This is a genomic window from Rhizobacter sp. P2_D12, from assembly GCF_056404395.1.
In genome coordinates this window covers 1-55880 of record NZ_JBFUEB010000009.1, presented here as the reverse complement: position 1 = coordinate 55880, position 55880 = coordinate 1, and the positions used below count along the sequence as shown (strand labels likewise).

52 protein-coding genes, 1 tRNA gene and 1 pseudogene are annotated in these 55880 nt (G+C 69.7%); 23 read left to right on the top strand and 31 right to left on the bottom strand.

Features of this window, described 5'->3' with window-relative positions; genetic code table 11:
- Positions 1 to 263: 263 nt before the first annotated feature.
- From AC1DYN_RS04630 to AC1DYN_RS04610, 5 genes are all read left to right on the top strand, one after another.
- Positions 264 to 1514, top strand: coding sequence for an ABC transporter substrate-binding protein (locus AC1DYN_RS04630; RefSeq protein ID WP_477957936.1), 1251 nt, complete (start codon positions 264 to 266; stop codon positions 1512 to 1514).
- A gap of 10 nt (positions 1515 to 1524) precedes the next feature.
- Entirely contained in the window at positions 1525 to 2439 is a 915-nt protein-coding gene (locus AC1DYN_RS04625) for a carbohydrate ABC transporter permease (RefSeq protein ID WP_477957935.1), read from the top strand.
- Positions 2436 to 3263 (top strand): carbohydrate ABC transporter permease, encoded by an 828-nt coding sequence (locus AC1DYN_RS04620; protein WP_477957934.1) that lies wholly within the window; start codon positions 2436 to 2438, stop codon positions 3261 to 3263. The genes AC1DYN_RS04625 and AC1DYN_RS04620 overlap by 4 nt, the downstream gene beginning before the upstream one ends.
- A gap of 13 nt (positions 3264 to 3276) precedes the next feature.
- Positions 3277 to 4395: an ABC transporter ATP-binding protein gene (locus tag AC1DYN_RS04615; RefSeq protein WP_477957933.1), complete on the top strand. Its 1119-nt coding sequence runs from the start codon at positions 3277 to 3279 to the stop codon at positions 4393 to 4395.
- A 95-nt stretch (positions 4396 to 4490) separates the two neighbouring features.
- A complete protein-coding gene (locus tag AC1DYN_RS04610) occupies positions 4491 to 5630 on the top strand; it encodes an acyltransferase family protein (RefSeq protein WP_477957932.1) in 1140 nt (379 codons plus the stop codon).
- Positions 5631 to 5703: 73 nt separating this feature from the next.
- Here the strand turns inward: AC1DYN_RS04610 and AC1DYN_RS04605 are convergent, their stop codons facing one another.
- The 3 genes from AC1DYN_RS04605 to AC1DYN_RS04595 all read right to left on the bottom strand — a co-directional run bounded on the left by AC1DYN_RS04605 (position 5704) and on the right by AC1DYN_RS04595 (position 9345).
- On the bottom strand, positions 5704 to 6780 hold the full coding sequence (locus AC1DYN_RS04605; RefSeq protein ID WP_477957965.1) for a PepSY-associated TM helix domain-containing protein: 1077 nt from the start codon (positions 6778 to 6780) through the stop codon (positions 5704 to 5706).
- 59 nt (positions 6781 to 6839) lie between these two features.
- Positions 6840 to 8939 carry a TonB-dependent receptor family protein gene (locus tag AC1DYN_RS04600; RefSeq protein WP_477957931.1) on the bottom strand — a complete coding sequence of 700 codons (2100 nt, stop codon included), beginning with the start codon at positions 8937 to 8939 and terminating at the stop codon, positions 6840 to 6842.
- A 217-nt stretch (positions 8940 to 9156) separates the two neighbouring features.
- Positions 9157 to 9345 (bottom strand): hypothetical protein, encoded by a 189-nt coding sequence (locus tag AC1DYN_RS04595; protein WP_477957930.1) that lies wholly within the window; start codon positions 9343 to 9345, stop codon positions 9157 to 9159.
- Positions 9346 to 9444: 99 nt separating this feature from the next.
- Between AC1DYN_RS04595 and AC1DYN_RS04590 the strand changes: the two genes are divergently transcribed.
- Both AC1DYN_RS04590 and AC1DYN_RS04585 read left to right on the top strand, forming a co-directional pair.
- Complete coding sequence (locus AC1DYN_RS04590; protein ID WP_477957929.1) at positions 9445 to 10308, top strand: LysR family transcriptional regulator; 864 nt, start codon at positions 9445 to 9447, stop codon at positions 10306 to 10308.
- Positions 10301 to 11044 (top strand): sulfite exporter TauE/SafE family protein, encoded by a 744-nt coding sequence (locus AC1DYN_RS04585; protein WP_477957928.1) that lies wholly within the window; start codon positions 10301 to 10303, stop codon positions 11042 to 11044. The genes AC1DYN_RS04590 and AC1DYN_RS04585 overlap by 8 nt, the downstream gene beginning before the upstream one ends.
- Here the strand turns inward: AC1DYN_RS04585 and AC1DYN_RS04580 are convergent.
- Positions 11028 to 12830, bottom strand: a complete 1803-nt coding sequence (locus AC1DYN_RS04580; RefSeq protein ID WP_477957927.1) for a bifunctional metallophosphatase/5'-nucleotidase — start codon at positions 12828 to 12830, stop codon at positions 11028 to 11030. The genes AC1DYN_RS04585 and AC1DYN_RS04580 overlap by 17 nt on opposite strands.
- Positions 12831 to 12938: 108 nt before the next feature.
- Between AC1DYN_RS04580 and AC1DYN_RS04575 the strand changes: the two genes are divergently transcribed.
- Complete coding sequence (locus tag AC1DYN_RS04575; RefSeq protein ID WP_477957926.1) at positions 12939 to 13379, top strand: hypothetical protein; 441 nt, start codon at positions 12939 to 12941, stop codon at positions 13377 to 13379.
- A gap of 44 nt (positions 13380 to 13423) precedes the next feature.
- Entirely contained in the window at positions 13424 to 13906 is a 483-nt protein-coding gene (locus AC1DYN_RS04570; RefSeq protein WP_477957925.1) for a DNA-binding protein, read from the top strand.
- Here the strand turns inward: AC1DYN_RS04570 and AC1DYN_RS04565 are convergent.
- Entirely contained in the window at positions 13863 to 14960 is a 1098-nt protein-coding gene (locus AC1DYN_RS04565) for a DUF748 domain-containing protein (RefSeq protein ID WP_477957924.1), read from the bottom strand. The two genes, AC1DYN_RS04570 and AC1DYN_RS04565, sit on opposite strands and share 44 nt — an antisense overlap.
- 37 nt (positions 14961 to 14997) lie before the next feature.
- Positions 14998 to 15540 carry a YgjV family protein gene (locus AC1DYN_RS04560; RefSeq protein WP_477957923.1) on the bottom strand — a complete coding sequence of 181 codons (543 nt, stop codon included), beginning with the start codon at positions 15538 to 15540 and terminating at the stop codon, positions 14998 to 15000.
- 390 nt (positions 15541 to 15930) lie between these two features.
- Between AC1DYN_RS04560 and AC1DYN_RS04555 the strand changes: the two genes are divergently transcribed.
- Together AC1DYN_RS04555 and pcp are read left to right on the top strand one after the other, a co-directional pair.
- The gene (locus tag AC1DYN_RS04555; RefSeq protein ID WP_477957922.1) at positions 15931 to 16344 is read left to right on the top strand and encodes a hypothetical protein; all 414 of its coding nucleotides are present in this window, start codon (positions 15931 to 15933) and stop codon (positions 16342 to 16344) included.
- A gap of 50 nt (positions 16345 to 16394) precedes the next feature.
- The gene (gene pcp, locus AC1DYN_RS04550) at positions 16395 to 17042 is read left to right on the top strand and encodes a pyroglutamyl-peptidase I (protein ID WP_477957921.1); all 648 of its coding nucleotides are present in this window, start codon (positions 16395 to 16397) and stop codon (positions 17040 to 17042) included.
- 9 nt (positions 17043 to 17051) lie between these two features.
- On the opposite strand, the gene AC1DYN_RS04545 is transcribed toward pcp, so the two are convergent.
- Both AC1DYN_RS04545 and AC1DYN_RS04540 read right to left on the bottom strand, forming a co-directional pair.
- Complete coding sequence (locus AC1DYN_RS04545) at positions 17052 to 17801, bottom strand: molybdate ABC transporter substrate-binding protein (protein WP_477957920.1); 750 nt, start codon at positions 17799 to 17801, stop codon at positions 17052 to 17054.
- A gap of 44 nt (positions 17802 to 17845) precedes the next feature.
- On the bottom strand, positions 17846 to 18754 hold the full coding sequence (locus tag AC1DYN_RS04540; RefSeq protein ID WP_477957919.1) for a LysR family transcriptional regulator: 909 nt from the start codon (positions 18752 to 18754) through the stop codon (positions 17846 to 17848).
- A 122-nt stretch (positions 18755 to 18876) separates the two neighbouring features.
- Between AC1DYN_RS04540 and gcl the strand changes: the two genes are divergently transcribed.
- Genes gcl through glxR form a run of 3 tightly spaced genes read left to right on the top strand, consistent with a single transcriptional unit; the run spans position 18877 to position 22398 of the window.
- Complete coding sequence (gcl, locus tag AC1DYN_RS04535; protein ID WP_477957918.1) at positions 18877 to 20673, top strand: glyoxylate carboligase; 1797 nt, start codon at positions 18877 to 18879, stop codon at positions 20671 to 20673.
- Positions 20674 to 20688: 15 nt separating this feature from the next.
- On the top strand, positions 20689 to 21468 hold the full coding sequence (gene hyi, locus AC1DYN_RS04530; protein ID WP_477957917.1) for a hydroxypyruvate isomerase: 780 nt from the start codon (positions 20689 to 20691) through the stop codon (positions 21466 to 21468).
- Positions 21469 to 21492: 24 nt separating this feature from the next.
- Complete coding sequence (glxR, locus tag AC1DYN_RS04525; protein WP_477957916.1) at positions 21493 to 22398, top strand: 2-hydroxy-3-oxopropionate reductase; 906 nt, start codon at positions 21493 to 21495, stop codon at positions 22396 to 22398.
- A gap of 244 nt (positions 22399 to 22642) precedes the next feature.
- Here glxR and AC1DYN_RS04520 read toward each other — a convergent pair.
- From AC1DYN_RS04520 to oxc, 11 genes and pseudogenes are all read right to left on the bottom strand, one after another.
- Positions 22643 to 23581 (bottom strand): annotated as a pseudogene (locus AC1DYN_RS04520) (LysR family transcriptional regulator); the annotation flags it as partial.
- Entirely contained in the window at positions 23578 to 25005 is a 1428-nt protein-coding gene (pyk, locus tag AC1DYN_RS04515; protein ID WP_477957915.1) for a pyruvate kinase, read from the bottom strand. The pseudogene AC1DYN_RS04520 and the gene pyk, both read right to left, overlap by 4 nt.
- Before the next feature lie 3 nt (positions 25006 to 25008).
- Positions 25009 to 26025: a 2-dehydropantoate 2-reductase gene (locus AC1DYN_RS04510; RefSeq protein ID WP_477957914.1), complete on the bottom strand. Its 1017-nt coding sequence runs from the start codon at positions 26023 to 26025 to the stop codon at positions 25009 to 25011.
- A gap of 20 nt (positions 26026 to 26045) precedes the next feature.
- Positions 26046 to 26813, bottom strand: a complete 768-nt coding sequence (locus tag AC1DYN_RS04505) for a fumarylacetoacetate hydrolase family protein (protein ID WP_477957913.1) — start codon at positions 26811 to 26813, stop codon at positions 26046 to 26048.
- A 5-nt stretch (positions 26814 to 26818) separates the two neighbouring features.
- Positions 26819 to 27685, bottom strand: a complete 867-nt coding sequence (sucD, locus tag AC1DYN_RS04500) for a succinate--CoA ligase subunit alpha (protein WP_477957912.1) — start codon at positions 27683 to 27685, stop codon at positions 26819 to 26821.
- A 1-nt stretch (position 27686) separates the two neighbouring features.
- Positions 27687 to 28847: an ADP-forming succinate--CoA ligase subunit beta gene (sucC, locus tag AC1DYN_RS04495; protein WP_477957911.1), complete on the bottom strand. Its 1161-nt coding sequence runs from the start codon at positions 28845 to 28847 to the stop codon at positions 27687 to 27689.
- Positions 28848 to 28871: 24 nt separating this feature from the next.
- On the bottom strand, positions 28872 to 29201 hold the full coding sequence (locus AC1DYN_RS04490; RefSeq protein WP_477957910.1) for an HAD family hydrolase: 330 nt from the start codon (positions 29199 to 29201) through the stop codon (positions 28872 to 28874).
- 122 nt (positions 29202 to 29323) lie between these two features.
- Positions 29324 to 30571: a formyl-CoA transferase gene (gene frc, locus AC1DYN_RS04485; RefSeq protein ID WP_477957909.1), complete on the bottom strand. Its 1248-nt coding sequence runs from the start codon at positions 30569 to 30571 to the stop codon at positions 29324 to 29326.
- Positions 30572 to 30609: 38 nt separating this feature from the next.
- Positions 30610 to 31053, bottom strand: coding sequence for a PAS domain-containing protein (locus AC1DYN_RS04480; RefSeq protein ID WP_477957908.1), 444 nt, complete (start codon positions 31051 to 31053; stop codon positions 30610 to 30612).
- Positions 31054 to 31058: 5 nt separating this feature from the next.
- The gene (gene frc / locus AC1DYN_RS04475) at positions 31059 to 32318 is read right to left on the bottom strand and encodes a formyl-CoA transferase (protein ID WP_477957907.1); all 1260 of its coding nucleotides are present in this window, start codon (positions 32316 to 32318) and stop codon (positions 31059 to 31061) included.
- 29 nt (positions 32319 to 32347) lie between these two features.
- The gene (gene oxc / locus AC1DYN_RS04470) at positions 32348 to 34120 is read right to left on the bottom strand and encodes an oxalyl-CoA decarboxylase (protein WP_477957906.1); all 1773 of its coding nucleotides are present in this window, start codon (positions 34118 to 34120) and stop codon (positions 32348 to 32350) included.
- A 123-nt stretch (positions 34121 to 34243) separates the two neighbouring features.
- Here oxc and AC1DYN_RS04465 point away from each other — a divergent pair, with 123 nt between their 5' ends.
- Positions 34244 to 34852 carry a Crp/Fnr family transcriptional regulator gene (locus AC1DYN_RS04465; RefSeq protein ID WP_477957905.1) on the top strand — a complete coding sequence of 203 codons (609 nt, stop codon included), beginning with the start codon at positions 34244 to 34246 and terminating at the stop codon, positions 34850 to 34852.
- Between the two features lie 90 nt (positions 34853 to 34942).
- Here AC1DYN_RS04465 and oxlT read toward each other — a convergent pair whose 3' ends face one another.
- Positions 34943 to 36259, bottom strand: coding sequence for an oxalate/formate MFS antiporter (gene oxlT / locus AC1DYN_RS04460; RefSeq protein ID WP_477957904.1), 1317 nt, complete (start codon positions 36257 to 36259; stop codon positions 34943 to 34945).
- 215 nt (positions 36260 to 36474) lie between these two features.
- Here oxlT and AC1DYN_RS04455 point away from each other — a divergent pair, with 215 nt between their 5' ends.
- Positions 36475 to 36909 (top strand): OsmC family protein, encoded by a 435-nt coding sequence (locus AC1DYN_RS04455; RefSeq protein WP_477957903.1) that lies wholly within the window; start codon positions 36475 to 36477, stop codon positions 36907 to 36909.
- On the opposite strand, the gene AC1DYN_RS04450 is transcribed toward AC1DYN_RS04455, so the two are convergent.
- Positions 36854 to 38080 carry an MFS transporter gene (locus tag AC1DYN_RS04450; RefSeq protein WP_477957902.1) on the bottom strand — a complete coding sequence of 409 codons (1227 nt, stop codon included), beginning with the start codon at positions 38078 to 38080 and terminating at the stop codon, positions 36854 to 36856. The two genes, AC1DYN_RS04455 and AC1DYN_RS04450, sit on opposite strands and share 56 nt — an antisense overlap.
- A 72-nt stretch (positions 38081 to 38152) precedes the next feature.
- Here AC1DYN_RS04450 and AC1DYN_RS04445 point away from each other — a divergent pair, with 72 nt between their 5' ends.
- Entirely contained in the window at positions 38153 to 39124 is a 972-nt protein-coding gene (locus tag AC1DYN_RS04445; protein WP_477957901.1) for a LysR family transcriptional regulator, read from the top strand.
- Positions 39125 to 39134: 10 nt separating this feature from the next.
- Complete coding sequence (locus AC1DYN_RS04440) at positions 39135 to 39539, top strand: VOC family protein (RefSeq protein ID WP_477957900.1); 405 nt, start codon at positions 39135 to 39137, stop codon at positions 39537 to 39539.
- Between the two features lie 12 nt (positions 39540 to 39551).
- On the opposite strand, the gene AC1DYN_RS04435 is transcribed toward AC1DYN_RS04440, so the two are convergent.
- Both AC1DYN_RS04435 and AC1DYN_RS04430 read right to left on the bottom strand, forming a co-directional pair.
- The gene (locus AC1DYN_RS04435) at positions 39552 to 40799 is read right to left on the bottom strand and encodes a lysine N(6)-hydroxylase/L-ornithine N(5)-oxygenase family protein (RefSeq protein WP_477957899.1); all 1248 of its coding nucleotides are present in this window, start codon (positions 40797 to 40799) and stop codon (positions 39552 to 39554) included.
- Between the two features lie 2 nt (positions 40800 to 40801).
- Complete coding sequence (locus AC1DYN_RS04430; RefSeq protein ID WP_477957898.1) at positions 40802 to 41830, bottom strand: GNAT family N-acetyltransferase; 1029 nt, start codon at positions 41828 to 41830, stop codon at positions 40802 to 40804.
- Between the two features lie 126 nt (positions 41831 to 41956).
- On the opposite strand from AC1DYN_RS04430, the gene AC1DYN_RS04425 reads away from it, so the two are divergent.
- Entirely contained in the window at positions 41957 to 42778 is an 822-nt protein-coding gene (locus AC1DYN_RS04425) for a N(5)-hydroxyornithine transformylase PvdF (protein WP_477957897.1), read from the top strand.
- A gap of 10 nt (positions 42779 to 42788) precedes the next feature.
- Positions 42789 to 45119: a penicillin acylase family protein gene (locus tag AC1DYN_RS04420; protein WP_477957896.1), complete on the top strand. Its 2331-nt coding sequence runs from the start codon at positions 42789 to 42791 to the stop codon at positions 45117 to 45119.
- Positions 45120 to 45142: 23 nt separating this feature from the next.
- Here the strand turns inward: AC1DYN_RS04420 and fhuF are convergent, their stop codons facing one another.
- Entirely contained in the window at positions 45143 to 45892 is a 750-nt protein-coding gene (gene fhuF / locus AC1DYN_RS04415) for a siderophore-iron reductase FhuF (protein WP_477957895.1), read from the bottom strand.
- A 70-nt stretch (positions 45893 to 45962) separates the two neighbouring features.
- Between fhuF and AC1DYN_RS04410 the strand changes: the two genes are divergently transcribed.
- Positions 45963 to 47606: a cyclic peptide export ABC transporter gene (locus AC1DYN_RS04410; RefSeq protein ID WP_477957894.1), complete on the top strand. Its 1644-nt coding sequence runs from the start codon at positions 45963 to 45965 to the stop codon at positions 47604 to 47606.
- Here the strand turns inward: AC1DYN_RS04410 and AC1DYN_RS04405 are convergent.
- The 4 genes from AC1DYN_RS04405 to AC1DYN_RS04390 are packed head-to-tail and all read right to left on the bottom strand — an operon-like array spanning position 47578 to position 51269.
- Positions 47578 to 48777 (bottom strand): hypothetical protein, encoded by a 1200-nt coding sequence (locus AC1DYN_RS04405; RefSeq protein ID WP_477957893.1) that lies wholly within the window; start codon positions 48775 to 48777, stop codon positions 47578 to 47580. The two genes, AC1DYN_RS04410 and AC1DYN_RS04405, sit on opposite strands and share 29 nt — an antisense overlap.
- An 18-nt stretch (positions 48778 to 48795) precedes the next feature.
- A complete protein-coding gene (locus tag AC1DYN_RS04400) occupies positions 48796 to 50031 on the bottom strand; it encodes a hypothetical protein (RefSeq protein ID WP_477957892.1) in 1236 nt (411 codons plus the stop codon).
- Positions 50028 to 50663 carry a hypothetical protein gene (locus tag AC1DYN_RS04395; RefSeq protein ID WP_477957891.1) on the bottom strand — a complete coding sequence of 212 codons (636 nt, stop codon included), beginning with the start codon at positions 50661 to 50663 and terminating at the stop codon, positions 50028 to 50030. Before AC1DYN_RS04395 ends, AC1DYN_RS04400 begins: the two co-directional genes overlap by 4 nt.
- Positions 50664 to 50669: 6 nt before the next feature.
- A complete protein-coding gene (locus AC1DYN_RS04390; RefSeq protein WP_477957890.1) occupies positions 50670 to 51269 on the bottom strand; it encodes a hypothetical protein in 600 nt (199 codons plus the stop codon).
- 276 nt (positions 51270 to 51545) lie between these two features.
- On the opposite strand from AC1DYN_RS04390, the gene AC1DYN_RS04385 reads away from it, so the two are divergent.
- The gene (locus tag AC1DYN_RS04385; protein WP_477957889.1) at positions 51546 to 52301 is read left to right on the top strand and encodes a carbonic anhydrase; all 756 of its coding nucleotides are present in this window, start codon (positions 51546 to 51548) and stop codon (positions 52299 to 52301) included.
- Positions 52302 to 52445: 144 nt separating this feature from the next.
- The gene (locus AC1DYN_RS04380) at positions 52446 to 54254 is read left to right on the top strand and encodes a carbohydrate-binding protein (RefSeq protein WP_477957888.1); all 1809 of its coding nucleotides are present in this window, start codon (positions 52446 to 52448) and stop codon (positions 54252 to 54254) included.
- A gap of 22 nt (positions 54255 to 54276) precedes the next feature.
- Here AC1DYN_RS04380 and AC1DYN_RS04375 read toward each other — a convergent pair whose 3' ends face one another.
- From AC1DYN_RS04375 to AC1DYN_RS04365, 3 genes are all read right to left on the bottom strand, one after another.
- Positions 54277 to 54807 (bottom strand): HD domain-containing protein, encoded by a 531-nt coding sequence (locus AC1DYN_RS04375; RefSeq protein ID WP_477957887.1) that lies wholly within the window; start codon positions 54805 to 54807, stop codon positions 54277 to 54279.
- Between the two features lie 82 nt (positions 54808 to 54889).
- Positions 54890 to 54980, bottom strand: a tRNA-Ser gene (locus tag AC1DYN_RS04370).
- Positions 54981 to 55041: 61 nt separating this feature from the next.
- A partial coding sequence (locus AC1DYN_RS04365) for an SPFH domain-containing protein (protein WP_477957886.1) occupies positions 55042 to 55880 on the bottom strand: 839 nt, incomplete at its 5' end.

Here is a 55880-nt window from a genome sequence, read left to right as displayed (position 1 = left end):
GCCAACAGCGGCGCGGCGCCTGTCGAAATCCGACGAATTGCAATGTTGTGTAAGGCGCGCGAGGCAGCACGGCCCTTCGCGCCACCTGCGGCAGGGCGCGGCGCAGCGTAAGGAACGGTGAGCTCGGAGCATCGCCTCATTGGCGGAAATCCCTGGAATGACAAGCACTTGCGCGCACATGACCGGGCCTGGCGCAGCCTCTCGTGTCACACGGCGCCCGATGGTACCTTGCGCCCCGCCTGGACACCCAAAGGAGACTGAACATGACACGACCCCTTCGCACCGCGCTCGCCTGCGCCGCCCTGGCCTGTGCCGCCTCGGCCCAGGCCGGCACCCTGGTCATCGAAAGCTGGCGCACCGACGACAAGGCGCTGTGGGACGAGGTGCTGCTGCCGGCCTTCACGAAGGCCCACCCCGGCATCACCGTCAAGTACTCGCCGACCTCGCCGCCCGAGTACAACTCGGTGCTCAGCGCGCGCCTGGCCGCCGGCAGCGCCGGCGACCTGATCACCTGCCGCCCGTTCGACGTCGCGCTCGACCTGTACAAGAAGGGGCGCCTGGCCAAGCTCGACGGCGAACCCGGCCTCGCGAACTTCCCCGACTCGGCCAAGGTGGCCTGGCAGACCGACGACGGCAAGGACACCTACTGCATGCCGATGGCCTCGGTGATCCACGGCTTCTTCTACAACAAGAAGATCTTCGCCGACGCCGGCGTCACGCCGCCGGCCACCGAGGCCGAGTTCTTCGCGGTGCTCGACAAGATCAAGGCGCAGGGCAAGGTCGCGCCGATCGCGCTCGGCACCGCCGACCAGTGGGAGACCAGCCAGATCGTCTTCACCGGCATCGGCCCCAACTACTGGAAGGGCGAGGAAGGCCGCCGCGCGCTGATCGCCGGCAAGAAGAAGTTCACCGACCCGGAGTTCGTCGACGTCTGGACGACGATGGCCAAGTGGTCGGCCTACCTGCCCAAGGGCTACCAGGCCGAGACCTACGGCGACTCGCAGAACCTGTTCGCCTCGGGCAAGGCCGCGATCTACCCGACCGGCTCGTGGGACATCGCGTACTTCGAGAAGGAACCCGGCTTCGACTTCGGCGCCTTCGCACCGCCGGTGCGCAAGGCCGGCGACGCCTGCTACATCTCCGACCACACCGACATCGGCATGGGCATCAACAAGGCCGGCAAGAACCAGGCCGATGCCAAGGTGTTCCTGGCCTGGCTCGCGTCCAAGGAGTTTGCCGAGCTGTACACCAACAAGGCGACCGGCTTCTTCTCGCTGGCCAAGCACGCGGTGGACGTGAAGGACCCGGTGGCGCGGCAGATGATCGGCTGGCGCGCGCAGTGCAAGTCGACCATCCGGCTGAATGCGCAGGTGATGAGCCGCGGCGAGCCGAGCATGGAGAACGAGCTGTGGACCGTCAACTCGCAGGTGCTGAACGGCAAGCTGGCACCGAAGGACGCGGCACAGCGCATCCAGAGCGGCTTCGCCAAGTGGTACGCGCCCCAGCAACGTTGATCCGGCACCGATGAAGAAGAGCCTCGGATGGCACGTGCCGGTGTTCCTGGCACCGGCCGTGCTGGTCTACACGCTGTTCAGCGCCTTGCCGCTGCTGGACACGCTGCGCCTGTCGGCCTACGGCACCGGGCCCGACGGCGCGGTGTCGTTCGTCGGGCTGCAGAACTTCCGCACGCTGCTGTTCGACGCGCAGTGGTTCGAGGCCTTCCGCAACGCGATGGTCAACAACGTCGAGTTCTTCGTCATCCATTCGCTGGTGCAGAACCCGGTGGCCCTGGTGCTGGCGGCGCTGCTGTCGCTGCGCGGCGTGCGCGGCGCGGCGGCCTACCGCACCGTGCTGTTCCTGCCGACGCTGCTGTCGGTGGTGATCATCGGCTTCAGCTGGCAGCTGATCCTGTCGCCGCTGTGGGGCGTCAGCGAGAAGCTGCTGTCCTTCGTCGGCCTGCAGCAGCTGTTCAGCCCGTGGCTGGGCATGGAGGAGACGGCGCTGCCGACGCTGACGCTGATGTCGGTGTGGCAGTTCGTCGGCATCCCGATGATGCTGATCTACGCGGCACTGATCGCGATCCCCGAAGACATCGTCGAGGCCGCGGTGGTCGAGGGCGCCGGCCCGTGGCGCATCTTCTGGGCCATCCGGCTGCCGCTGATCCTGCCGACGCTGGGCCTGGTCAACATCCTCACCTTCGTCGGCAACTTCAACGCCTTCGACCTGGTGTACGCGGTGAAGGGCGCCTCGGCCGGGCCCAATTTCTCGACCGACCTGCTGGGCACGTTGTTCTACCGCACCTTCTTCGGCTACCAGTCGCAGCCGGGCAGCGCGACCATGGGCGCGGCACTGGCGACGCTGATGTTCCTGGTGATCCTGGCCGGCGTCGCGCTCTACCTGTTCGTGGTGCAGCGGCGGCTGCGGAGGTTCGCGCTGTGAACCGCTGGCTGAGGTCCCTCTTCGTGCACGCCACGCTCGGCGGCTATTCGCTGCTGGTGCTGTTTCCGATCGTGCTGGTGCTCGTCAATTCGTTCAAGACGCGGCGCGCGATCTTCGACGACCCGCTCGGGCTGCCGACCGCCGCCACCTGGAGCGTGGTCGGCTACGCCAAGGTGCTGGGCAATGCGGCGATCGGCGGCATGTTCTTCAACAGCGTCGTCGTCACCGGCTGCTCGCTGGTGCTGATCCTGCTGCTCGGCGCGATGGCCGCGTGGGCGCTGACCGAGTACCGCTTCCCGGGCAACCGGCTGCTGGCGCTGTTCCTCGCGTTCGGCATCATGGTGCCGATCCGGCTCGGCTCGGTGTCGATCCTGCAGACCATGGTGGCGCTGGACCTGGTCAACACGCTGACCGCGCTGGTGCTGGTGTACGTGGCGCAGGGGCTGCCGCTGGCGATCCTGATCCTGTCGGAGTTCATCCGCCAGGTGCCGGGCGAGCTGAAGGACGCGGCGCGCTGCGACGGCGTCAGCGAATACACCATCTTCCTGCGCATCATCCTGCCGCTGGTGCGCCCGGCGGTGGCCACGGTGGGCGTGTTCACGATGGTGCCGATCTGGAACGACCTGTGGTTCCCGCTCATCCTCGCGCCGTCCGAGGCCACGCAGACGCTGACGCTGGGCGTGCAGCAGTTCATCGGGCAGTTCGCGACCGACTGGAACGCGGTGCTGGCGGCGCTGTCGCTGGCGGTGCTGCCGGTGCTGGTGGTCTATGCGTTGCTGTCGCGCCAGCTGATCCGCGGCATCACCGCCGGTGCCGTGAAATGAATCCCCCGACCCCATGACCCAAGTCACCCTCACCAACGTCTCCAAGCGCTACGGCGACACCGTCGTGCTGCAGGGCGTCGACCTGCACATCGCCGACGGCGAGTTCGTCGTGCTGGTCGGCCCGAGCGGCTGCGGCAAGACCACGCTGCTGCGCATGATGTGCGGCCTGGAGGAGATCTCCGGCGGCGAGCTCGCCATCGACGGCCAGGTGGTCAACCACCTGCCGCCGGCGCAGCGCGGCATCGCGATGGTGTTCCAGAGCTATGCGCTGTACCCGCACATGAGCGTGTTCGACAACATGGCCTTCGGGCTGAAGCTGCACGGGGCCGACCGCGCCGAGCGCAAGCGGCGCATCGAGGCCGCCGCGCGCGCGCTGCACATCGACCACCTGCTGCAGCGCCTGCCGCGCGAGCTGTCGGGCGGGCAGCGCCAGCGCGTCGCGATCGGCCGCGCGATCGTGCGCGACCCGAAGCTCTTCCTGTTCGACGAGCCGCTGTCCAACCTCGACGCGTCGCTGCGCGTGAAGACGCGCGTCGAGCTGGCGCGCCTGCACCGCGAGCTGAAGGCGACCATGGTGTACGTGACGCACGACCAGGTCGAGGCGATGACGCTGGGCGACAAGATCGTCGTGATGCACGAGGGCCGCGTGCAGCAGGCCGGCACGCCGGTCGAGCTGTACGAGCAGCCGGCCAACCGCTTCGTCGCGACCTTCATCGGCTCACCGGCGATCAACCTGCTGCCGGCCACGGTGGCGGCGCTCGATGGCGGCGTGCTGCTGTCGCTGGCGCGCGGCGCGCAGGCGCGTGCCGACGTCGAAGCGGGCGGGCTGCGCGTCGGCCAGGCGGTGGAGATCGGCGTGCGGCCCGAGCACCTGCGGCCGGTCGGCGCCGAAGAGGCCGGCCTGGCCGGCGAGGGCGTGCGCTTCGACGGCGAGGTGGTGCTGGTCGAGCAGCTCGGCGAATCGCACCTGGTCTACATGCGCACCGACGGCGGCGAGGAGCTGGTGCTGCGCGGCAGCGCGCTGACGAAGGTGCGCGTCGGCGACCGTGCCCGCTGGTGTGCACCGGTCGAGGCCTTGCACGTCTTCGACGCCGACGGCCAGGCCCACCGCCGCCGCGCCGCGCAGATGTGACCGTTCGTGTGCCGATCGCCGGATCGGGCACGGCAAATGCACGCGAGCCCGATGGACGGCCGCCGCAGGCTGTCGGATAACGGAGCGTGCACGCGATGAACAAGCAGATTCCCGGCCTCGAAGGGGTGCGCGGCATCATGGCCCTGTGGGTCTGGGTGACCCATGTGACGACCATGGCGACCTTGCCTTTCCAGAAGACCGAGGGGTGGGGCTGGGTGCTGGCCAACGGCGAGTTCGCGGTCGGCGTCTTCATCATCATCAGCGGCTTCGTGATCACGGCCACGCTGCTCGGCTCGCGCGATGGCCGCATCTCCAGCTACCTGGTGCGCCGCGCGTTCCGGTTGTTCCCGGTCTACCTGGTGTGCCTGGTGGGCAGCGTGGCCATCGTCGACCTGTCGATCGAGGTGCTGCGCGACGTCCCGTGGGCCGGCCTGCGCACCGACGAGCGCATCGGCTACCTGCTGGCGGCGAAGGAGAACTTCTGGACCCACCTGGGTCTGCACGTCGTGCTGCTGCACGGCATCGTGCCCGAGCGGCTGCTGCCGGCCACCTCGTTCGCCTTCATGGGGCAGGCCTGGAGCCTGACGCTCGAATGGCAGTTTTACCTGGCGGCGCCGCTGCTGGTCGCGATTGCCGGCAAATTCCGCCTGAACGTCTGGACGGCGACGGCCGGCGCGCTGCTGCTGTCGCTGGCGGCGCTGCGTTTCCACCAGCCGTCGTTCCTGCCGGCCACGCTGTACATGTTCTTCATCGGCTACGTGTCGTACCGCTTGCACGTGCAGATGTCGACGCCGGGCGAGGCCCCGGTCGGCACCGGCCAGGCCGTGCTGATGCTGGCGCTGCTGGCCGCCTGCGCCTTCATCCACGGGCCGATCGGCGTCGCGGTGCTGATGTGGATGCTGGTGTTCTTCTCGATCGAAGGCCGGCTCGGCGCCTTCGGCCAGCACGTGCTCGCGGCGCTGGAGAGCCGCACGATCAAGTGGCTGGGCCACATCTCGTACGGCTTCTACTGCGTGCACATGATTGCGGTCTTCGGGACCGCCTGGGTGCTGATCGAGGCCCTGCAGCTGCGCGACCGCGGCCTCTACATCGTGCTGCTGATCGCCATCAGCCTGCCGCTGGCGCTGCTGGGCGCCTGGCTGCTGCACATCGCGGTCGAGAACCCCGGCATCGCGATGGGCAAGCGGCTGGCCGCGCGCATCGGCGCGCGGGCCAAGGCCTCGGCGCTGGCCTGAGCGCCGGCGTTCAGCGGTAGCGCAGGGACAAGCCGAATCGGCTTCATGCGCGAGCTGCAGCCCTCGGTCGTCGTCATCGAGCCCCGGCTGGTGGTGCGGGCTTCGACAGCGGCGGCCGGCGGCGGCGCCACCACAGCCACACGCCGGTGAAGGCGAGCCCGCCCAGCGCGAGGCCGCTGGCGAAGACCAGCACCTGCTGCGCGAGGCCGCCGAGTTCGCCGACGTGCAGCGGGTAGACCCAGGCCACGGCGCGCGCGCCCGGATCGAGCTCGCTCCAGCGCTGCACCGCCAGCACTGCGCCGCTGCGCGGATGCAGCCACACCGACGTCAGGCCGTTCGGGTGCGGATCGTCGAGCAGGCGCATGCGCACGCGCAGCGGCCGCTTCGCGTCGCCCGGCACCTGGATATAGCCGATGGCGTCGTTCGGAAAGCGGGCCTGGGCACGCGCGGCCATCTCGTCGAGCGTGATCGCCGCTGTGTCGTCCGCCAGCTTCGGGACGGCCGGCGGCAGCACCGGCGTCGCACCGCTCAACGCGCTGACGAAGACGCCGAGTGGACGCCACGCCATGTACGCGCCGCTCGCGACCGACACCGCGATCACCAGCCCCATCAGCACGCCGCCGGTGCGGTGCAGATCGAACAGCCCGCGCAGCAGGCCCTGGTCCAGCACGATGCGCCATGACGGCGGCCAGCGACGCGGCCACCACAACACCAGGCCGGTCAGCAGCATCGCCAGGTAGCCGAGCGCCAGCCAGGCGAGCAGCGCCTTGCCGGTGTCCTGCAGCAGCAGCGAGCTGTGCACCTTGAACGTGAGGCCGACGAAGCCTTCGCTCTCGGCGCGCCGGCCCTGTTCGGTGCCGCTGGCCGGATCGACGTAGACCGTGCCGCTCCAGCGCGGGCCGCGCACCAGCACCCACAGCGTGTCCTGCGGCTCGCGCGGCGGGCGGAAGGTGAGGGTGCTGGACGCGCCGAATTCGGCGACCAGGCGTTGCCGAATCGGTTCGAGCGGCGCGGCCGCCGTGGCGTCGGCCGCGGCCGGCGCCGCGCGGAACAGCTCGGGGTGTCCCCAGCGGTCGAGCGGCTGCGCGACCACCAGGACCGCGCCCAGCAGCCCGACGACACCCAGCACCCAGCCGACGCTGAGCGCCATCCAGCGGTGCACGCGCAGCCACACGCGGCGCGCGCCCTGGCGATTCGCGCGGCCGGCCTTCAAAACGCCACGCGCCCTTGGACGTAGGTGGTGCGCGGCGCGCCCACCATGCGGCCGAGGTTGCCGTCGATGTTGCGCGTGTAGTAGCGCTTGTCGGCCAGGTTGTTGACGCCCAGCTTCAGGTCGATCGGCGTCGCGGTCGGCAGTTTCCAGCCGAGCTGCGCATTCCACAGCCGGTAGCCGGGGATGCGGCCCACGCCCGCATTGGCCGCCTCGGCCTCGGTGTTCGCGTTGTCGGAGTACTGGCCGCCCTGGTGCGTGGTCGACAGGTTGAAGCCCCAGTCGCCCAGCAGGTAGCGCACGCCGAAGCTGTCGGTGTCGCGCGAGTAGAACGGCACGTCGTTGCCGGCGGTCGGGCCCGAGTCCTGCAGCGCCTTGGTGTGCGTGTAGTTCGCGAACAGGTTCAGGCCGGCCAGCGTGCCGGTCTTGAAGCGGTAGTCGATCGCGGCCTCGATGCCGTCGTGCTTCGTCGCACCGATGTTCTGGAAGGTCGCGGGCGTGACGCCGGCCACCTGCTGGATCTGGTTGTCGAAGCGCAGCCGGAAGGCGGTCAGCTCGGCGTTCAGTTCTGCGGTCTTCCAGCGCGTGCCGAGTTCGAAGGTCCTGGCCACTTCCGGCTTCAGCGGGTTGGCCGGCGTCTGCGAGTTCAGCTGGATGTTCTGCACCGGGCCGAACGAGGTGTTGTAGTTGCCGAACAGCGTCAGGTCCGGCGTCAGCAGGTAGGCGACGTTCAGCGAGGGCAGGGTCTTGTCGTTGTCGGTGTCGAAGCTGGCGTTGTTGGCGATGTCGTCGCGCGTGCTGCCGATGTGCTCGAAGCGCACGCCGGGCGTGATGCGCCAGCTGCCGATCGCGATGCGGTCGTCGACGTAGACGGCATGCGCGTCGGTGGCGTTCTCGAAGCTGAGCGTCGGGCTGACGGCGCCGCTCGCGAGCGTCTCGGTGAAGCTGTTGTCGTCGCCGCGCTCGCGGATGAACCGGTAGCCCACCGTCACGTCGTGCGCGACCGCGCCGGACAGCAGGCGCTGCGTGTAGCGCGGCTCGATGCCCAGCACGCGGTAGTTGCGCGGCTGGTGCGTGAGGATCGTGCCGGCCGCATTGGTCAGCACGCTGGCGCGCGCGCTTTCGTTGTAGTAGAGGCGCACCTCGACTTCCTGCGTGGCCGACAGCGTGTCCAGGTAGCCGAGGTCGACGCCCTTGCGCACGCCGCTCCAGTAGTCGGTGGGGCGGGTGTTCTGGAACGGGTCGGCGTCGTACTGCGCGACCGTCAGGCCACCGGGCGTGCGCGACGTGACGTCGTAGTACGACAGCTTGCCGTAGACCTCGGCACCGCCGGCCAGGCCCTGGCGGAACTTGAGCGCCAGGTCGTTGACCTTCTCGTCGCTGCCGGCACGCCATTCGCGGCCGTCCAGGCCCGAGTACAGCAGCGCCAGGCCCAGGCCGTTGTCGAGCTGCCGGCCGAGGAACAGGCTGTATTGCGTGTTGCCGCCGCCGCCCTCGCCGAATTCGTTGCGGCGCACGGAGGCGTCGCCGCCCAACGTCTCGGAGGCCGGCACCGGGCGGGTGTTGAAGTTGACGATGCCGCCGACGTTCTGCGGCCCGTAGCGCACCGCACCGCCGCCGCGCACCACGTCGACCGAGTCGATGTTGGCCAGGCTCACCGGCGCGAACGACAGCTGCGGCTGGCCATAGGGCGCGACCGCGAGCGGGATGCCGTCGAGCAGCACGGTGGAGCGCGGCGAGTAGCGCCCGGTCAGGCCGCGCACGCCGATGTTCAGCGAGATCGCGCTGCCGGCCGAGCCCGAGTTCTCGGTCGACTGCAGGCCGGGGATGCGCCGCATCACGTCGCCGATGGCCAGCGCGCCGGTGGCGTCGATCTCGTCCTTCTTCACGATGCTGCGTGCGCCGGCGAAGCTCTTGATGCTGTTCTGCAGCCCGCTGCCGAGCCAGTTGCCGTTGACCTGCACGGACTCGAGCGTGGCGGTGGTGTTGGTGGTGTCGGTGGGGGCGGGCGGCGCGTCGGCCTGGGCTTGCGCGCGGGCGCCTGCGGAAAACGTCGCGATGACGGCGGCGACGGCCGCGGCCAGCGTGTGGGGTGTCATGGGTGGGTACTCCGGGAGCCCTGCGAGGGCGCAAGTGCTGGCGGGGCTGCCCACGGCACGGACGGCGGTCCATGCGGGAAAGCGTTGGCTGGCGATGGGAAAAACGATCGACGGCTTGCGCCGTCGCCGGATGATAAATGGGCCCGCGAGCCGGCGGGAGAAGCCGGCCTTTCGCGGCACCTTCAGGCGGCAGGGCGCCGCCTGGAGTCTGCCGGGCTCAGCCGCCGGCGATCACCGACTGATCGGCCACGAGGCGTGTCTCGTGGCGCGCATCGGGGCTCGCGCCGTGCCAGCGCAGCGTCGACGTGCCGGCGGCAGGTGGCCGCGGTGGCAGGCCCTGCGCCGGCGTGCGAGGTGCGGTGGGCGGGGCGGGTTGGCTGCGGTCCTCACGGCGGTCGGATTGCATGCGGGTGCTCCGGGAGTGGATCGACGCCTGCATGGTGGGAGCGCCGGCACCCCAAGTAAAGCGATCTTTATTGGCTTTTGACAGCAATAATGTTGCTGCATGGACATTGCCCTCGCGAAGACCTTCCTCGGCATCGTCGCGGCCGGCAGCTTCGTGCGCGCGGCCGAGCAGCTGCACGTGACGCAGACGGCGGTCAGCGCGCGCGTGCGGGCGCTCGAAGAGGCGGTCGGCGCGACGCTGTTCGTGCGCAGCAAGGCGGGCGCCACGCTGACGCCGGCCGGCGAGCGCTTCGTGCGCTATGCGTCGATGCTGGTGCAGGTGTGGGAGCGGGCGCGCCACCAGGTGGCGGTGCCGCCGGGGCGCGAGGCGGTGCTGGCCATCGGCTGCGAGACCAGCCTGTGGGACCCGCTGCTGATCGACTGGCTGCTGTGGATGCGCGGCGCCGCACCGAAGCTCGCGCTGCGCACCGAGGTCGGGGCCGCGCCCGAATTGCTGGAGCGCGTGGCCAACGGCACGCTGGACATCGCGGTGGTCCATGCGCCGCAGCTGCGGCCGGGCCTGCGCATCGAGCTGCTGATCGAGGAGAAGCTGGTGCTGGTCACCACCCGCAAGGGCCGGCGCAAGATCGACCCCGACGACTACATCTACGTCGACTGGGGGCCCGAGTTCGCGACCCAGCACAGCCTGGCCTTCCCCCAGCTGAGCAATGCGCCGGTGCGCGCCGGGCTCGGTCCGCTGGGCCGCGAGTACGTGCTGGCGGCCGGCGGCTCCGCCTACGTGCGGCTGGCGGTGGTCCGCAAGCACATCGTCAGTGGCCGGCTGCACCGCGTGGCCGGCGCGCCCGAGTTCCTGTACCCGGTGTACGCGATCTTCGCGGAAGAGGCCGATGCCGCCGTCGTGCAGCCCGCGCTCGACGGTCTTCGCCATGCGGCCGGTGCAGGCACACTCGACGTCCATGAATGACGCCTACCTGATCGTCGCCCTTGGCGCCATTGCGGCCGGTTTCGTGCAAGGACTCTCCGGCTTCGGCTTCGGGCTGACCGCGATGTCGTTCTGGGCCTGGTCGCTCGACCCGCGGCTGGCGGCGGTGCTGGCGGTGTTCGGTTCGCTGACGGGCCAGGTCATCGCGGCGGTGACGGTGCGGCGCGGTTTCGACTGGCGGCGGCTGATGCCCTTCCTGCTGGGCGCCGCGGTGGGCGTGCCGGTCGGCGTCGCGATCCTGCCGCTGCTGGACGTGCGGCTGTTCAAGATCGTGCTGGGCACGCTGCTCGTCGTGTGGTGCCCGGCGATGCTGCTGTCCAGCCGTCTGCCGCGCATCCGCTTCGGGGGCCGGCTGGCCGATGGCGTGGTCGGCGGCGTCGGCGGGATGATGGGCGGGCTGGGCGGCTTCACCGGCACCATCCCGACGCTGTGGTGCACGCTGCGCGGCTTCGCGAAGGACGAGCAGCGCGCCATCATCCAGAACTTCAACCTGGCCGCGCTGCTGGTGACGATGGGTGTCTACCTGGCGCGCGGCCTCGTCACGCGCGAGATGCTGCCGATGTTCGCGATCGTCGCGCCGGCGATGCTGATCCCGGTGCTGCTGGGCGCGCGGCTGTATGCCGGCATCTCCGAGGCCGCCTTCCGCCAGCTGGTGCTGTCGGTGCTGACGGCCTCGGGCGTGGCCTTGCTCGCGTCGGGCCTCAGTTCACGCGCGTGATGCGCGGCGCGGGCGGCGCCAGGTTGGGGTGTGCCTTCATGTAGGCGATCAGCGCATCGATGTCCTTGACCTGGCTGTTGGTGATGTTCTTGCCCTGGGTCACGACGCCGAAGTTGTCGCCCGGGCCCGGGGCCATGAAGCTGTTCAGCGTGACGCGGTAGGTCTTGGCCAGGTCGATCGCGGTGCCGTTCAGCATCATCGAGCCGGTGATCACGCGGTTGCCCTGGCCGTCGGCCGCGCCCGAGGGCTGGGCGGCATCCCACGAGTACGCGAAACCGGCGCTCGGCTGCAGCAGCCGGCCGCAGCCGTTGGCACCGGTCTTGGCGGCGCAGTTGGCGGCTTCCCATTGCTGCTCGAGCAGGCGCTTGAGCTGCGTGCCGGTGAGGTCGACCGTGACCAGCGTGTTCGAGAACGGCGCCACGTCGAGCAGGTTGCCCACCGTCACCTGGCCGCCGTTGGCGAAGATCAGGTCGGCGCGCACGCCACCCGGGTTGATGAAGGCGATGTCGGCCTGCGGGCCGCCGGCCAGGTAGACGTCGGCCATCACGTCGCCCATCGGGCCTTCGGCGGTCTCGTCGCGCGTCGGCGTCGACGAGCCGGCCAGCAGCGCGCGCTTGATGTCGGCAGTGATGCTGCCGGCGACGGTGTTCTTCAGCGTGGCCGTCAGCGCGACGTATTTCTGCACCGAGGCGGCGACCGCGGCATCGGGCGCGAGCGCCGTCAGGCCGGCCGGCAGCGTGGTGTTCAGGTCGTTGATCACCGGCACCGTGTGCGCCACCTTGGCCGTGACGCCGGTGCCGGGCAGCAGCKTCAGGTCGATCTCGGTGACGGCGCTGCCGTAGAAGCCGGTGGAGGTGAGCAGCTTGCCGTTGCGCACGCACACGTACTCCTGGTGCGTGTGGCCGCTGACGACGACGTCGACGTCCTTGCCGAGCGCATCGACGATGGGGACGATCTCGCCGCTCAGGTTCGGGCAGCTGGTGTCGTCCAGCGTGCTGGCGGTGGTCTGGCCGCCCTGGTGGATCAGCACCACCACCGCGGTCACGCCCTGGGCCTTCAGCTTGGCGGCCTCGGTGTTGATGGTGCCGGCCTCGTCGAGGAACTCGAGCCCGGCGACGCCGGTGGAGGTGACGACCGTCGGCGTGGCCTTCAGCGTGAGGCCGATGAAGCCGACCGAGGCGGCGCCGAAGCTTTTGACCCAGGTGGCCGGGAACAGCGTCTGGCCGGTCGCGGTGACCTGGGTGTTGGCCGACAGGTACTTGAACTTCGCGCCGGGGTAGGTGCCGTTGACCAGGCAGGTGTCGGTGCCGGTGACGCCGCCGGGGAAGCAGCCGCCGTTCTGGATGCGCAGCAGCTCGTCCTTGCCGTGGTCGAACTCGTGGTTGCCGACCGAGGTGACCTCGAGGCCGACCTGGCCGAGGATGTCGACCGTCGACTCGTCGTGCGTCAGCGAGGACGCGACCGGCGAGGCCGAGATCATGTCGCCCGCGGCGACGACGACGTTGTTCGGGTTCTTCGCCTTCAGCTGCGCGACCAGCGTCGCGAGGTAGGCCGCACCGCCGGTGCGCACCGTGGTGCCGGCCGGGTTGGCGGGGTCCTTCACGATGACCGAGCCGCCGTTGGTGGCGGCCGGCACCTCGAAGTTGCCGTGGAAGTCGTTCATCGCGATCAGCTTGAYCGAGACCGGCGCGGGGGCCGGCGCCGGGTCGTCGCTGGCGCAGCCGGCCAGCAAGGCAATGAGCGAGGCGAGGCCGGCAACGCGGCGCATGGAGGCGGTGTGTGTCATGGTGTCCCTGGGTTCGTGCGGATTCTTCGATGAGGCGATGACATCGCTGTGACGCTGGGGGCGGCTACAGTGCATGCTTTTCTTCCGCTGCGCCGGTTCGCAAGCTTCATGCCGCTTCGATCGATTTTCACGCTGCTGCTGGCTGCGTTTCTAGGGAGTGCCGCGGATGCGGCGCCGGCCGCCGACAGGCTGGAGCGCATCAAGGCGGCCGCCTTGCAGACGCAGGCGCAGTGCTATCCGCTGATCCACCACGACACCAACGAATTTGCCGACTGCGTGGCGCGCCGGCTGGCCGACCGCAGGATGAAACCGGAAGAGCGCCTGGGCACGCAGTATTTCGGCTGGGTCGGCGCGGTCAATTCGCTGCGCATGGGCATGCCGGGCGCGGTGGAGGCCGCCGGGCGCTTCCTCGGCCCGTTCCGCGCCGGCCAGCGCCGGCTGCGCATCAGCGACGACGCGCTGTGCAGCGTGATCCCCGGCGACTGCGTCGCCCGCAATGCGCGGATGCTGCAGATGGAGCGCGAGGCGGGGGCCCGCACCCAGCCCTGATCGCGTTGTAATATTCCATACATCCGCCGTATGGAGTCCGACAAATGGCGACTGGCATCACCCAACACGACGTCTGGGCCGCGAGCGACGCGCTGCTGCTGGCCGGCGAGCGACCCACCATCGAGCGCGTGCGCCGCAAGCTGGGGCGCGGCTCGCCGAACACTGTCAGCCCGTGGCTGGACACCTGGTACAAGCACCTGGGCGGGCGGCTGAAGGATCCGGGGTCGTTCGCGGCGCCGCCAGACGTGCCCGGGCCGGTGCTGCAGGCGGCGCGCTATTTCTGGGAGGCGGCGCTGGCCGAGGCGCGGCGCGACCTCGACGAGCGCGTGCGGGCCGGCCTGGCGGCGGCGGTGGCCAACGTCGAGGCCGAGAAGGAGCGGGCGCGCATTGCCGACGCGGCCGCCTTCGATGCCAGCGGCCGGGCGGTGCGCTTGCGAGCCGAGCTGGCCGAGGCGCGGCGCGAGATCGCCGAGCTGCGCGAGGCTATTGCCCGAACAGGCCCTTCACCACCCCGCCCAGCCCCTTGACCATGCCCGACAGGCTGACGCCCAGGCTTTCGGCCATGCCCGAGGCGATGCGCGTCGCGAGGTTCTCGTTCAGCGAGAACGACGGGTCGTCGAGCCGGCCTTCGAGCGTGAACTTGACGTCGAGCTTGCCTTGCTTCGTCATCGCCGACAGCACCGCCTGGCGCGGCAGGCCGGCGACGGTGCCGAGCGCGCCGTCGCTCGCGAACTCAAGGCCGGTCAGCGTCAGCTTGCCGGGGGCGTGCAGCTTGTTCTTCAGCACCGTGGCGCGGATGTCGAGGTCGGCCGCGCCGCGCCGCACGCCGCTCTCGGCCACCTTCAGCAGGTAGGGCTGCAGCGTGACCATGTCGACGCCGGTGAGGCGGGCGTGGATGTCGGCGTCGCGCGTGGCCGGTGTGTAGTCGCCCGAGATGGCGATGCGGCCGTCGCGCTGCGTGCCCTTGAAGACGGCGTCGAACTGGACCTTCAGCGGCTTGTCGAGCTGCGGCAGCACCAGCGGGCCGACCTGCGCGTCGAGCTGCTGCAGGCTCAGGCGCAGGGCCGGCTGGCGCACCGAGTTGTCGAAGAAATCGAGCTGTGCGGCGTCCAGCTCGACCTGGCCGATGGTCAGCAGCGGGCTGCTGGCGGCCGGTTCGGCGCTGCGCGGGGCGGCGGCGGGCTTGGGGTCGTGCTTGTCGAGCAGCGCCGGCAGCACGCGGGTGCGGCCATCGCGCGTGCGCAGCACCGACAGGTAGGCGGATTCGACACGCACCGTGGCGATGCGCCACGGTCCGCCGAACAGGCTGCGCAGGTCGGGCGTGACATGTACGCGGGCGGCGCGCAACTCGTCTTCGGCGGGCCAGCCGGGGGCGCCCTTGATGCGCAGGTCGAGCACCGAGATGCCGGTCCAGCCGGCCTCGATGGCGCCGATGCTGGCACGCGGGCCGAGCGCGGCGACGACCTGCGATTGCAGCTGGCGGGTGGCGATGCGCAGGCCGATGAAGAGCAGCAGCAGCGCGGCGGAAACGGCCGCGGCGAGCAGGGCCAGGCGGCGTCGGGAAGGGGTGAGCGGTGGCATGGGAGCCGCGATCCTACCTGCGGCGGAGCCGGTGTTCTCAGGCGCCGGGCGATGACCCTGGAACGCGTTCGAGGCGCCAGGCGCCGTACAGCGCGACGCAGGCCGTCACGGCGTTGGCGGCCATCTGCTCCCAGGCGTCATAGCTCCAGGCGTGGACCATCCACAGCCCGCAGACGGCGAGCATCGACAGCCGCAGCGCGCGCCCGGTCATGCAGAACATCGCGTAGGTCGACCACAGCGAGGCGCCGATCACGAAACCGGTGGTCCAGCCGTCCCAGGTCAGCAGGCCCACGACGACAGTGAGCGCGGCGAAGGTGGCCAGCGCGGTGCGACGGGTGCGTTCGCCGCGCTGCAGCGTGGCGGCCGAGGTGGCGGTGCGCCCGGCGCTGACGAGGGTGAGCGCCGCGGCGGCGTTGGCACCGAGCAGCACGTTGTTGAGGGCCCAGAGCAGGCCGGCGACGCCGGATTGCAGGCGCAGCTTCTTTTCGCAGCGGCGCAGCAGCGCGATGACGTTCAGCGCGAGCGCGCACAGGCCGGTGGCGTGGACCAGGAAATCGGAGGCCAGGACAGCGGCGAACATGGCCGTCAGTGTCCGGTCGGGAGGGGCAGGGCGGTCGCGGGAATCGAGGGGGGATGACGGCGTTTCTCGCGGCACGCCTTGCACCTTGTGGAGCCGGCCGCTGTCATCTGACATGCCAGTGGCTTCAAAGGCTGCGCTGTCCTGCGCCTACGCGCCGAATCTGCAGAAAGTAAGGAGCACACGCCCGCCGCTTGTTCCTAGGATCCCGCCACGCGCCCGAGCTGTTGGGGCTCCATCCACCTCTCGCCAGGAACCCAGCTCATGGCACTCCCACGTCCAAGTACCGCCCATCCCCGTGCTGTCGCCACCCAGGCTTCGGCCCTTCGGATGCAACGCTACCGCCGGTGGATCCGCAACGTGCAGCCGCGGCAAAGCGAAGCGCTTTGCTGCATGCTGGCCCATCGCATCGACAGCGAGCTGGCCCACTGCTCGCAGATGCCGCATGCCTACATGGCCTTCTTCCTCGAGGTGCTCTCGGATCCCTCGCTCTTCGGCCGCACCGGCGCCTGGAACTTTCCCCAGGTCCTCGCGCGCCGGCGGCATGCGCTCACGCTCACCGACTTCAAGCGGCTCGGCAACTGCGTGGTCGACAACTACGTGCGCTATCTCGACGAAGACCTCTGCCTGGCCTTGTGCGACCTGATCGCCCGCTGCTTCCACCTCGAGCATGCCGCGGCACTGCTGGCGCGCCTGAAGCTGCTGGAGGCGGGCAAGCCTTCGTCGCTGCAGGGCATCGCCGACGACGGGCTGCGCATCTTCTGGTCGCGCCGCAGCGGCGGCATCCCCGCCGCGTCGCGCAGCTGACGCCCGAGCCCTTACGATGGGGGCCGGTCCATCCCCGGCAAGACGTCTCCATGCCCACCATCCTGTTGACCGGTTTCGAACCCTTCGGCGGCGAAACACTGAACCCCTCGTGGGAAGCGGCCCGCGCGCTGCAAGGCGAAAGCATCGGCGGCGCGGTGCTGGCCGCACGCCGGCTCCCCTGCGTCGTCGACGACGTCACCCCGGCGCTGGTGCAGGCGATCGACGACGTCGACCCGGTCCTCGTGCTGTGCCTCGGCCTGGCCGGCGGCCGGCCCGACGTGTCGCTCGAACGCGTGGCGATCAACATCGTCGATGCGCGCATCCCCGACAACGCGGGGCGGCAACCGATCGACGAACCCGTGGTGGCCGACGGCCCCGCCGCCTACTTCTCGACGCTGCCCATCAAGGCGATGGCGCAGGCGCTGCACCACGGCGGCATCCCCGCATCGATCTCGGCCACCGCCGGCACCTACGTCTGCAACGCCGTCTTCTACGGCCTGGCCCACCACATCGCGACGCGCCGCCCCGCGCTGCGCGGCGGCTTCGTGCACCTGCCCTACCTGCCCGAGATGGCGACACGCCACCGCGGCGCGCCCAGCCTGGCGCTGGACACGCTGGTGAAGGCCGTGCGCCTGATGGCCGCCACCGCCCTGGGCACCGGGCGCGACATCAAGCTCGCTGCCGGCGCCACGCACTGAGAGGCGGGCTCAAGGCGGCAGCATCCCCTTGCTGCGGATCGTCGCCGTGCCTTGCTCGCTCGACAGGCTCTTCAAGAACGCCCGCGCCGCGGCCTGGTGCGTGCTGGCGCTGCCCACCGCCGCCGCGTACGTCGTGTAGTTCTGGACCGCCTCGGGCAGCAGGCCGACCAGGTCGACGCCGGCCACCGGCAGGATCTCGCTGACCTGGTGGATCGCGATGTCCGCCTCGCCCGTCACCAGCCGCTCGGCCACCAGCCCGCCCGCGACCAGCACTGCCTTCGCATGCACCGCGTCGGCAAGGCCCAGGCGCGTGAACAGCCCGTCCAGGTAGATGCCGCTGGAGCCGCCGGACGCCGGGTCGATGTAGGCCACCTTGCGCGCATCCACCAGCGCCCGCTTGAATTCGTCGACCGTGCCGATCGCCGGCTTCGGCGCACCGGCCTTCACCGCCACGCCGATCGCCACGCGGGCCAGCGTCGCCACGCTGTCGGACGACACCTTGCCGTCCTTGGCCAGCGCCTGCAGCCCGGCCGGCGTCAGCACCAGCACGTCGAAGGCCTCGCCGTCGGCCACGCGTTTCGCGACCGCGCCGGCGGTGTCGTTGACCACGGTGACGCTGTGGCCGGTGCTCGCCTCGAAGGGCGGCACCATCGCCAGCACCACCTGCTTGAAGGCGCCGGCGGTCAGCACCTTCAGCGTGTCGGCATGCACCGGGCACGCGATGACGATCCATGACAGGAACAGGGCACAAGCGCGCATCGCAAACCTCCTGGAAGTTGATTCAATCGCAGACGGCACGCATGCTAAGGCGCGCGTGTCCACCACTGGTCGTCGAAGTGCCCGCGCAGCCAGCCGATCAGCGCGCTCACCTTGCCGGGCACCAGCCGCGGCGACGGGAACACCGCGTGGATCTCCTGCGAGGGCAAGGTCCATGCCGCCAGCACCGGCCGCACCGCGCCGGCGCTCACCGACGCATGCGCCACATAGCAGGGCAGGGCGGCCACGCCCAGGCCGGCACGCGCGGCCGCCAGCAGGGCCGACAGGTTGTTCGAGCGCAGCGGCCCCTGCACCGGCACCTGCAGCGCCTCGCCATCAGGGCCGACGAAGCGCCAGCGTTCATCGCCCTGCACGGTGCTGTAGATCAGCGCCGCGTGCGTGGCCATCTCGCCGGGATGGGCCGGCGTGCCGTGCGCGTCCAGGTAGCCGGGCGAGGCCACGACCACCCACGGGTTCACGCCCAGCCAGCTCGCGCCCAGCGATGAATCGGCCAGTTGCCCCATGYGGATCGCGACGTCGACGCCTTGCTCCACCAGGTTGACGTAGCGGTCGTCGAAGCTCAGGTCGACCTGCAACTCCGGATGCTCGCGCATGAAGTCGATCATCAGCGGCACCAGCACGCGCCGGCCGAAGGCCACCGAGGTGCTCAGCCGCAGCTGGCCGCGGATGCCCGACTGCTGCAGGCTCGCCAGGTTGTCGGCCTCCTCCAGCTCGCGCGTGATCACCAGGCACTTCTGGTAGTACAGCGAGCCGATCTCGGTCGGCGTCACGCCGCGCGTGCTGCGGTGGAACAGGCGCGCGCCCAGCCGCTGCTCGAGCGCGGCCACGTGCTTGGTGGCGGTCGGCTGCGTGATGCCGAGGTCGGCCGAGGCCTTGCTGAACGAGCCGGTCTCGACCACGCGGATGAAGAGCTGCAACCCCTGCAATCGGTCCATCGGCCGACTGTAGGGCCAACACGCGGCGGCATTCCGACGCGGAATATCACATATCCCCTCACTTGGCTTCACGCAGTGCGGCGCGGCGGCGAGCATCCGCCCCACAAGACAAGGAGACCCCCATGGCGAAGATGAGAGCGGCGATGGCCGCGGTGCTGGTGATGGAGAAGGAAGGCATCTCGCAGGCCTTCGGCATCCCGGGAGCGGCCATCAACCCGCTGTACGCCGCGCTGCGCGAACGCGGCAGCATCGCCCACGTGCTGGCGCGCCACGTCGAGGGCGCCTCCCACATGGCCGAGGGCTACACCCGGGCCCGCGCCGGCAACATCGGCGTGTGCATCGGCACCTCGGGCCCGGCCGGCACCGACATGATCACCGGGCTGTATTCGGCGCAGGCCGACAGCATCCCGATCCTGTGCATCACCGGCCAGGCGCCGCGCGCACGGCTCTACAAGGAAGACTTCCAGGCGGTGGACATCGAGTCCATCTCGAAGCCGGTCACCAAGTGGTCGGTCACGGTGCGCGAGCCGGCCCAGGTGCCGCGCGCCTTCCAGCAGGCCTTCCACCTGATGCGCTCGGGTCGCCCGGGCCCGGTGCTGATCGACCTGCCGTTCGACGTGCAGATGGCCGAGATCGAGTTCGACATCGACACCTACTCGCCGCTGCCGGTCTACAAGCCGGCCGCGACGCGCGCCCAGGTCGAGAAGGCGCTCGACATGCTGCTGGCCGCCGACAAGCCGCTGATCGTGGCCGGCGGCGGCATCATCAACGCCGACGCCAGCGCTCAGCTGGTGGAGTTTGCCGAACTGGTCGGCGTGCCGGTGATCCCCACGCTGATGGGCTGGGGCACCATCCCCGACGACCATGCGCTGATGGCCGGCATGTGCGGGCTGCAGACCAGCCACCGCTACGGCAACGCGACGCTGCTCGCCAGCGATTTCGTGCTGGGCATCGGCAACCGCTGGGCGAACCGCCACACCGGCTCGACCGAGGTCTATTGCAAGGGCCGCAAGTTCGTCCACGTCGACATCGAGCCGACGCAGATCGGCCGCGTCTTCGCGCCCGACTACGGCATCGTCTCCGATGCGCGCGCCGCGCTGGCGCTGTTCATCGAGGTGGCCCGCGAGCGCCGGGCCGCCGGCACGCTGCGCGACTACCGCGAGTGGGCGTCGCGCTGCGCCCAGCGCAAGCGCCTGATGCTGCGCCAGTCGCACTTCGAGCAGGTGCCGATGAAGCCGATGCGCGTCTACGAAGAGATGAACAAGGTGTTCGGCCGCGACACCATCTACGTCAGCACCATCGGGCTGTCGCAGATCGCCGGCGCGCAGTTCCTGCACGTCTACGGCCCACGCCAGTGGATCAACTGCGGGCAGGCCGGCCCGCTGGGCTGGACGGTGCCGGCGGCGCTGGGCGTGGTGGCCGCCGACCCGACGCGCACCGTGGTCGGCCTGGCCGGCGACTACGACTTCCAGTTCCTGATCGAGGAGCTGGCGGTGGGGGCGCAGTTCCGCCTGCCCTACGTGCAGGTGCTGGTGAACAACGCCTACCTCGGGCTGATCCGCCAGGCGCAGCGCGGCTTCGACATGGATTTCTGCGTGCAGCTGTCGTTCGAGAACCAGAACATGCCGGAAAGCGACGGCGCGCTGCGCGGCTACGGCGTCGACCACGTGGCGGTGGTCGAAGGCCTGGGCTGCAAGGCGCTGCGCGTGACCGATCCCGAGAAGATCCAGGAGGCCTTGCGCACCGCGCAGGCGATGGCCGCGACGCACCGCGTGCCGGTGGTCGTCGAATGCATCCTCGAACGCGTGACCAACATCGCGATGGGCACCGAGATCGACAAGATCAACGAGTTCGAGCCCATCGACTGCCGCCACCCGCAGGGCCAGGAAGGTCTCGAGACCGCCGGCCTGCTCGACTGACCCCGAGGACACGCCATGCCACGCTTCGCCGCCAACCTGACGATGCTGTTCAACGAAGTCCCGTTCCTCGACCGTTTCGAGCGCGCCGCCAAGGCGGGCTTCAAGGCGGTGGAGTTCCTGTTCCCCTACGCCTGGCCGGCCGAGGAGATCAAGGCCCGGCTCGACGCCAACGGGCTGGAGCTGGTGCTGCACAACCTGCCGGCCGGCAACTGGGATGCCGGCGAGCGCGGCATCGCCTGCCTGCCCGACCGCGTGGCCGAGTTCCAGCTCGGCGTCACGCGCGCGATCGAGTATGCGACGGCGCTCGGCGTGCGCCAGGTCAACTGCCTGGCCGGCAAGGTACCGGGCAACTTCGCGAGCGGCCTGGTGCAGCGCACCTTCGTCGACAACCTGCGCTTCGCCGCGCCGGTGCTCAAGCGCGCCGGCCTCACGCTGCTGATCGAGCCGATCAACGTGCTCGACATCCCCGGCTTCCACCTGAGCCGCACGCAGCAGGCGCTGGAGGTGATGGACGAGGTCGGGGCCGACAACGTGCTGCTGCAGTACGACATCTACCACGCGCAGCGCACCGAGGGCGAGCTGGCCGCGACGCTGGCGCGCTGCCTGCCGCGCATCGGCCATGTCCAGCTGGCCGACAACCCGGGCCGCCACGAGCCCGGCACCGGCGAGATCAACTACGGCTACCTGCTGGCCCACCTCGACCGCATCGGCTACCGCGGCTGGGTGGGCTGCGAATACAAGCCGGCCACCACCACCGAGGCGGGCCTGGACTGGCTCCAGCGCCTGGCGATCTGATTCCCTTCCTGCAGGAGCTTCCGCATGACCTCTCATCCCCTCAAGCTCGGCTTCATCGGCCTGGGCATCATGGGCGCGCCGATGGCCGGCCACCTGATCCGCGCCGGCCACCAGCTCTTCGTGCACACGATCGGCAAGCTGCCGCCGGCGCTGGCGGAGTCGTCGGCGACGATCTGCCTGACCTCGCGCGGCGTGGCCGAGCGGGCCGATATCGTCTTCATCATGGTGCCGGACACGCCGGACGTCGAGAAGGTGCTGTTCGACGAGAGCGGCGTGGCCGCCGGGCTGTCGAAGGGCAAGATCGTCGTCGACATGAGCTCGATCTCGCCGATCGCCACCAAGGACTTCGCGCAGAGGATCAAGGCGGCCGGCTGCGAGTACCTGGACGCGCCGGTGTCGGGCGGCGAGGTGGGCGCGAAGAACGCCACGCTGTCCATCATGGTCGGCGGTGCGCAGGCCACCTTCGACCGCGTCAAGCCGCTGTTCGAGCTGATGGGCAAGAACATCACGCGCGTCGGCGGCAACGGCGACGGCCAGACCGCGAAGGTGGCCAACCAGATCATCGTCGCGCTGACGATCGAGGCGGTCGGCGAGGCGCTGCTGCTGGCGTCGCGGGCCGGTGCCGACCCGGCGCGCGTGCGCGAGGCGCTGATGGGCGGCTTCGCGTCGTCGAAGATCCTCGAGGTGCATGGCGACCGCATGGTCAAGCGCAGCTTCGACCCGGGCTTTCGCATCGAGCTGCATCAGAAGGACCTGAACCTGGCGCTCGGCACCGCGCGCGCGCTCGGCGTTTCGCTGCCCAACACCGCCACCGCGCAGGAGCTGTTCAATTCATGCGCGGCGCATGGCGGCAAGGCCTGGGACCACTCGGCGATGGTGAAGGCGCTGGAGACGCTGGCGAACCACGAGATCGGGCAACCGGTATCGTGAAATGTGCGCTTGAAAGGGGTTTAGGGTAAACCCTATAATTGGTGCTTCGATCATCAAACGACCCGGAGCACCCCATGAACAACCAAGCCATCACCTCGAAGTCGATCGACGCGCTGCGCACCGAAGAAACCGTGCGTGACCTGATCGCCGCGATGCCCATCGTGATCTTCGTCAAGGCCCTGCGCGCTGCATTCAGCCGCGGCTGATCCGACAAGATTCCCAAGAAAGCGGCCCCTTCCCGGGGCCGCTTTTTTTTCATTMAGGCGTGCGCCGGCACGATCTGCGAGATCAACGGCGCCCCGTCGCGCAGCAGGAAGTCCTTGAAGGCCTGCGCCACCGGTGGCAGCCGCTTGTTGCGCCGCTGCACCACGTACCAGTTCAGCATCAGCGGGAAGCCCTCGACGTCGAGCACCCGCAGGCTGCCGCCCTTCAGCTCCTGGCTGATGGTGTGCGCCGACAGGAAGCTGATGCCCATGCCGGCGATCACCGCCTGCTTGATGGTCTCGGTGCTGCGGATCTCCATCGCCACGTGCAGTTCGCCCAGGTCGCCGCCGAAACCTTCTTCCATCGAGTGCCAGGTGTCCGAGCCCTTCTCGCGCACCACGAAGTTCTCGCGCATCAGCGCGTCGCGGGCGATCTGCTTCACGCCGACCAGCGGGTGGCTCGGCGCCGCGACGATGACGTAGGGGTGCGGCGCGAAGGCCTCGTGCACCGTGTCCAGGTCGACCGGCGGCCGCACCATGATGGCCAGGTCGGTCAGGTTGTCGGCGATGTGGGTCAGCAGGCCTTCGCGGTTGTGCACCGTGAAGTTCAGCGTCACGCCGCTGTGGCGGCCGGCAAACTCCACCAGCAGCCGCGGGAAGAAGTAGTCCCCGGCGCTGATCACGCCGACGTTCAGCTTGCCGCCCGACACGCCGCGGAACTGCGTCATCGCGTACTCGGCCGCCTCGAACTGCTGGATGATGCCGCGGCTGATCTGCAGCAGCTCGCTGCCGGCGGGCGTCAGGTAGATCTTCTTGCCGAACTGCTCGAACAGCGCGTTGCCGGCATGCTCTTCCAGCTTGCCCACCTGCGTCGACACCGCGGGCTGCGTCAGGTGCAGCTCCTCCGCCGCGCGCGAGAAACTCAGCAGCCGTGCGACCGATTCGAACACCTTCAGCTGGCGCAGCGTCGCATTCTTCATCCGTCGGCCGCGATGCGTGCAACGTGCAGCAGGTTGGTGGTGCCCGACTGGCCGAACGGCAGGCCCGCCACCACGACCACGTCATCGCCGGGTTGCGCAAAGCCCTCGCTGCGCGCCGCCGCCGTCGCGCGCGCGATCATCTGGTCGACGTCGCTCACGCCGTCGATGCGCACCGCGTGCACGCCCCAGGCCATCGCCAGCCGACGCGCGGTGACGATGTCCGGCGTCAGGCTCAGGATCATCGGCACCGCCGGCCGCTCGCGCGCGGCGCGCAGGCTGGTGAAGCCCGACGAGGTGTAGGTCACGGTGACGGCCGGCGAGAGCAGGGCGGCCACCTGGCGCAGCGCGGCGCACACCGCATCGGCCGTGGTCGACTGCGCCGGCGTGTGCGTCGCATCGATGCCCTGGCGATACGACGCGCCGCCCTCGGCCTGCACGACGATGCGGTCCATCATCGCCACCGCCTCCAGCGGGTGCTTGCCCGAGGCCGACTCCGCGGACAGCATCACCGCGTCGACCCCGTCGTAGATCGCGGTCGCGACGTCGGACACCTCGGCCCGCGTCGGCACCGGCGACGAAATCATCGACTCCAGCATCTGCGTGGCCACCACCACCGGCTTGCCCTGGCGGCGGCACGACGCGACGATCATCCGCTGCAGCTCCGGCACCTGCTCGGGCGGCAGCTCGACGCCGAGGTCGCCGCGCGCGACCATGATGCCGTCGCACAGCCGGACGATCTCGTCCAGGTGCTCGATGGCGGCCGGCTTCTCCAGCTTGGCCATGATCCACGCRCGGTCGCCGACCAGCGCGCGCGCCTCGGTGATGTCCTGCGGCCGCTGCACGAACGACAGCGCGACCCAGTCGACGCCCATCGCGAGGCCGAACGCCAGGTCGTCGCGGTCCTTCGGCGTCAGCGGCGAGATCGGCAGCAGCACGCTCGGCACGTTGACGCCCTTGCGGTCCGAGACCGGCCCGCCCACCAGCACGGTGGTCTCGGCGAAATCCGCTCCATGCCGGTCGACGCGCAGCCGCAGCTTGCCGTCGTCCAGCAGCAGCTCGGTGCCGGCCTGCAGCGCCGCGAAGATCTCCGGGTGCGGCAGCGGCGCGCGCGTCGCGTCGCCCGGCGTCTTGTCCATGTCGAGACGGAAGCGCGTTCCGGCCGCCAGCTGCGCGCGGCCGCCGTCGAAGCTGCCCAGGCGCAGCTTCGGCCCCTGCAGGTCGAGCAGCACGCCGATCGGCCGGCCGACCTCTTTCTCCAGTGCGCGGATCATCTCCAGCCGCCGTGCATGGTCGGCCTGCGTGCCGTGGCTGAAGTTGAGGCGGAACACGTCGACGCCGCGCTCGAACAGCGCGCGGATGCCCGGTGCGTCGGCGGTGGCGGGGCCGAGGGTGGCGACGATCTTGGCGCTGCGCGAGCGTTTCATGGCTCAGGCCTGTGCCATCTCGTGCAGCCGCACCTGGCCGCGCTGGTCCTGCATCGTGCGGGCGAGCAGCTTGACCAGCGAGTACACGGTGTCGATGTGCGGCGTCGGGGTGTCGGTCAGGCGCGCCAGCTCGACCACCGCGCCGACCAGCGCGTCGATCTCCGGCGCGCGCCCGGCCTCCACGTCCTGCAGCATCGAGGTCTTGTGCTTGCCGACCTTCTCGGCGCCGGCGATGCGCTTCTCGAGCGACACGCGGAACTCGATGCCCAGCTTGTGCGCCACCGCCTGCGCCTCGCGCATCATCGCGGCGGCCAGGTCGCGCGACGGCGGGTACTGGCAGATGTCGACCAGCGTCGAATGCGACAGGCTGCTGATCGGGTTGAAGGTCAGGTTGCCCCACAGCTTGAGCCAGATCTCGGCGCGCACGTCCTCCAGCACCGGCGCCTTGAAGCCGGCGTTGCCGAAGCAGGCCGACACCTTGTTGACGCGCTCGCTGCTCGAGCCGTCCAGCTCGCCGACCGGCAGCCGCTCGCCCTCGATGTGCTTGACGAAGCCCGGTGCGACCAGCTCGGACGCCGGGTAGACCACGCAGCCGATCACGCGGTCGGCCGGGATCAGGTCGGCCAGCGTGCCCTGCGGGTCGACGCTGCGCACGCGGCTGCCTTCGAGCGGGCCGCCGTGCTTGTGGAAATACCAGTACGGGATGCCGTTCTGCATCGTGACGACCACGGTCTGCGGGCCGAACAGCTTGTGCACCTCGGGCGCCACCGCCTCGACCTGGTGCGCCTTCATCGCGAGGATCACCATGTCCTGCGGGCCGGCCTGCCCGTAGTTGTCGGTGGCGCTGACGTTGCGCGTCACGTGGTGCCACGCGTCCGGGGCGGTCAGCTTGATGCCGTTGCTGCGGATCGCGTCGAGGTTGGCACCGCGCACGATGAAGGTCACGTCTTCGCCGGCCAGTGCGAGCTTGGCGCCGACCAGGCCGCCGATGGCGCCTGCTCCGATGACTGCAATCTTCATGGGATTCTCCAGTGGTTTGATCAGTCGTACCGGTTGCTGAGCCTGCCGATGCCGCCGATCTCGACCTCGACCGTGCTGCCCGGCTTCATCGAGCCGACGCCGATCGAGGTGCCGCACAGGATCACGTCGCCGGGGTGCAGCGTCATGTCGTGCGAGATCAGGCTGACCAACTGCTGCACCGGGAAGCGCATGTCGCTGATCGGGTAGTCCTGGCGCAGCTCGCCGTTCAGCCAGGTGCGCACCGACAGCGTCGCCGGGTCGAGGCCGGTGGCCACCACCGGGCCCATCGGGCAGAAGGTGTCGAAGCCCTTGGCCCGCACCCATTGCGCGAACGACGCGTCGCGGTTCAGGATGTCGGCCACCGTCACGTCGTTGGCGCAGGTGTAGCCGAAGACATGCTCCAGCGCCCGCTCGAGCGGCACCGCGGTGCTGGTCTTGCCGATCACGATGCCGAGCTCGCCCTCGAACACCACCTTGCCGTCGCACAGCGGCTTGCGGATCGCGCCGCGGTGGTGGAACCACGAGTTCGGCGCCTTCAGCAGGTACAGCGGCTCGGCCGGCACCGGCAGCTTGAGTTTCTCGCCGAGTGCGTGGAAGTTGTTCCACAGCGCGATCACCTTGGTCGGCTGGACCGGCGCGCGCAGGTCGACGTCCGACCACGGCCAGGTGGCGCCGGTGGCGGCCGAGTGGCCGAACATGTCGCCCTCGTGCTCGTGCACGCGATCGCCCTGCAGCGTGCCGAAGCGCAGCCTGCCGGCGTGTTCGAAGCGGACCCAGTGTTGTTGCATGTCGTTCAGTCGAGGCTCAGGCATTCGGGACTCGCCACGCGGGCGAGCAGGGTGCCGACGTCGCCCGGGTGGCGCGCGACGCGGATGCCGCACTGCGCCAGCACCGAGAGCTTGGCGTTGGCGGTGACGCTGCCGCGGCCGGCGGGGGCAGTGACGCCGGCGATGAAGCCGATCACCGGCTTGCGCATGTGCTCGTGCACCCAGTGCGCGCACTGCTCCTCGGCATCGCCGCCGATCTCGCCGACCACCAGCACCGCGTCGGTGTCGGGATCGTCATTGAACATCTTCAGCACGTCGATGTGCGTGAGGCCGCCGACCGGGTCGCTGCCCAGGCCGACGACGGTGGACTGCCCGAGCCCGGCCGCGCCGAGCTGGCTCACCGCTTCGTAGGTCAGCGCGCCCGAACTCGACAGCACGCCGATGCGGCCGGGCCGGTGGATCGGTCCCGGCATGATGCCGACCTTGAGCTCGCCCGGCGTGATCACCCCCGGGCTGCTCGGGCCGAGCAGCGCCGTCGGGCTGCCCTGCATGCGGTGGCGGGTGCGGATCATGTCGCGCACCGGGATGCCCTGGGTGATGCAGACGACGAGCTCGATGCCGGCGTCCACCGCCTCGTCGATGGCGGCCGCGGCGAAAGCCGGCGGCACGTAGATCACCGACACGGTGGCGCCGGTGTGCCGCCGGGCCTCGCGCACGCTGCCGAACACCGGCAGCCCGACGCAGGTCTCGCCGGCCTTGCGCGGGTTCACGCCGCCGACGAAGCACTGGGCGCCGTGCGCATGGTCGAGGCAGGCGGCGGTGTGGAACTGCCCGGCCCGGCCGGTCAGGCCCTGCGTGATGACGCGGCTGTGGCGGTCGACGAGGATGGCCATGTCAATGCCGACGCAAGGCGGCCGACGCGGCGGCGACCACGGCCTTGCCGGCGGCATCGGCCAGGCTGATGGCGCCGATGACGGGCAGGCCCGACTGCGCGAGCAGCGTGCGGCCCAGTTCCTCGTGCGTGCCCTGCATGCGCACCACCAGCGGCACGCCGGGGCGGGCATGCCGCGCGGCCTCGATCACGCCGTGCGCGATCACGTCGCAGCGCACCAGGCCGCCGAACACGTTGACCAGCACGACCTGCAGGTCCGGGTTGCGCAGCATCGGTTTCAAGGCCTGCGCCACCTTGGCCGCCGTCGCGCGGCTGCCGACGTCGAGGAAGGTGGCGGGCGTGCCGCCGTACAGCTTGATGACGTCCAGCGTGGCCATCGCAAGGCCGCGGCCGTTGACCAGGCAGCCGATGTTGCCGTACAGCGGGATGCCGGCGAGGTCGAACTTCGCGCAGCCGCCGTCCGGCAGCTCGCCCGCGTCGGCGTCGCCGGATTCGCGCATCGCGGCGATCTCGGGCTGGCGGAAGAGGGCGTTCGGATCGAAGCGAAAACTGGCGTCGAGCGCGAGCACGCGGCCGTCGGTGGTCAGCACCAGCGGATCGATCTCGGCGCGCGAGGCATCGCGTTCGTCGAATGCGCGGTAGAGGTTGCGCAGGAAATCGCGTGCCTCGGGGATGGCCTTTTCCGGGATGCCGAGGCGGCGCGCGATGTCGTCGGCCTCGGCCGTCTTCAGGCCGGTGCCTGGGTCGATCAGCACCTGGTGGGTACCGCCCGTGCCGCCCTGGCCACAGGCCGACAGCGCGACGCGCTGCGACCTGCGGTCGACCATCAGCTTCACCTGGAACGCCTTGCGGATCTCCGCCCCTTGCTCCACCAGCAGTCGCCTGACGACGCGGCCGGCCGGGCCGGTGTGCGGCGTCACCAGGGTCGTGTCGAGCATGTCGGCGGCATGCCGGTGAACTTCGGAAAGCGATTTGGCGAGTTTCACGCCGCCGGCTTTCGAACGCCCGCCGGCATGGATCTGCGCCTTCACCATCCAGGATTTTCCGCCGAGCCGGCGCGCCACCTCGACGGCTTCGTCGGGGGATTGGCAGGGAAACCCGCGCGGCGTGGCCGCACCGTATTTCCGCAATATCGCCTTGCCCTGGAATTCATGGATGTTCATGACGGTTTCCGTTGGCCGCGGGCCTCAGGCGCCGAGTTCGCCGTCGAGCGCACGCGCCCAGTCGAAATGGCAGGGGCGGGCCGATTGCGGCACGGTGCCACGCTTGCGGTGCTCGGTCTTCTTCTGCTGGATCAGCTCGATCAGGAACGGCTCGTCATAGGCCGTCAGCAGGTGCGGCTGCTGCGTGCGCAGGTAATGCTGGATCTGGTCGCCGGCATTCTCGTTGCGGCTGATCAATTCCAGGTAGGTGTCGCGATCCCAATACCAGCGGAAACCGAGGTCGTAGAACGCCGCGTTGTACGCGTTGAGTTCCATTTCATCGTGGCGGTACTGGATGGGCAATTCGTCGATCATGGCGAGCTCCTCGAAAAAGAATGTCGGCATGATGAGAATCTAGATTCTGCGATCAATAATTGATAGTCAAACTATTTTATTGAATGCATTTGCGATCGGTTATGGATCGCGGACCCACGGCCTCAGATGACGCGCTCCGCGCGCAGCATCGCGACGTCGTCGGCGCTGTAGCCCAGCTCGCGCAGCACTTCGTCGGTGTGCTCGCCCAGCAGCGGCGAGCGCGTCACCTCGGTCGAGCTGTCCGACATCTTGATCGGGTTGCCCACCGTCAGGTACTTCCCGCGCTCGGGATGGTCGACCTCGACGATGGTGCCGCTCTTGCGCAGCGATTCGTCGGCGGCGATCTCCTTCATCGACAGGATCGGGCCGCACGGGATGTCGTACTGGTTCAGGATGTCCATCGCCTCGTACTTGTCCAGCGTCATCGTCCACTGCTCGATGCGCTTGAAGATCGGCTTCAGGTGGAGCAGCCGCGCCTGCGGCGTCGCATACGCCGGGTCGTCGATCCAGCTGGGCTCGCCGATCACCTTGCACACCGCCGGCCACACCGCCGCCTGCGTGATGAAGTAGATGTAGGCGTTCGGGTCGGTCTCCCAGCCCTTGCATTTCAGGATCGAGCCCGGCTGGCCGCCGCCCGACGCGTTGCCTGCGCGCGGCACCGCATCGCCGAACTTGCTGTCGGGGTACTGCGGGTACTCCTGCAGCACGCCGGCACGCTCCAGGCGCTGCTGGTCGCGCAGCTTCACGCGGCACAGGTTCAGCACCGCGTCCTGCATCGGCGCCAGCACCTGCTGGCCGCGGCCGGTGCTGTTGCGCTGGTACAGCGCGGCCAGGATGCCCAGCGCCAGGTGCAGCCCGGTGCCGCTGTCGCCGATCTGCGCGCCGGTGACGACCGGCGGGCCGTCGTCGAAGCCGGTGGTCGATGCGGCGCCGCCGGCGCATTGCGCGACGTTCTCGTAGACCTTGCACTCGGCGTACTTGCCGGGCCCGAAGCCCTTGACCGACGCGACGATCATGCGCGGGTTCAGCTTCTGGATGTGGGCCCAGGTGACGCCCATGCGCTCGAGCGCGCCGGGCGCGAAGTTCTCGACCAGCACGTCGCATTTCTTGATCAGCGTGTCCAGCACCTGGCGGCCCTTGGCCGTCTTGGTGTCCAGCGTGATCGAGCGCTTGTTGTGGTTGAGCATCGTGAAGTAGAGGCTGTCGACGCCGGGGATGTCGCGCAGCTGGCCGCGCGTCGCATCGCCTTCGCCGGCGCGCTCGACCTTGATCACGTCGGCGCCGAACCAGGCCAACAGCTGGGTGCAGGTGGGGCCCGACTGCACGTGCGTGAAGTCGAGGACGCGGACCCCGTCCAGTGCCTTGCTCATGGAACCATGTCTCCTGTTGTGGCGCGCAGCTCTTCTCTTCAGGCCGAGATGTCGGTCGATGACGTCCGCGCTTCGAGTTCGGCGAGCCGCTTGCGCAGCCCGCGTTCCTCGTTGAAGCGTATGGTCTCATCCCGGATCACGGCCGCGATCGCGGTGGGTTTTCCGTCGGCCGAGCGCAGCATCGCCACCGTGAAGGCGATCGACATCGCGCGCCCGTCCTTGTCCACCGCCGGCACCTTCAGCAGGTCGGTGCCGTACTTGGTGATGCCCGTGTGCATCGTCTTCTCGTAGCCCTCCCAGTGGCGCTTGCGCAGCCGCTCGGGAATGATCAGGTCGAGCGACTGCCCCAGGGCCTCGGCCTGCGTGAAGCCGAACATGCGCTCGCACGCCGGGTTCCACAACGTGATCGCGCCGGCGGCGTCGGTCACGACGATCGCATCGCCGATGGCGCCCACCAGTTGCTCGAAATCGACGGCGGCCATGGCGTTCACACCGCCTTCGCGGCGCGCAGTTCCTTGATCTGCGATCCGCTGTAGCCCAGGCCCGCCAGCACCTCGTCGGTGTGCTCGCCCAGCAGCGGCGATGCGGTGATCGTCGGCTTCATGTCGGAGAACTTGATCGGGCTGCCCACCGTCAGGTAGGTGCCGCGCTCCTTGTGCGGCACCTCGGTGATGGTGCCGCTCGCGCGCAGAGACGGGTCGTTGGCCAGCTCCTTCATCGTCAGCACCGGCGCGCACGGGATGTCGAACTTGCGCAGGATGTCGACCGCCTCGAACTTGGTCTTGTCGGCCAGCCAGGTCTCGATGGTGGCGAAGATCTCGGTGATGTGCGGCTGGCGCGCCTTGGCCGTCATGTAGTTGGGGTCGGTGATCCATTCCGGCTTGCCGATCGCCTTGCAGATCGGTTCCCAGGCATGGCCCTGGATCGTGAAGTAGATGTAGGCGTTCGGGTCGGTCTCCCAGCCCTTGCACTTGAGCACCCAGCCCGGCTGGCCGCCGCCGCCGGCGTTGCCGCCGCGCGGCACCACGTCGCTGAAGGTGCCGTGCGGGTATTGTGGGTACTCCTCGAGGAAGCCCAGGCGGTCCAGGCGCTGCTGGTCGCGCAGCTTGACGCGGCACAGGTTCAGCACGCTGTCCTGCATCGACACCGCGACGCGCTGGCCGCGGCCGGTCTGCTGGCGGCCGATGATGGCCGTCAGGATGCCGATCGCCAGGTGCATGCCGGTGTTGCTGTCGCCGAGCGCGGCGGCGCTGACGGTGGGCGGGCCGTCCCAGAAGCCGGTGGTCGAGGCCGCGCCGCCGGCGCACTGCGCGACGTTCTCGTAGACCTTCAGGTCATCGTAGTGGTGGCCGTCGCTGAAGCCCTTGACCGACGCGACGATCATCTTCGGGTTCAGCTCGCTGATGCGTTCCCAGGTGAAGCCCATGCGGTCGAGCGCGCCGGGGCCGAAGTTCTCGACCAGCACGTCGCTCTGGCGGATCAGCGTCTCCAGCACCTGCTTGCCCTCGGGCGTCTTGGTGTCCAGCGTCAACGAACGCTTGTTGCTGTTGAGCATCGTGAAGTACAGCGCGTCGACGTCGGGGATGTCGCGCAGCTGGCTGCGCGTCACGTCGCCGGAGCCGGGGCGCTCGACCTTGATCACGTCGGCGCCGAACCAGGCCAGCAGCTGGGTGCAGGCGGGACCGGCCTGCACGTGGGTGAAGTCGATGATCTTGATGCCGGCAAGCGGCAGGGATTTGGTGCTCATGTGGTCGTTGCTCCTGGTGGACTCTGCGATTACTTCTTGGCTGCGCTCTGGGGATTCAGGTTCGTCAAGCGGCCGCTCTCGGTGCCCGCCGTCTCATCGATGACGGCGTTSATGACGGTCGGCTTGCCGGAGGCGATGGCCTCGGTCAGCGCACTGGCCAGTTCCTCGGGGGTGGTGGCGTTGAAGCCGATGCCGCCGAAGGCCTCGATCATCTTGTCGTAGCGCGCGCCCTTGACGAACACCGTGGGCGCGACGTCCTTGCCGCCGGTCGGGTTCACGTCGGTGCCGCGGTAGACGCCGTTGTTGTTGAAGATCACGGTGCACACCGGCAGCTGGTAGCGGCAGATGGTTTCCAGCTCCATGCCGCTGAAGCCGAAGGCGCTGTCGCCTTCGATCGCGACCACCGGCTTGCCGCTGACGACGGCCGCGCCGATCGCATAGCCCATGCCGATGCCCATGATCCCCCAGGTGCCGGAATCGAAGCGCTTGCGCGGCTGGTACTGGTCGATGATGCTGCGCGCGTAGTCGAGCGTGTTGGCGCCCTCGTTGACCAGGTTGATGTCCGGGTGCAGCTTCAGCACGTCGCGGATCGAACGCAGCGCGCTGTGGAAGTTCATCGGCGACGGGTTCTGCGCCAGCGTCGCGGCCATCTTGGACAGGTTCTTGTCCTTGCGCTCGGCGATCGCGCCGATCCATTCGGCCGACGGCTTCGGGAAGTTCGGACCCAGGCCCGCCAGCAGCGCCGACACGCAGGAGCCGATGTCGCCGATCACCGGGGCTGCGATGGCCACGTTGCTGTCGATCTCGGTCGGCGAGATGTCGACCTGGATGAACTGCTTGGCCAGCGGCGCGCCCCAGGTCTTGCCCTTGCCGTGCGACAGCAGCCAGTTCAGGCGCGCGCCGACCAGCACCACCACGTCGGCCTCGGCCAGCACGAACGAGCGCGCCGCGGAGGCCGACTGCGCATGCGTGTCGGGCAGCAGGCCCTTGGCCATCGACATCGGCAAGTAGGGGATGCCGGTCTTCTCGACGAAGGCGCGGATGTCGGCATCGGCCTGCGCGTAGGCCGCGCCCTTGCCGAGCAGGATCAGCGGCCGCTTCGCGCCCTTCAGCACGTCCAGCGCGCGCTGCACCGAGTCGGGTGCCGGCAGCTGGCGCGGCGCTGCATCGATCACGCGCACCAGCGACTTGCGGCCTTGCACCGCGTCCATCGTCTGCGCCAGCAGCTTGGCCGGCAGGTCCAGGTAGACACCGCCCGGGCGGCCCGACACGGCCGCGCGGATCGCGCGTGCCACGGCGATGCCGATGTCTTCGGCATGCAGCACGCGGTAGGCCGCCTTGGCGTACGGCTTGGCGGCGTTCAGCTGGTCCATCTCTTCGTAGTCGCCTTGCTGCAGGTCGACGATCTCGCGTTCGCTGGAACCGCTGATCAGGATCATCGGAAAGCAGTTGGTCGTCGCATTGGCGAGCGCCGTCAGGCCGTTCAGGAAACCCGGGGCCGACACCGTCAGGCAGATGCCGGGCTTCTGCGTGATGTAGCCGGCGATGGCCGCGGCGTTGCCGGCGTTCTGCTCGTGCCGGAAACCGATGAAACGCATGCCCTCGGCCTGTGCCAGGCGCGCCAGGTCGGTGATCGGGATGCCGACCAGGCCGAAGATGGTGTCGATGTCGTTGTGCTTCAGTGCGTCGATGACGAGGTGGAAACCGTCGGTCTGAGGGTTTTCCACGAGCGCGCTGTCGGAGAGGACGCCGGCATCGGTTTTCTTGCTGGATGCCGGTCGGGTTTCGATGACGGAAGACATGTCTCTCCTTTTATTGGGCTCGGTGAGGGGTGAATCTCGAATGCGAGCCACGACTATGATTGGGGCCTCCTCGATGCACCGTTGACTGCGGTCAAGATTCCTGAAAAGAGCCCGAAGGCTGCGATGACATTTCTCGTGAATCACCCCGAGCGCAACGTGATCCGCGTGCAGCTCAAGCGGAACGTCGTCCTCGAAGGTCTCGGCGACGACGACCGCGCCGAACTGGAAACGCATCTCACCGTCGTCGACGGCCACAAGGGCGATTTCCTGCTGCACCAGGGCGTGCGCGACATGGTCCAGTACTTCATCCTGGACGGCATCCTGAAGCGCGTGGTCTCGAACCAGGAAGGCAAGGAGATGATCCTGCGCTTCGCCGACGAGGGCGACATGGAGACCAGCTACGCCGCGTGGCGGCTTGGCACGCCCACGCCCTACGGCATCGTCTGCGTCACCAAGGCGCGCGTGGCGAGCATGCCGATGAAGGAGTGGGCCGCGTTCCTCGAATCACGTGCGAAGGCCAAGCAGGACTTCGAGTACAACGTGATGAAGGTGATGAGCGAGATCATGGCGCACACGATCACGCTGCACTTGCTCGATGCCCCGGGGCGGGTGCATCGCTTCTTGCGCAAGCATCCGGCCCTGGTGGACCGGATCCCGCAGAAGGAGCTGGCGTCCTACCTGAACCTGTCGGCAGAGACGCTCAGCCGCCTTCGTCACAGCGGCAAGATCTGAGCCGATCCGTTCGCCCTGAGCTTGTCGAAGGGTCGGGCCTTCGACAGGCTCAGTCCCTGCTCAGGGCGAACGGGGCTCGTTGACGTCCGTTCAGCCGGTTTGCAGCGCAGACTGTTCCATCTGCTTGCGCCGCATCGGCCGCAACACGAACCAGGCCATCAGCGCCGCCACCGCATTCATCACGCTGGCGACGATGAACACCGTGTGCCAGCTGCCGGTGGCCGTGGCCAGCACGCTGGACAGCGGCACCAGCAGCGAGGCCGTGCCCTTGGCGGTGTACAGCATGCCGGCATTGGACGCGGCGTACTTGGAGCCGAAGGTGTCGGCGCAGGTCGACGGGAACAGGCTGTAGATCTCGCCCCACGCAAAGAACACCAGGCCGGTCAGGATCACGAACAGGACCGGGTTCTGGCCGAAGTTGTACAGCAGCAGGATGCCCACCGATTCGAGCGCGAACGCGATCAGCATCGTCATCTCGCGGCCGATCTGGTCGGACACCCAGCCGAAGAAGGGACGCGTCAAGCCGTTGAGCACGCGGTCGATCGCGAGGGCGAAGGTCAGCGCCGGCAGGATCAGGCCCATGATGTTGACGGGCACGTCGATGATCTTGAAGTCCTTGGCGATCGGTGCCAGCTGCGCGGTGGCCATCAGGCCGCCGGCCGCCACCATCACGAACATCACGTACATCACCCAGAACACCGGCTTGCGCAGCACTTCGGTGGGCGCGTAGTCGCGCCGGGTCTGCTGCACGCGGCCGGTGGACTGGCCCTGCTTGTTGGCATGCTCCGGTGCACGCACCAGCGCCCACGACAGCAGGAACACGATCAGGCCCTGGCCGATGCCGAAGTACAGGAAGGCCGCTTCGTAGCCGCTCGACTTGATGTAGGCCGAGATCGGCACGATGGTCAGCGCCGAGCCGGCACCGAAGCCGGCGGCGGTGAGGCCTGCGGCCAGGCCGCGGCGGTCCGGGAACCACTTCAGCGCGTTGCCGACGCAGGTGCCGTAGACGGCGCCGGCACCGACGCCGCCGACCGCAGCCGCGATGTACAGCATCGTCAGCGAGTCGGCGAACGAGTTCATCACCCAGCCGAGGCCGCACAGGATGCCGCCGACCAGCACGACCGGGCGCGGGCCGAAGCGGTCGACCAGGTAGCCTTCGATCGGCACCAGCCAGGTCTCGGTGAGCACGAAGATCGTGAAGGCCACCTGAATGGCGGCGCGGCTCCAGCCGTGCTTGTCGGCGATGGGGTTGACGAACAGCGTCCAGCCGTACTGCAGGTTGGCGATCATCGCCATGCACACGATCCCCATCAGCAACTGGCCCCATCGGAAAAACCGATGCTGGCTGGCTGTGCCGGTGTGGCCGGATACGGCCGGGTTGGGGATCGCTACCGAGGGGCGGTTCATGGGACTGTCCTTTGTCTCGAAGGGTCGATGAGCGGGCCGCATTGGGTCATGCGTTTGCCGGTTGCAGGCGATCAATGTCCGACTCCATGGCCGCAAAACTCTTGACTGCAGTCAAGATTCAAAAATTGCGGCCTGCTGGTTGACCCGCATAGGGTCGGATGGGCGCGCCTCGCGCAACCTATAGTGCAGCGACCCCGAACCGACCAGGAGATCGCATGAGCATCGTGGTGACCCGTGACCGCACGGGCAAGATGAAACACACCGTGTCGGTGCGCCAGCACCGCATCGTCGTCGACGAACCCGAATCGAACGGCGGYGAAGACCAGGGGCCGACGCCGCACGAGCTGTACGACAGCGCACTCGGCAGCTGCAAGGCGCTGACGGTGCTGTGGTACGCGAACCGCAAGCAGATCCCGCTCGAGGACATCGAGGTGACGGTCGAGACCGACAACAGCCAGGAGCGGCAGGGCGTCTACAAGCTCAGCGTGACGATGGCATTCGGCGGCCCGCTGACCGACGCGCAGCGCCAGGAGCTGCTGAACGTCGCCGCCAAGTGCCCGGTGCACCGCCTGATGACGCAGGCGACGACCGAGGTCACGACCGTGCTCGCGCCGGCCACAGGCGCACCGCCAGTGCCAGCAGCGCGCTGACGCTGGCCAGCGTCGTCACCGCGATCCAGCCGCCGCGCGCCAGCGCCACGCTGCCGAGCCCGGAGCCCAGGGCCATGCCGATGAACACGACGGTGAACAGCACCGCATTGAGCCGGCTGCGCGCTGCGGGATCGATGCCGTAGACGATGGTCTGGTGCGCGATCAGCGACATCTGGATGCCCAGGTCGAAGCCGACCGCACTGACCGCCAGCAAGGCCAGCTGCGCTTCGCGCGGCAGCAGCGGCATCAGGCCCATCACCGCGAACGACAGCAGCACCAGCAAGGCGCCGCCACGGGTCACGATCTCGGGCCCGCGCCGATCGGCGATGCGGCCGGCGATCGGCGCGGCCAGCGCGCCGGCGGCCCCGGCCAACCCGAAGGCACCGGCCGCCGCGCTGCCCATGTGGAAGGGCGCGCCATGCAGCATCACCGCCAGCGTCGACCAGAACGCGCTGAAGCCGATCGACAGGAAGCCCTGCGCGAACGCCGCGCGGCGCAGCGTCGCGTGCTTCTTCCACAGCGTGCCGAGCGAGCGCAGCAAGGCGCCGTAGGCCAGCTGCGTGGTGGGCCGCAGGCTCGGCAGGCCGCGCCATGCGGCGGCACCGATCAGCGCGATGCTGGCGGCGGCCAGCACGAACATCGTGCGCCAGCCGAAGACCTCGGCGACGACGCCGCTGACCACGCGCGACAACAGGATGCCCATCAGCAGCCCGGTCATCACGCTGCCCACCACCTTGCCGCGGTGGGCGTCGGGCGCGAGCGTCGCGGCGGCGGGCACGATGTCCTGCGCCATCGTCGCGGCCAGGCCGATCGCGAGGCTGGCCACCAGCAGCAACGCGGCCGACGGCGCGGCACCGGCCAGCAGCAGCGCGGCACACAGCGCCGCGGCCTTGATGACGATGATGCGGCGCCGGTCGAAGCGATCGCCCAGCGGCGCCAGCAGCAGGATGCCGAGCGCATAGCCGAGCTGCGTCATCGTCGGCACGAAGCCGATGGCGCGGCCGTCCGGGCCGAGCTCGGTGCCCAGCACGCCGAGCATCGGCTGGCTGTAGTAGAGCGACGCGACGGCGAGGCCGGCGCCGGTGGCCAGCAGCAGCACCAGTGGCGTCGACAGCCGCGGCGCCTTCGCGTGCGCCGGGGCGTGTGTATGCGGAGTGGGTATGGAAGACATGGCGGGCAGTGTGCCGGGCGGCCCCAGGGCATGGAAGCCCCGCGCGCGGCAGAACTGCTATACGCTTGGCGTATGAGCAAGGCCTCCGCCACCGTTCCGAAGCCCGCGCCGGTCGCGGCCGATCGCATCGAGCTGATGCAGACCTTCGTGCGCATCGTCGAGGCCGGCAGCCTGTCGGCGGCGGCCTTGCAGATGGGGGCCACGCAGCCCACCGTGAGCCGCCGGCTGCAGGCGCTGGAGCGTTCGCTGGGGCTGCGGCTGCTGCAGCGCTCGACGCATGCGATGAAGCTGACCGAGGACGGCGCGCGCTGCTTCGAACGCGCGAAGGAACTGCTGGAGAGCTGGCAGGCCTTCGAGTCCGAGCTGCGCGGCGTCGGCGACGAGCCGGAGGGCGTGCTGCGCGTGGTCGCGCCGCATGCCTTCGGCCAGCAGCTGCTGATCGGGCCGCTGGGCGACTACATGCGGCGCTATCCGCGCGTGACGGTCGACTGGCTGCTGCACGACCGGCCGCACCAGCGCACGCCGGATTTCATCGGCGAGGGCATCGACTGCGCGATCCAGGTCGGAGAGGTGACCGATGCGTCGGCGGTGGCGATCCGGCTGTCCGAGGTGCCGCGCATCGTCGTCGCGGCGCCCGCGGTGCTGCGCGGCGGCGCGTTGCCGGCGCATGCGGCCGAGCTGGCGGCGCTGCCGTGGCTCGCAGCGCGCAACTTCTACCGCACCGAGATGCTGCTGACCCATGCCGGCAGCGGCGAGGTGTGCGGCGTGTCGTTCCACCCGAAGCTCAGCACCGACAGCCTGTATGCGCTGCGCAGCGCGACGCTGCAGGGCCTGGGCGTGGCGGTGATCTCGGCCYGGATGCTCGGCGAAGACCTGCAGCAGGGCCGGCTGCTGCACCTGGCGCCGCAATGGGTGGCCAGCCCGCTGCCGGTCTACCTGGTGTATCCGCATGCGCGCTTCTACCCGGCCAAGCTGCGGCGCTTCATCGAGGCGATGCGTGCCGAGCTGCCGGCGGCGGTGGCGCGCGTGACGCGGCCTGCGTGACACTGTGGGCATGAGCATCCGGCAATCCCTCGGCCTCGTGTCGCTGGTCGTGCGCGACTACGACGAGGCACTCGCGTTCTACGTCGGCAAGCTCGGCTTCGAGCTGGTGGAAGACAAGCCGGTGCCGCAGCAAGGCAAGCGCTGGGTCGTCGTGCGTCCGCGCGGCGACTCCTCGGGTGCGCAGCTGCTGCTGGCGCGCGCGAGCAACGCGCACCAGGCCACGCGCATCGGCGACCAGACCGGGCAGCGCGTGTTCCTGTTCCTCTGCACCGACGATTTCGAGCGCGACCACGCGGCGTATGTCGCCCAGGGCATCCGCTTCGTGCGGCCTCCCGAGCAGCAGCCGCACGGCCGGGTCGCCGTGTTCGAAGACCTGTACGGCAACCTGTGGGACCTGATCCAACCGGTTCCGTAGCCCGGCTGCCGCTCAACCCGCCAGCAAGGCCTGCCCGATCTGCGCCGAGCGCACGGCGGTGATCGACAGCAGCGTGTCGCTCAGCCCGTGCGTGGTCTCGCAGGCCCCCTGCAGGAACACCCCCGGCAGGAACTCGCGCGGCCCGATCACGCGGTAGTCCCGGTCCACCTCCAGCCCGCCGAGCCACGGCGACAGCCGGCCCAGCAGCGCATGGTGCTGCTCGCGCGCATAGCCGGTGGCCAGCACCACCGCGTCGTAGCGCTGGCTGCTCTCGCGCGAGGCATTCACGTCGAGCAGGTTCAGGTGGATCCCGTCGGCCGCCGCCCGCACGCTCTGGATCTCGTGCCGGCTCAGCAGCCGGTGGCGCGCCTCGCCGCTGACGCGCTGGTCGTAGAACACCTTGAAGATCTGCTGGATCAGCGCCAGGTCCGGGCAGGCGTAGTTGGTGTGGCGGAACTCGCGCAGCAGCGCCCCGCGTTCGGCCTGCGGCCGCGCATACAGGTGGTCGACGAAATCCGGGTTGAAGATCTCGTTGACGAACGGGCTGTCGTCCGCCGGCTTGATCGCCCGCGCCCGCATGACGAGGTCGACCTGCGGCGCGTTCGGCCGGCCATGCAGGTCCATGAAGAGCTCGGCCGCGCTCTGCCCGGCACCGACGATGGCGATGCGCTGCGCCGCGTCGTTGCGCGCGATGCCGCTCAGGTAGCCGCTCGAATGCAGCACCCGCGCATCGTCCTGCAGCCCGTGGAACGCCGGCGGGATGTTCGCCGTGCCGCCGATGCTCACCACCAGGTTGCGCGCGAGCCGCTCGTGCAGCGTGCCGGCCGCATCGCGCGAGCGCACCCGCAGCAGCTCGACCTCGCGCCCGCGCTGCTCGGGCAGCACGTCGATCACCTCCTCGCCATAGGCGCAGCCGGCGTCGAACTGCGCCGCCGCCCAGGCCAGGTAGTCGTTGAACTCGCGCCGGCTCGGATAGAAGGTCTTCAGGTTGATGAAATCCTGCAGCCGCTGCTTCTCGTGCAGGTAGTTCACGAAGGTGAAGCGGCTGGTCGGGTTGCGCAGCGTCGCCAGGTCCTTCAGGAACGAGATCTGCATGTGCGCATGCGACAGCAGCATGTCCGGGTGCCACGCGAAGGCGGGCTGGCGCTCGATGAACATCGCGTCGACCGGCTGGCCGGCGCGCCGGCGTTCGTCGAGCGCGATCGCCAGCGCCAGGTTGGACGGCCCGAAGCCGATGCCGATGAGATCGTGGACGTGCATGCTCAGCTCCTGGCGGGTACCGGTGCCTCGTCATCGCGGGGCCACCACAGCGTGTCGGTGAAATAGCGCTCGCGCAGCAGCATCACCAGCATCGCGCGCTTGTGCGGGAAATCGAACTCCTTCAGCTTCGCGTAGCCGCTGCGGTCGAGGTTGCGCAGCTGCTGGCGGTGGTCGGCACGCGGTTCGCCCACGATGCGCCGCGTGCGCGGATCGGCCAGGAACAGGTAGTGCGAGATCGAGGTCAGCCACGCCGTCGCGAAGGCCTTGCCGCGGAACGACGGCTCGCCGATCAGCACGTGCCAGCCGCGGTCGTGGTCGTCGGCGTCGTAGAACGGTGCGATGCGGTTCTCCTTGGCCCAGTAGGTCTCGAAGTAGCCGAAGGGTTCGCCGTCGATGCAGGCGATCATCGCCTGCATGTGCGGGTCGGCGGCGATGGCCTCGAGGTAGCGCCGGTGCTTCGCGAGGTCGCCGGTCTCCTGCCAGACCTGCGCGACGTCCGGGTCGTTCATCCAGCGGTTGAAGCGCGGCAGGTCGGAGGCGATGTCCAGGCTGCGGAACGAGAACGTGCCGGCCAGCCACGGGATGTGGCGCTGGTACAGCGTGCCTTCGCGCTTGACCGGCCGGCGCGGATGGCGGCGCTCGCCGGTCAGCGTGTACTGCAGCGGCATCGGCGGCATCGCCTGCGGCAGCCACAGCGGTGCGTGCTGGAAGAACATCTCGCGGTGCACGCGCTGCTGCCCGCGTGGCGCCGGCAGCGCGAGGCCCTCGGCGACCAGGCTCGCGGCGGGTGCGAAGGGCGGCAGCAGCGTCAGCGCGCGCACGCCCGGGTCGAAGGTGAAGGCGGCCTCGAGCACCGCCAGTTGCTGCGCCGCCGACGGCTCGCCGGCACACGGGCCTTGCCACTGCAGCGTGGCCTCGCCGGCCTGCTGCGCCAGCTGCCAGCGGGCGCGGGCGCCATGGTGCACCGCCTCGACGACGAGGTGCCCGCCTTCGCGCAGCACGCGCAGCGGCTGGCCGCAGGGGTGGCTCACGCAGCCCGGGGACGGGCGCTCGAGGACGGGACGGGAGGGGATGCCGGGACTCATGCTGACCATGACGAGCCGCGCGGCGCTTTGTTCAGGCCTGAACAACGGGCCGGCCGGTTCGTCTAGCAGCACATGGCAAAGGCAAGATTGGTCTACATCGGGTCGCTGCGCAACGCCGCGGCCGACCGGGCAGGGCAGCTCATCGAGTTCAAGGGCGGGCTGCGCTACATGGCGTCGCCGCTCGAGTACCTCGCCGGGGCGCTGGACGGCAGCGCGCTGGGCGATGCATACTCGCTCGAAGCGGTGATCTTCGACGACGACGAAGGGCTGGCGGCGGACCGCGAGAAGCTGAAGGACTATGGCTTCTCGTACCAGCCGAGCCGGCGCTGGTTCTTCCCGCCCGGGCTGCGCGCGCAGGGCCGGCTGCTGCTCGACCTGATGCGCCCGGTCACCTCGGACTACCGCCGCCTGCCGCTCGGCGCGCCGGCGCGCACGGCCGGCAAGAGCGGCTTCGAGGCGCGGCTGCTGCACACGCTGGTCGAGCTGCAGGCGGACGTCGTCGTGCTGGACGGCCTGCTGGTCATCCTCGACGAGCTGGTGCGGCCCGGGGCGCCGTTCGAGCGGCGCATCGTCAACATCCACCCGGGCATCACGCGCGAGGGCTCGCCGTTCCAGCGCCGCGGTGCCTGGGCGACGCTGGATGCGCTGCACGGCGCGCGCGGGCAGCGCATGGACTGGCGCACGATGACCGCGACGCCGGTCGAGCCGGTGCGCCGCACCGGCGCGTCGTTCCACTACGTCGACACCGGCATCGATTCGGGCGAGGTGATCGTCGACGTGCTGGCGACCGACATCGACCCCGCCGACACCATCCTCGAGCTGCGCTGGAACAACTTCCAGCGCAGCCTGTTCCCGGCGCTGCACCAGGGCCTGGCCGCGCTCGCCCCCCGCTGAAAGGCAGCCGATGCATCCCTCGATCCGAATCGCCGCGCTCGCACTGGCCATGCTGGCCGAGACCGTGCAGGCGCGTGCGCCGGCCGTGGCCACCGAGATCCGCCGCACCGCGGACGGCATCCCGCATGTGCGGGCGGGCAGTTGGCGCGAGCTGGGCGTCGGCATCGGCTACGCGCAGGCGCAGGACGCGCTGTGCACGCTGGCCGAGGCCTTCGTGACCTACCGCGGCGAACGCTCGCAGTACTTCGGTGCCGAGGCCCGCCCGGTGCGGCTGTCGACCTTCGGCCGGCCGGCCAACCTGGACCTGGACTTCTTCTTCCGCGCGTTCGCCGACGACGCGATGCTGGCGCGGGCCCGGGCCGCGCACCCGCCCGAGCTGCTCGAATCGGCGGCGGGTTTCGCGGCCGGCTACAACCGCTACCTGGCCGAGGCGCGCCGCACGGCGGCGACGCCGCCGCGCCAGGCCTGCCTGCATGAGGCCTGGGTGCGCGAGATCGGCGTCGACGACATCGTGCGGCGCTTGTACTCGGCGCAGATCGCGGCGGGGTATGCGCGCTTCATCCCGGAGCTGGTGAATGCGGTGCCGAGTGCGACAGTCGGCGCGGCGGCCGGCGACGGCAGCCTGCGGGCCCACCTGGCGCCATCCATCGGCGACCAGCCGGCGCTCGGCAGCAACATGCTGGCCTTCGGCGGCCAGGCGACCGGCGAGCGCGGCGCGGTGCTGTTCGGCAACCCGCACTGGTACTGGGGCGGGCCCGATCGCTTCTACCAGATGCACCTGAGCATTCCGGGCCGGGTCGACGTGGCCGGCGTGGCCTTCCTCGGCGTGCCGCTGGTGATGCTCGGCTTCAACGCGCACGTCGCCTGGAGCCACACGGTGTCGACCGCGCGGCGCTTCGGGCTGTTCGACCTGGCGCTGGACCCGGCCGACCCGAAGCGCTACCTGGTGGACGGCCGCAGCGAGGCGATGCAGGTGCGGGCCGTCACGGTGTCGGTGCGCGGCGCCGACGGCACGCTGCGCAGCCAGACGCGCACGCTGTACCGCAGCCGCTTCGGCCCGCTGCTCGACCTGGGCCGGCGCGCGGCGCCGTACGGCTGGGGCACGGCCCATGCGATCGCGCTGCGCGACGTCAACGCCGACAACTTCCGCGTGTTCCGCACCTTCTTTGCCTGGAACCAGGCGCGCTCGCTCGACGACTTCATCGCGATCCAGCGCCGCGAGGCCGGCATGCCCTGGGTCAACACCGCGGCGATCGGGCGCGGCGATGCGCGCGTGTGGCTGGGCGACGTCGGCGCGCTGCCGAACGTGCCGGACGCGTTGCGCGCGGCCTGCGCCACCCCATTGGCGCAGGGCTTCGCGGCGCTCGACCCGGTCACGCCCTTCCTCGACGGCAGCCGCTCGGCCTGCGACTGGCAGGCCGATGCGGCCGCGGTGCAGCCGGGCGCGATGCCGGTGTCGGCCCAGCCGGGGCTGCTGCGCGAGGACTACGTCGCGAACATGAACGACAGCCTGTGGCTGGCGAACGTGCACCAGCCGCTGGAGGGCTTCGCGAAGGGCCTGGGCGGCGAACGCCAGGCACTGTCTCTGCGCGGGCGGTTGGGGCACCGGATCGCACAGGAGGCGATGGTGGCGCCGCGCTCGGCCGCGGCCCTCGAGCAGCGCCTGCGGCAGGCGGTGCTGGCGCCGCGGGCCTTGTCGGCGGAGCTGTTCAAGGCAGAGCTGCTCGGCCCCGCATGCGCCACGCCGGCGAGTGCCGACATCGACCGCGCCTGCGAGGTGCTGAAGCGCTGGTCGGGCCGCGCCGATGCCGATGCGCGCGGCGCGCTGCTGTGGGATGCCTTCTGGGCGCGGCTCGAAGACATCCCGCCGGCGGAGTTCTTCCGCGTGCCGTTCTCGCGCGCTGCACCGCTGGACACGCCGCGCGCGCCGAACGGCGACGACCCGCGCGTGGCGCAGGCGCTGGCGGCCACCGTCACCGCGTTTGCCGAACGCGGCTGGGCGCTCGACGCGCCGCTGGGCAGCCGGCGCTTCGTGCAAGCCGGCGGCAAGGCGGTGCCGCTGTACGGCGGCTGCCATGGCGCCGGCTACTTCAGCGTGATGTGCGACGGCGACGACACGCACCCGATCGGGCCGGACGCGGTGGCCAACACCTACCTGCAGCTGGTGCGCTTCGGCCCGCGGGGCGTGGTGGCGCACACGCTGCTGGCGCACGGCGAGGACGAGACGCTGGGCGAGGGCGGGGCCTTGGCCCGCTACGCGCGCAAGGACTGGTTGCGCTTCCCGTTCCGCGAGGACGAGATCGCGCGCGATCCGGCGCTGCGCACGACAAGGCTTCCGTAGCCCGGATGCCAATCCGGGATGTGTCAGGCAAACCCCGGATTGGCATCCGGGCTACGCAACGGGCAGGCGCTGCAGTACGCCTCTCCAGGCAAGCGATAGAACAGGCAACACTGCCGGTGCAACGGAATGGTCCGCGACGCACCCGGATGCGGCCGCTGCCGAGCCATCAGCGGGTTCGTCCGCCCGTCATGCCACAGCGGCCGGCCCAGCAGCGTGTCGCGGTCGAGCGCCACGTGCGGTGCGTGGCCGCTCAGCGCGAGGCCCTGCTCGAACAGGCCATCGAGCCGGCGCGCGAGGTTGCCCCACAGGATCTTCGGCGCGACCCGGGAGCAGCGTGCGAGCTGCGCGAACAGGGGCGCCAGGTGCAGGTCGACCAGCGGGGCCAGGCGCTCGGCGCAGCCGCTGCCCGGATGCGCCCGGCCGGCATGGCCGATGTGGAAGCTGCGCGGCGCCGCATCGTCGTCGCCGACCACCACCCGCATCTCGTGCGGCGCGGTCGGGAACACGTGCTGCAGCACGCTCGCCGCCGCCACCACCGGCGGCAGCAGCGCATCGAGGTAGGCGAAGCACCAGCTCGACGCCACCGCCCGCAGGTCGGCGGCGGCCACGCCGCGGTGGCGGGCGTGGCGGCGCAGCAGCTCGTCCACCCGCGGCGGCTCGTCGATCAGCCGCTGCACCGGCACGGCATCGGCCGGTGGCCGCGCGGCGCACACCAGTGTCTCGCCGAGCGATGCCCACGCACCCTGGAAGATCGGTTGCAGCAACGGAATCATGCCCAGGAGACGAACCACGGGCCGCGCCGTTCAGGCTGAACGCCGGCCGCGCGCGTTCGTCTTGTAGGGCATGAACCCTTCCGCCGAGATCGCCCGCCTGCTGCGCCCCTTCCTGCCCTGGCTGCTGCTGTCCATCGTCACCGGCATGGCGGCCGGCGCCGCGACGGTGGCGCTGCTCGGCACCATCAACCAGGTGCTCAACCGCAGCGGCGGCCTGGCCGGCGGCCTGCTGCTGACCTTCGTCTCGCTGTGCGCGATCGCGCTGCTCGGGCGCGTCGTCTCGGACATGTCGACCAACCTGGTCGGGCAGCGCCTGGTGGCGCAGGTGCGCAAGGCGCTGGCGCAGAAGATCCTCTCGGCACCGATCGACGCGCTGGAACGCTACCGCACGCACCGCCTGATGCCGGTGCTGACGCAGGACGTGGACATGATCAGCGACGCCGGCTTCGTGCTGGCGTCCACCGTGATCGCGCTGTCGATCACGCTCGGCTGCCTGGGCTACCTGGCCTGGCTGTCGCCGCCGATGTTCGGGCTGCTGCTGGTGGCGCTGCTGGTCGGGGCGGCCGTGCAGGCGGCGGTGCTGACGCGCGGCGAGGCCGGCTTCTGGCGCGCGCGCGACGGCGAGGAGCGGCTGCACAAGGCCTACCGCGGGATCAGCGAGGGCGCGAAGGAACTGCGCATGCACCGCGAGCGCCGCTCGCGCATGCTGGCCGGGCAGATCGACGGCACCGTCGACGAGATCCGGCGCGTCAACCAGCGCGCGATCAACACCTACGTGCTGGGCACGGCTTTCGGCTCGGCGCTGTTCTTCCTGTTGATCGCGGTGATCCTGGGCTGGGCGGCGGTCGGCACGGTGGCGCCGCCGGTGCTCAGCGGCTTCGTGCTGGTGCTGCTGTTCCTGAAGGGGCCGATCGACCAGCTGGTCGGCGTGCTGCCGAACGTCGGGCGCGCCAAGGTGGCGTTCCAGCGCATCGGCGACCTGTCGCTGCGCTTTGCGACGCCGGAACCGCACCTGCACCTGGACCGGCCGCCGAGCCCGGTGAGCTTGCGGCATGCGATCGAACTGCGCGGCGTGGGCTATGCGTTCGACGCGCCCGAAGGCGGCGGCGAAGGCTTCGCGCTCGGCCCGGTCGACCTGGCGCTGCGCCGCGGCGAACTGGTCTTCGTGGTCGGCGACAACGGCTCGGGCAAGACGACGCTGGTCAAGCTGCTGCTCGGCCTGTACGCCCCGCAGCAGGGCGAGCTGCTGCTGGACGGCGTGCCGGTGACCGATGCATCGCGCGACGACTACCGGCAGCTCTTCACGACGGTGTTCTCGGACTTCTTCCTGTTCCAGGATCTCGTGGCGGCGGTGCCGGCGGCGGCGCAGCCCTACCTGGAGCGGCTGGAGATCGCGCACAAGGTGTCGGTGCAGGACGGATCGTTCAGCACCACCGACCTGTCGACCGGCCAGCGCAAGCGGTTGGCGCTGGTGCATGCCTACCTCGAAGGGCGGCCGGTGCTGGTGTTCGACGAATGGGCGGCCGACCAGGACCCGGCCTTCCGCCAGCTGTTCTACACCGAGCTGTTGCCGGAGCTGCGCGCGAAGGGGCACACGCTGGTGGTCATCTCGCATGACGACCGCTACTTCCACGTGGCCGACCGCATCGTGCGGATGCGGGCGGGGCAAGTGATGCAGGAGGTGATCAGGCCGGGAGAGGCGCGGGTCGCCTGAGCTTGCGGCCGATCAGCAGCAGACCACCCGCCCACAGCGCCCGCGTGGCCGGCTCGGGGATCGGCGAGATCAGGTAGGCGTGGCCGAAGCGGGTGTTGGCGATGAACTGTCCGGCATCGTTGATGCCGGTGGCTTCGACGAAGAAGTCGCCGTCGGGCAGCGTGAACAGCGTGTCGACGTTGATGACACCCTGGCCGTTGGCCGCGGTGATGAACGCGAAATCGCGGAGCGCGTAGAGGCTGCGGAAGCTGCCGGCGACCTGGCCGACGGCATTGATGTCGCGCGACCAGCTGGTCGAGCGCGGCGTGGTGATCGCCGGGTCGTCGCCGCCGAAGAAGTAGCCGGGCACGCCATGGAAATCCAGCGCGGCGGTGTTGCCGCCGGCACTCCGGAGGGCGGCGTCGATCTCGTTCAGGTTGTCCGGGTTGACCACGCTGCCGGCGATCTGCCCCAGGTTGTTGATGGCGTTGGCGTCGTGCATCGGGACGGGCAGGGCGGCCGGGTTGCTGCCGCCCGGGCCCGTGCCGAAGGCACCCGGCGTCAGCAGGCTGTTGCTGTCGTGGCCCACCACCCGACCGCTGTCGTCGATGCCCTTGCCGATCACGGACAGGCCGTTCACGGTGCCCAGGTTCTGCATTCCCTGGCCGTTCGCGCCGGTGATGTAGCCCTGCCATCGGTCCTGGAAGCCGGGGTTGGTGATCGAGTCGACGGTCGCGCTGCCGATCACCTGGCCCGACGCATTGATGCCGGTGGCGGTGCTGTTGGTGCGGCCGGGCAGGGTGCCCAGGTCGCGCAAGGGCGTGCCGTTGCCGCCGATGAAGCCGCGGAAACCGCCGCCCGCAAGCTGCGAATCGCCCACCACCTGGCCGCTGTCGTTGATCGCCCAGGCCTTGCTCCAGCTGCCGCCGAGCGTGCCCGGACCGGTGAGGCCTGCGCCGTTGGGACCGGTGGCGAAGGCGCGGTAGTCGTCGGTCGACGACCAGCCGTTGATGCCGGCACTGTAGGCGTAGCCGACCACCTGGCCGAGGTCGTTGATGCCGCTGGCGTACATCAGGTCGCCGGCGCCCAGCGTGCCCAGGTCGAACAGCGTGTACGGCGCGGCGCGGGCCGGCGCGACCGCGACCAGCCCTGCGCTCAGGACCAGCGACGAGACCAGTTGCAGGGCGTCCATGCGGCGCTCCTGCTGCCGTCAGGCGCAGGCGGGAACGGACAGGCCAGGCTCGGCGCGGGGCTTGCGCAGCAGCCGCCCGACCAGCAGCAGCCCGGCCAGCCACAACGCGGCGGTGGCCGGCTCCGGCACTGGCGAGATCAGGTAGGCATGGCCGTAGCCGGTGTTGACGACGAACTGCCCTTCGTCGTTGATGCCGGTCACCGACGAGAAGTAGTCGCCGTCCGGCAGCGTGAACAGGCTGTTGACGTTGATCACGCCCTGGCCGTTGGCGCCGGTGATGAAGGCATAGCTGCGCTGCTGCTGGTGGTTCGCGAAGCTCCCGGCCACCTGGCCGAGCTCGTTGACGTCGAATGCCTGGCTGGCGCCCGCCGGGCCGTACTGGCCCGAACCGCCGAGGTAGCCGCCGTTCCAGTTCGGCACACCCTGGAAGTCGAGCAACTGCGCGCCGGTGCTGCCGATGCCGAGGAAGGCATCGCTGCTTTCCACGCCGAGGCGGCCGCTCGCGTTGCCCGCCACCTGGCCGGCGTTGTTGATCGCGGTCGCATCGATGACGTCGGCCGGCAGCGAGTGTGGCGCGCTGCCGTTGGCCGCGGTGACGAAGGCGCCTTGCTGGTTCAGCAGGCTGTCGCCGACGTGGCCGGCGACGCGGCCCTGGTCGTTGATCGCGCGACCGACCAGCGCGACGTTGTTCAGCGTGCCCAGGCCCTGCATGGCCTGGCCGTTGGCGCCGGTGATGAAGCCGCGCACGTTGTCCTGGAACGGGGGCCCGGAGGCGGAATCGACCGACGCGGTGCCGATCACCTGGCCGCTGGCATTGATCGCGACCGCGGCGCTGTTGGTGCTGCCGGCCAGCGTGCCCAGGTCCTGCAGCGTCGCGTGGCCGGTGCCGCCCAGGAAGGCGCGGTAGCCGCCCCCCGCGGTCTGCGAGCTGCCGGCCACCAGGCCGGCATCGTTGATGGCCGCCGCCTTGCTCCAGCTGCCGCCCAGCGTGCCGAGCGCGCTGAGTCCGCCCCCGTCGGCGCCGGTGACGAAGGCGCGGTAGTCGTCGGTCGACGACCAGCCGTTGTAGCCCGCCGTGTAGGCGTAACCCGTCACCTGCCCGCTGTTGTTGAGGCCGGTCACGTACATCAGGTCGCCGCTGGTCAGTTGGCCGAGGTCGAACAGCTGGTACTGCGTGGACTGCGCTTGCGCCGGCAATGCAGTGACGAGGGCCGCGCCCAGCGCGGTGATGGCGAGCAGATGGGTGGCCTTCATGCGATGCCTCCATGGGTGGGTGGTGCGACAGCCGCGCTGCCCGCCGGACTCGACTTCTTCGCCGACCATGCGACGAGCAGCAGGCCGCCAGCCCACAGCACGAGCGTCGCGGGCTCCGGGATCGGCGAGATCAGGTAGGCATGCCCCAGTGCGCTGTTCAGGATGAACTGTCCGCGTTCGTTGACGTCGAGGGCTGCGACGAAGTGGTCGCCATCGGGCAGCGTGAACAGCGTGTCCGGGTTGATCACGCCCTGGCCGTCGGCGCCGGTGATGAACGCGAAGTTGCCGTTCGGCGACGCGAACCGGCCAGCCACCTGCCCGAGCTCGTTCAGCGCGATGCCGTAGCTGGTGGTGTTGAGGTACTGGGTTCCCGCGCCATTCCAGAGGCCGTCGACGTAGTTCGCGACGCCATGGAAATCCAGGTACTCCTGGGTTCCGCCGGGCGTGCCGATGAAGGCCGTGCCGCCCCAGCCCGCGCTGAAGACCGCACGCATGCCGGTCACCTGGCCGGCGTCGTTGATCGCGCCGGCGCTGACGGTGTCGGGGAAGACGGCGCCGGGCGACGTGCCGTCGGGGCCGGTGACGAAGGCCATGTTCGGCCCGGGGCCGAAGGCCGCCGTGAGGCCGGCCACGCGGCCCTAGGCATTCAGGCCGAGGCCTTGCAGCGGTTGGCCGGCCGGGCCGGTGAGGGCGCGCATCGGGCCGGTGGGGGTGTCGGCCATGAAGCCGAGGTAGTCGGCGTCGTAGCTCAGGCGGGGGCTTTCGTAGCGGTTCCAGGCGAGGCCGACCACCTGCCCACGGTCGTTGATCCGGCTGAGCGTGCTCACGCCGCGTCCGTTGAAGGTGCCGACCTCCGTCATCGCGCCGCCGGTGGTGACGTAGCCGCGCGTCGAGCCATCGGCCGTCTGCGAACTGCCCACGATCTGGCCGGCGTTGTTGATGTCGTATGCGGTGCTCCAGCTGCCGCCGAGCGTTCCCAGGCTGCGCAGGCCGCGCCCGTCGATGCCGGTGGTGAAAGCCTGGTACTGGTTGCTCGCCGAGATGCCGTCGTCGAGGCGGTCGCCGTACGAGTGGCCGATGACCTGGCCCTGGTCGTTCAGCCCGGTGGCCCACATGCGCTGGCCGACGGTGAGCGTGCCGAGGTCGAACAGCGCGTACTCGACGGCCTGGGCCGGTGATGACAGGGCGAAACCCGCGGCGAGCGCGACCGACGCCAGCAGGCGCGTTGCTGTCTGCATGTTCTCTTCTCCCTCGCGAACGACGCACCGGCGGCGCGACGTGAATCGACTGTAGGAGCCGCTCCCGAGGCAAGGCAAGGCGAGTTGTCGCGCGTTGGCGTAGGCCGGCTCCTACGCCGCGAGATCCAGGGCGTGGCCGCCGGCATCGGCTGCCTCGGCGCCGGGCAGACATGAAGCGACACCGCGCCGTCATGGCGTCGTCATGGCAAGCGCGGGAACCGGACCCTAGAATTTCAGACCCCGTCCGCTGCGACGGCCCAAGCCCCCTGGAGTCCGATGAAGCCCGCTTTCCTGCCGAAGACCCTTTCGATCGCCCTGGTCGCCCTGGCCCACCTGGCGGCGCATGCCGAGGGTGCCGCGCCGCACTGGGCCTACGCCGGACACGAGGGCCCCGCGCATTGGTCGGAACTCGCTCCCGGCTTCGAAGCCTGTGCCAGCGGCCACCGCCAGAGCCCGATCAACATCGACCGCACCGTGAAGACGGCACTGCCGGCGCTCGAATTCCGCTACGCCAGTGCGGCGCCGACGCTGGTCAACAACGGGCACACGATCCAGGTGAACCTGCCGCCGGGGCAGATGCTGAGCGTCGGCGGCGTGAGCTACGAGTTGCTGCAGTTCCATTTCCACACGCCGAGCGAAGAGAGCATCCGCGGCCGGCGCGCGGCGATGGTCGCGCACTTCGTGCACAAGGCCGCCGACGGCTCGCTGGGCGTGGTGGCCGTGCTGATCCAGCCGGGCAAGCCCACGGCGGCCTTCGAACCGCTGTTCCGCCACCTGCCGCGGGAAGGCRAAACGGTGACCGTGGCCGGCCTGGCGCTGGACCTGGCCGGCATGCTGCCCGCCGACCTGGGCTACTACGACTTCGACGGCTCGCTGACGACCCCACCGTGCTCGGAAGGCGTGCACTGGATGGTGCTGAAGACGCCCGTCACCGTCGGCCGGCGCCAGATCGACGCGTTCCACCACCTGTTTCGCAGCAACGCGCGGCCGCTGCAGCAGGCGAACGAGCGGGTGGTGAAGGAATCGATGTAGCGCCACGCGGCATCTGAAACCCCCTGTTACCCCGGCCGAAGCCCGGCAAGGCGCCGAAAGCGCCTACCCTGCGGGGCGTTCTGAAAACGCTTTCAACGCGTGCTTTCAACGAACGCTCCACAACGTCAAACCACAGGGGGATTCATGGGGAAGATCGTCAACGCCGCCTCGAAGCGCCTGGCCGCGCTGGCCACGGCGGCCTGCAGCCTGGGCATGGCCGCACCGGCATGGGCCGACGTGCCGCCGCTGTCGGTCAGCGGCAACCAGGTGCTGGTGGGTGGGGTGCCCGGCAGCGTGTCGGGCGTGAGCTACTACTGGAGCAACAACGGCTGGCCGGGCGCGAAGTTCTACAACGCCGGCACCGTCGGCTGGCTCAAGTCGGACTGGAAGGCGAAGCTGGTGCGCGCCGCGATGGGTGTCGAGGAAAACGGCGGCTACCTGCAGGATCCGGCCTCGAACAAGGCGCGGCTGAAGGCGGTGGTCGATGCGGCGATCGCCAACGACCTGTACGTGATCATCGACTGGCATTCGCACTACGCGTACCAGTACCAGGCGCAGGCGATCGAGTTCTTCCAGGAGATGGCCCGCACCTACGGCAAGAACAACCACGTCATCTACGAGATCTACAACGAGCCGAAGAACGACGCGAGCTGGAGCGGCAACGTCAAGCCCTATGCGCAGGCGGTGATCGGCGCGATCCGCGCGATCGACCCGGACAACCTGATCATCGTCGGCTCGCCGAACTGGTCGCAGGACGCCGACGTGGCCTCGCGCGACCCGATCACCGGCTTCCCGAACATCGCCTACACGCTGCATTTCTACGCTGGCACGCACGGGCAGTTCCTGCGCGACAAGGCGAGCACCGCGATGAACAACGGGCTGGCGCTGTTCGTCACCGAATGGGGCTCGGTCAATGCCGACGGCAATGGCGGCGTGGCGAGCGCCGAGACCAGCGCCTGGGTCGACTTCATGAAGGCGCGCAAGCTGAGCAACGCGAACTGGGCGCTGGACGATGCGGCGGAAGGCTCGGCCGCGCTGGTGCCGGGTGCCGGCACCACCGGCGGCTGGCCCGAGAGCATGCTGACCGCGTCGGGCAAGCTGGCCCGCAGCATCGTGCAAGGCTGGCCTGCAAGCACGCCGACGAGTTGCGGCAACACGGCCGTGCCCGCCACGCTGCAGGCCGAAAGCTTCTGCCAGATGTCGGGGGTGCAGGTGGAGAGCACCACGGACACGGGCGGCGGCAGCAACCTGGGCTACATCGAGGCCGGCGACTGGATGACCTATGCCGTCGACGTGCCCTCGGACGGCAGCTACCGCGTGTCCTACCGCGTGGCCAGCGCCGGCAGCGGTGCGAGCCTGCAACTGGAGCAGGGCGGTGGCACGCCCGTGTTCGGCACGGTCAGCGTGCCCGCCACCGGGGGCTGGCAGAACTGGACGACGGTGTCCCACGTGGTCGCGCTGAAGGCCGGCAAGCAGGTGCTCGGCATCTCGACGAAGACCGGCGGCTTCAACCTCAACTGGCTCCAGGTGGAGCGCGCCGACGGCGGCGGGTCGACGCCGATCGCCACCGTCAAGGCCAGCACGTTCTCGCAGATGAGCGGCGTGCAGCTCGAGGCCACCACCGACACCGGCGGCGGTCAGTCGGTCGGCTACATCGATGCGGGCGACTGGCTGTCGTATGCCGGCACGCCCGTCACCATACCGAGCACGGGCACCTACACGATCGCGTTCCGCGTCGCGAGCCTGAACGGTGGCGGCTGGTTCAGCTTCGAGGAGGCGGGCGGGGCACCGGTCTACGCGAGCGTGTCGGTGCCGGCCACCGGCGGCTGGCAGAACTGGACGACGATCAAGGTGCCGCTGACGCTGACGGCGGGCACGCACAAGTTCGGCTTCAAGGCACAGGCGGGCGGTTGGAACCTCAACGGTTTCAGCGTGACGCCGGGAGGGCAATGAGGTGCGCTGACCGCAGCGCGTGCTAGCCGGGGCGACGGGCATATGCGGCATCGAACGCCGCCTCGAGCCCCGGATGGATGCCGCGCAGCCGGTCGATGACCGACTTGGCCCAGTCGAAGTACTCCTGCCGGCGGCGCAGCGGCCACGCGGCCGGCGGCGCGGCATTCATGTCCCGCACGTTGCTGATCTTGTCGGCCAGCTTGACCAGCTTGGCCTTGTCGCTGATGTGGGCGGCATGCTCGATCTGCAGGCGCTTGCGTTCGGCCTTCGGCAGCGACTTGTCGTCGGTGACTTCCTCGACGATGGCGCGGATCTCCGCGCCGAACCCGGCCTCGATCTCCGCGGGGGTCGTGTCGGTGTCTTCGACGGTGTCGTGCAGCAGCGCCGCGCACAGCGTCGCGGCGTCGGTGATGCCGCCGTCGCCGGCCAGGATGCAGGCCAGCGTCAGCGGGTGGTTGATGTAGGGCGAGGCGTCCGCATCCTTGCGGCGCTGGTTGCGATGCTTGTGCGCGGCAAAGGACGCGGCACGGAGGATCAATGCGGTGTCGTTCATGCGGCTCTCGGCAAGGTCAGCCCTGATCCAGGGCGAACGGTTGAGGCGCGAGACCATCCGGCGGACCCACGAGGGGATCGGTTGGCGGAGAGAGCGGGATTCGAACCCGCGGGGGGCTGTTAACCCCCACACGCTTTCCAGGCGTGCGACTTAAACCGCTCATCCATCTCTCCGGAGCCGGCGAGTTTATCCCAGCTCCGAGGCCCGTTCGGCCCGCGCAGCCGGGAATTTCGCTCAGGCCTGGCCGGGTCCCTTGGACTTCATCAGCGCCATCGCCGTGCCGATCAACCCGGCCACCTCGGTCATGTTCCCCGGCACGATCATCGTGTTGTTCTTCTGCGCCAGGTGCGCGTAGGCATCCACCGCCTTCTCGGCCACCTTCAGCTGCACCGCCTGTTCGCCGCCCGGCTCACGGATGGCCTCGGCGATCTTGCGGATCGCGCCGGCCGTCGCGTCGGCCACCGCGGTGATGGCCGCTGCCTCGCCCTGCGCGTTGTTGATCTCGGCCTGGCGCGCGCCCTCGGAACGCGCGATCGAGGCCTCGCGCTCGCCGGTCGCGATGTTGATCTGCTCCTGCTTGCGGCCTTCGGACGCGGCGATCAGYGCMCGCTTCTCGCGCTCGGCCGTGATCTGCGCCTGCATCGAACGCAGGATCTCGGCCGGCGGCGTCAGGTCCTTGATCTCGTAGCGCAGCACCTTCACGCCCCAGTTGCCGGCCGCTTCGTCGAGTGCGCTGACGACGGCACCGTTGATCGAGTCGCGCTCCTCGAAGGTCTTGTCCAGCTCCATCTTGCCGATCACCGAGCGCAGCAGCGTCTGCGCCAGCTGCGTGATCGCGAACACGTAGTTGCTCGAGCCGTAGCTCGCGCGCATCGGGTCGGTCACCTGGAAGTAGATGATCCCGTCCACCTGCAGCTGGGTGTTGTCTTTCGTGATGCAGACCTGGCTCGGCACGTCCAGCGGCACCTCCTTCAGCGAGTGCTTGTAGGCCACGCGCTCGATGAAGGGCACGACGAAGCTCAGCCCCGGCACCAGCGTGCGGTCGTACTTGCCCAGCCGCTCGACCACCCAGG

Coding starts and splice junctions, on each gene's coding strand:
- AC1DYN_RS04465 (WP_477957905.1), top strand. CDS start 34,244: ATGACATTTCTCGTGAATCACCCCGAGCGCAACGTGATCCGCGTGCAG.
- AC1DYN_RS04630 (WP_477957936.1), top strand. CDS start 264: ATGACACGACCCCTTCGCACCGCGCTCGCCTGCGCCGCCCTGGCCTGT.
- AC1DYN_RS04425 (WP_477957897.1), top strand. CDS start 41,957: ATGGCAAAGGCAAGATTGGTCTACATCGGGTCGCTGCGCAACGCCGCG.
- AC1DYN_RS04615 (WP_477957933.1), top strand. CDS start 3,277: ATGACCCAAGTCACCCTCACCAACGTCTCCAAGCGCTACGGCGACACC.
- frc (WP_477957909.1), bottom strand. CDS start 30,571: ATGAGCAAGGCACTGGACGGGGTCCGCGTCCTCGACTTCACGCACGTG.
- AC1DYN_RS04555 (WP_477957922.1), top strand. CDS start 15,931: ATGCTGGCCCATCGCATCGACAGCGAGCTGGCCCACTGCTCGCAGATG.
- AC1DYN_RS04575 (WP_477957926.1), top strand. CDS start 12,939: ATGCCGCTTCGATCGATTTTCACGCTGCTGCTGGCTGCGTTTCTAGGG.
- AC1DYN_RS04570 (WP_477957925.1), top strand. CDS start 13,424: ATGGCGACTGGCATCACCCAACACGACGTCTGGGCCGCGAGCGACGCG.
- AC1DYN_RS04390 (WP_477957890.1), bottom strand. CDS start 51,269: ATGCAGACAGCAACGCGCCTGCTGGCGTCGGTCGCGCTCGCCGCGGGT.
- AC1DYN_RS04590 (WP_477957929.1), top strand. CDS start 9,445: ATGGACATTGCCCTCGCGAAGACCTTCCTCGGCATCGTCGCGGCCGGC.
- AC1DYN_RS04410 (WP_477957894.1), top strand. CDS start 45,963: ATGAACCCTTCCGCCGAGATCGCCCGCCTGCTGCGCCCCTTCCTGCCC.
- fhuF (WP_477957895.1), bottom strand. CDS start 45,892: ATGATTCCGTTGCTGCAACCGATCTTCCAGGGTGCGTGGGCATCGCTC.
- AC1DYN_RS04510 (WP_477957914.1), bottom strand. CDS start 26,025: ATGAAGATTGCAGTCATCGGAGCAGGCGCCATCGGCGGCCTGGTCGGC.
- AC1DYN_RS04565 (WP_477957924.1), bottom strand. CDS start 14,960: ATGCCACCGCTCACCCCTTCCCGACGCCGCCTGGCCCTGCTCGCCGCG.
- oxlT (WP_477957904.1), bottom strand. CDS start 36,259: ATGAACCGCCCCTCGGTAGCGATCCCCAACCCGGCCGTATCCGGCCAC.
- AC1DYN_RS04380 (WP_477957888.1), top strand. CDS start 52,446: ATGGGGAAGATCGTCAACGCCGCCTCGAAGCGCCTGGCCGCGCTGGCC.
- AC1DYN_RS04585 (WP_477957928.1), top strand. CDS start 10,301: ATGAATGACGCCTACCTGATCGTCGCCCTTGGCGCCATTGCGGCCGGT.
- AC1DYN_RS04560 (WP_477957923.1), bottom strand. CDS start 15,540: ATGTTCGCCGCTGTCCTGGCCTCCGATTTCCTGGTCCACGCCACCGGC.
- AC1DYN_RS04480 (WP_477957908.1), bottom strand. CDS start 31,053: ATGGCCGCCGTCGATTTCGAGCAACTGGTGGGCGCCATCGGCGATGCG.
- glxR (WP_477957916.1), top strand. CDS start 21,493: ATGACCTCTCATCCCCTCAAGCTCGGCTTCATCGGCCTGGGCATCATG.
- sucC (WP_477957911.1), bottom strand. CDS start 28,847: ATGAACATCCATGAATTCCAGGGCAAGGCGATATTGCGGAAATACGGT.
- AC1DYN_RS04440 (WP_477957900.1), top strand. CDS start 39,135: ATGAGCATCCGGCAATCCCTCGGCCTCGTGTCGCTGGTCGTGCGCGAC.
- AC1DYN_RS04595 (WP_477957930.1), bottom strand. CDS start 9,345: ATGCAATCCGACCGCCGTGAGGACCGCAGCCAACCCGCCCCGCCCACC.
- AC1DYN_RS04450 (WP_477957902.1), bottom strand. CDS start 38,080: ATGTCTTCCATACCCACTCCGCATACACACGCCCCGGCGCACGCGAAG.
- AC1DYN_RS04545 (WP_477957920.1), bottom strand. CDS start 17,801: ATGCGCGCTTGTGCCCTGTTCCTGTCATGGATCGTCATCGCGTGCCCG.
- AC1DYN_RS04600 (WP_477957931.1), bottom strand. CDS start 8,939: ATGACACCCCACACGCTGGCCGCGGCCGTCGCCGCCGTCATCGCGACG.
- AC1DYN_RS04405 (WP_477957893.1), bottom strand. CDS start 48,777: ATGGACGCCCTGCAACTGGTCTCGTCGCTGGTCCTGAGCGCAGGGCTG.
- AC1DYN_RS04505 (WP_477957913.1), bottom strand. CDS start 26,813: ATGCAACAACACTGGGTCCGCTTCGAACACGCCGGCAGGCTGCGCTTC.
- pcp (WP_477957921.1), top strand. CDS start 16,395: ATGCCCACCATCCTGTTGACCGGTTTCGAACCCTTCGGCGGCGAAACA.
- AC1DYN_RS04420 (WP_477957896.1), top strand. CDS start 42,789: ATGCATCCCTCGATCCGAATCGCCGCGCTCGCACTGGCCATGCTGGCC.
- sucD (WP_477957912.1), bottom strand. CDS start 27,685: ATGGCCATCCTCGTCGACCGCCACAGCCGCGTCATCACGCAGGGCCTG.
- AC1DYN_RS04400 (WP_477957892.1), bottom strand. CDS start 50,031: ATGAAGGCCACCCATCTGCTCGCCATCACCGCGCTGGGCGCGGCCCTC.
- hyi (WP_477957917.1), top strand. CDS start 20,689: ATGCCACGCTTCGCCGCCAACCTGACGATGCTGTTCAACGAAGTCCCG.
- AC1DYN_RS04435 (WP_477957899.1), bottom strand. CDS start 40,799: ATGCACGTCCACGATCTCATCGGCATCGGCTTCGGGCCGTCCAACCTG.
- AC1DYN_RS04610 (WP_477957932.1), top strand. CDS start 4,491: ATGAACAAGCAGATTCCCGGCCTCGAAGGGGTGCGCGGCATCATGGCC.
- AC1DYN_RS04375 (WP_477957887.1), bottom strand. CDS start 54,807: ATGAACGACACCGCATTGATCCTCCGTGCCGCGTCCTTTGCCGCGCAC.
- AC1DYN_RS04625 (WP_477957935.1), top strand. CDS start 1,525: ATGAAGAAGAGCCTCGGATGGCACGTGCCGGTGTTCCTGGCACCGGCC.
- frc (WP_477957907.1), bottom strand. CDS start 32,318: ATGAGCACCAAATCCCTGCCGCTTGCCGGCATCAAGATCATCGACTTC.
- AC1DYN_RS04490 (WP_477957910.1), bottom strand. CDS start 29,201: ATGATCGACGAATTGCCCATCCAGTACCGCCACGATGAAATGGAACTC.
- gcl (WP_477957918.1), top strand. CDS start 18,877: ATGGCGAAGATGAGAGCGGCGATGGCCGCGGTGCTGGTGATGGAGAAG.
- AC1DYN_RS04605 (WP_477957965.1), bottom strand. CDS start 6,780: ATGGCGCTCAGCGTCGGCTGGGTGCTGGGTGTCGTCGGGCTGCTGGGC.